This window comes from Synechococcus sp. CS-603, assembly GCF_977929215.1.
Window position 1 is genome coordinate 2,094,748 of the sequence record NZ_OZ376778.1, and the last position, 54,181, is coordinate 2,148,928.

The following is a 54,181-nucleotide window of genomic DNA, read 5'->3' on the forward strand; positions in this document are numbered from 1 at the left end:
AATTGGTCGGTCTGGACTGATTGGTTCTGGGCTGATTAGTTCTGGGCTGGCTGGGTCTATTTTGATGGCCACCTCCAGCCCAGGCGCTCTTTGATTCACGCTTAATTGCACTTACTCCCAGTTTCATTCACCCTTCGTCGCTGAGAACCCTGATGACCCGCCCGTTGCGCTGGATTCTTGGTCTGGTGGTAGCCGCCGGGCTGCTGCTTGGGGGAGCGCTGCTGATCCCCTTCGGCGATTGGCTCCCAGGCGGCACGGTGGCCAATGTTCCTAACCAGGAGGTGGTCAACGGCACCGCCTTCAACCGACTGTTCCCGGCACCGGTGGCAGGCGAGCAGTTGTTGTTCAGCCAGGAAAAGCGGGGGTTCAGCGAAGCCCGATTGAGGCGCGGAGGCGAGTTAGTGGCGCTGCTGGCCATCTCCGACACCACCACCGCACCGGAAGCCCGTGAGAAATTCGGGTCATCGCAGAACGCAGTGGCCGGCTGGCCCCTGGTGGAGCAAGGCAGCCAGGCCAGCGCGCTGCTGGTGGGCGGTCGCTTCCAGGTGAAGGTGATCGGCCAGGGCGACGGCCTCGACCTCCAGGCGCGCCATGAGCTGCTCGAAAGCTTCGATCTCACTGCCCTGGCCCGCCTCAGGCCCAGCCTCTCGACCGTCTCTGCCCGTAAGGCCCCTGCCACTCCTGCGCCCGCAGCGATTGGATCCGCCCCTGCCCTGGCCAGCTGATGGGCCGCACCGTTCTCGAGCGTCTGGACCGTCTGCCCCGCCGTGATCTCACGGTGCTGGCCCTCAAGGGTCTCAGCACCCTGGTGCCGGGAGGCTGGACCAACATCACCAATGCTGACCAGCTGATCCAGGACGTGATCGGTGACACGGATCCCGCCCTGGTCGCCCGGATACGCGCCCGCGCCGATCAGCTGAGCCGGGCCCGCGCCGAGGGCTATGGGCGTGCCCTCAGCCTTTATGACGCCGTCAACCGTTCGCAGCACGCGGCCGGAGGCCTGCGGGTGCTGGCCAATCTGAGCGCCGGCTTGCCCTTGCTCAAGCGTCTGGCTGACGTGACGCCACCAGGCGACACTCTGCAAGCTGTGGACCTGAGCCTGAAGGTGGGCTCCGAGTTGCTGGCCTTCACCCAGGTGAACGGCCTGCCCGGCGACAGCTTCGGCGATTTCGGCGCCGCCCTGGCCGACTATGCCGGGGAGGCCCGGGTGCGGATGGCGGCCCTGATCTGCTTTGACGCGTTGCTACCGCTGGGTGACCAGGCCCTGCAGAAGCTTGACAGCCTGCTGGGGGCGGCCAACCGCAAGGATCTGAACCGGCTGCCTGCCTACCGGCAGATGGCTGGCCTGATCCCGGGCCGCAGCGACGACGCCCACCTCAGCTTTCTGCGCCGTGGCGTCGATCAATGGCTGGGCTGGGCGGGCGGATTCGTGGGCGAGCTGGGCCTCACCGCCCAGGGAACTGTGCAGGCAGTGGAATCCACGCTTGGCCCCTGGCAGGGCCGGATGGATCAGTTCGCGGCCTTTCTCGATGCGTTCACAGACACCTACGCCCACACGGGCGTACAGGCGGTGGCGCGCCGCCTGGTGGAGCGCGCCACCGCTGAAGTCTGATCAGATGGATCAGATCGATCCGGTGGATCAGTCGAAGCCCAGGAGATCAAAGATGTCGCGATCTTTGAGCGAATCGGCCTCCAGCGGCTCCACATCGCTGAGCATCTTCTGGGCCAGGCTCAGGTATTCCCGCTGCACGGCTTCCACTTCCGGGGTGGATTCCATTTCAAAAATGGTGCACTTCTTCAGGCGTGATTTCCGGATGGCATCGACGGTCTTGAAGTGGGCCATGGTACGCAGACCGGTGCGTTCGTTGAACTTGTCGATCTGATCGGTTTCTTCAGAGCGGTTGGCAATTACACCGCCAAGCCGCACTTTGTAGTTCTTCGCCTTGGCGTTGATCGCCTGCATGATCCGGTTCATGGCGAAGATCGAATCGAAATCGTTCGCTGTCACAATCAGGCAGTAGTCGGCATGCTGGAGAGGAGCAGCAAAGCCACCACAGACCACGTCTCCGAGCACATCGAAGATCACCACATCGGTGTCTTCCAGCAGATGGTGTTCCTTCAGCAATTTCACCGTCTGCCCGGTCACATAGCCGCCGCAACCTGTGCCTGCCGGGGGACCGCCCGACTCCACGCACATCACGCCGTTGTAGCCCTCAAACACGAAATCCTCAGGCCGCAGTTCCTCGGTGTGGAAGTCCACGGTTTCGAGGATGTCAATCACCGTGGGCACCATCTTCTTGGTGAGGGTGAAGGTGCTGTCGTGCTTGGGGTCACAGCCGATCTGGAGCACACGCTTTCCGAGCTTCGAGAAGGCCGCTGAAAGATTCGAAGAGGTGGTGGATTTGCCGATGCCCCCCTTGCCGTACACCGCGATCACCAGGGCACCGGTCTCGATGTTCATCGAGGTGTCCTGGTGAACCTGAAGGCTGCCTTCGCCATCGGAACTGCGGCTGGTCGGGGTCGTGAGGGTCGCTGTCATCGGCGGATTTCCTTGCCTGCAAACGGGGCCAGAAACTGGCACTTGTCCCATGTAAACCGAGCCTCGATGGGGCCGTTGGCGGGCGGTGCAAACCGAAACATCCCGGGAACAAAACCGTGCCACCCTCTGCCTTTGTGCAGGCTGAATCTGCCTCCGCCACGCCAGCGAGCCCACACAATTCGGCCTCAGGGCGCCTACTTGCTGTAATGAGCTTTGGCGTCGTAGAGCACTTCCTCGGTGATCTCCCCGAGGGCGTTATCACGGGCAAAGGTTTCGGTGTTGGTTTTCACCTTGCCGCGCACGAAAAAAGGAATCTTGCGCAGGGCAGCCTCACCATCGACGCTCCAGATCAGCGCGCCTTCAGCCAAGGGCAAGGAGGACGGTTGCAGAGAGGACGATGGCAGAGGAGGCGGTGGCGATGACGCAACGGCCACGGCCTGGGCCGCTTCAGCCATGCCACCTGGACGGCTGGGTGCCCCATCGGCCAGGTGGCTGCGGTGCCCTTCAACGAATTCGAAGTCATGCCGGAACATGCCGATCAGGTGTTCCTCCAGGCCCATCATCAGCGGATGCACCCAGGAATCGAAGATCACATTCGCCCCTTCCCAGCCCATCTGGGGGGCATAGCGGGCCGGCACATCCTGGACATGCAGCGGCGAACTGATCACGGCGCAGGGGATCCCCAGCCGTTTGGCACTGTGGCGCTCCATCTGGGTGCCGAGCACCAGCTCTGGGGCCGCATCGCCCATCGCCTTCTCCACGGCCAGGTAGTCGTCGGTGATCAGGGCTTCGAGGCCCAGGTCGCTGGCAGCGGCCCGGACCTCGCGGGCCAGTTCACGGCTGTAGGTGCCCAGGCCCACCACCGTGAAGCCCAGCTCGTCGGCCGCAATCCGCGCTGCCGCTATCGCGTGGGTGGCGTCGGCAAAGATGAACACCCGCTTGCCGGTGAGGTAGGTGGAATCCACCGAACGGGAATACCAGGGCAGGCGGGAGCGCAGATCCGCCTCATTCGATTCCGGAGGCTCCAGACCCAGCAATGCGGAGAGTTCACGCAGAAAGCGGCGGGTGGCACCGACCCCGATTGGCACGGTGCGCAGCACCGGGGTACCGAAGTTCCGCTCCAGCCAGCTGCATAACGGTCCTGCCACCTCCGGGTACAGGCAGACGTTGGCATCGGCCACAGGCAGACGCAGCAGATCTGAGGGGCGGGCCCCCAGCGGAGCCACCAGGTTCACGTCAATGCCGTGTTCGCCCAGCAGGCCCCTGATCTCCTTGATGTCATCGCGGCAGCGGAAGCCCAGCAGGCTGGGCCCCAGCAGGTTCACCCGGGGCCGGCGGCCTTCGGATTTCCAGCGATCCGGGGCCGGCTTTGAGCTCCCCGGCGCCGGCATGCGTTCGCGCAGCAGGGTGCGGCAGAGCTGGTAGAGGGTTTCAGCCGCCCCCCAATTTTCCTTTTTGGAGTAGGCGGGCAGCTCCAGATTCACCACCGGCAGGCCGAGGCCCATGCCGCCGGCGAGGGCGCCCGGTTGGTCCTGGATCAGTTCCGCCGTGCAGCTCTCGCCCACGAGCAGGGCCTCGGGGCGGAAGCGGTCCACCGCCTGCTGGATCGAGCGCGTCACCAGCTCGGCAGTGTCTCCGCCCAGATCACGGGCCTGAAACGTGGTGTAGGTGACGGGCGGACGGCGATCACGCCGCTCGATCATCGTGAACAACAGGTCGGCGTAGGTGTCGCCCTGGGGCGCATGCAGCACGTAGTGCAGGCCTTCCATCGAAGCGGCGATGCGCATCGCCCCCACGTGGGGGGGGCCTTCGTAGGTCCAGAGGGTCAGTTCCATTGCAGAAGCTCGCGGCGGTGCAGGGGGCGGGCAAACAGTTCGGCCAGATCGGCGGCCTGGTCGATGCCATGGATGGGGCTGAACACCAGTTCAATCGACCACTTGGTGGCGATGCCTTCTGCCTCCAGCGGGTTAGCGAGCCCCAGGCCGCAGACCACCAGATCGGGACGGGCGGCGCGGACCCGCTCAAGCTGACGTTCCAGGTCCTGGCCTTCGCTGAGCTGGGTGCCATCGGGCAACAGGGCCAGTTCCTCGGCCATCAAGGTGCGATCGAGGTAGGGGGTGCCCACCTCCACCAGGTCCATGCCGCATTCACGGCTGAGAAACCGGGCCAGGGGGATCTCCAGCTGGGAGTCGGGCATCAGGAACAGGCGCTTGCCCTCCAGTTGGCGCCGCAGCGGCACCAGGGCCCGGCGGCCACGCTCCACCAGGGGATCGAGCACCTCCGCCACCCGGGCCTCATCCACAGCGAAGGCCGCAGCGGCGGCGGCCATCCAGGCACGGCTGCCTTCGACGCCCAGCGGATAGGGGCTGGGGAGACGGCGGGCGCCGCGGCGCTCAAGGGCGCGAACGGTGTCGCTGAGGAACGGCTGGGCCATCAGCAGCCTGGTGCCGGCTCCGACGCTGGGCAGGTCGGTGGACTGGCGCGGCGGCAGGCTGCGCACCGGCCCCACTCCCAGGCGCTCGAACAGGGTGAGCAGGCGGTCTTCGACGCCATCGGCCAGGGTGCCGACCAGCAACAGCTGGTCGTCGTCGCAGCGGGGGAGCAGGGGCACCAGGGCACTGAGGGCGCCGTCCTCCCCCTGCGTGAACGTGGTCTCGATACCACTGCCGGAATAGTTCACCACCCGCACGCGGCCGCGCAGGCGGGTGGTGATGCGCTCGGCCGCCTTGGCCAGGTCCAGCTTGATCACCTCCGAAGGGCAGGACCCCACCAGAAACAGGGTGCGGATCTCGGGGCGGCGTTCCAGCAGGTCGCCCACCACCCGGTCAAGTTCCTCGTTGGCATCGGCCAAGCCGGCCAGGTCGCGTTCGCCGAGGATCGCGGTGCCGAAACGCGGTTCGGCGAAAATCATCACCCCGGCCGCCGACTGGACCAGGTGGGCACAGGTGCGGGAGCCGACCACCAGAAAAAAGGCGTCGGGCATGCGGCGATGCAACCAGACGATGGAGGTGAGTCCACAGAAGACCTCCCGCTGGCCGCTTTCACGCAACAAGGGCGGCAGGGTCGGCGTTGAGGCCATGGGCACAGGTGATCGTCCCTTCCTGGCTAATCCGTCCGGGGCTCAAGGGTGAGGAGTGAGTGCCAGGGGAACGGTTTCCTTCACACGGCTTAACAACTAAGAACCCATGAGCAGCGCTTATCAAGGCAAGCAAAGACCTTGATGGTGAAGGACCCCCAGATTGCTTGACGACGGGGTACGTCGAAGAGCAGTGTTCTGAGCGAACCTCCTCCCTCTGTTCCGGAGTCGTCAATGGCGAGTGAAACAATGGGCATCGCCCTCGGCATGATCGAAACGCGTGGCTTGGTGCCCGCCATCGAAGCGGCCGACGCGATGACCAAAGCGGCTGAAGTCCGTCTGATTGGCCGTGAATTCGTTGGTGGTGGCTACGTCACCGTCCTCGTGCGCGGAGAAACCGGTGCCGTCAACGCAGCCGTTCGTGCCGGCGCTGATGCCTGCGAGCGTGTTGGAGATGGTCTGGTTGCCGCCCACATCATTGCGCGCCCCCACCGTGAAGTCGAGCCTGCTTTGAACAGCAGCTTTGGAATCGGTTCGAAGGACTGAAATCTGACGCGCCCCTGAATCGACGGGCGCTCAGCCCACACCTTCCCAACTGAATCCATACGGAGAAATTCCCCATGAGCAAAAAGTTTGACGCCGGGGTCAAGGAGTACAGGGATACCTACTGGACTCCTGACTATGTTCCCCTCGACACCGACCTGCTGGCCTGTTTCAAGGTCACCGGTCAGGACGGTGTTCCCAGGGAGGAAGTGGCAGCCGCAGTGGCAGCCGAATCCTCCACCGGCACCTGGTCGGCGGTCTGGTCCGAGCTCCTCACCGACCTCGATTTCTACAAAGGCCGTTGCTACCGGATCGAAGACGTCCCCGGTGACAAGGAGTCGTTTTACGCCTTCGTGGCCTACCCCCTTGATCTCTTCGAGGAAGGTTCGGTCACCAACGTGCTCACCTCCCTGGTGGGCAACGTGTTCGGCTTCAAGGCTTTGCGCCACCTCCGTCTGGAAGACATCCGCTTCCCGATGGCTTTCATCAAGACCTGCCCCGGCCCGCCGAACGGCATCTGCGTCGAGCGCGACCGGATGAACAAGTACGGCCGTCCCCTGCTCGGTTGCACGATCAAGCCGAAGCTCGGCCTCTCCGGCAAGAACTACGGCCGGGTGGTCTACGAGTGTCTTCGCGGTGGCCTGGATTTCACCAAGGACGACGAGAACATCAACTCCCAGCCGTTCCAGCGCTGGCAGAACCGTTTCGAGTTCGTTGCTGAAGCCGTCGAATCGGCCCAACAGGAAACCGGCGAGAAGAAGGGGCACTACCTCAACTGCACCGCCGCCACTCCTGAGGAGATGTACGAGCGCGCTGAGTTCGCCAAAGAACTCGGCCAGCCGATCATCATGCACGACTACATCACCGGCGGCTTCACTGCCAACACCGGTCTGTCGAAGTGGTGCCGCAAGAACGGCATGCTGCTGCACATTCACCGTGCCATGCACGCGGTGATCGACCGTCACCCCAAGCACGGCATCCACTTCCGGGTGCTGGCCAAGTGCCTGCGCCTCTCCGGTGGTGACCAGCTGCACACCGGCACCGTGGTGGGCAAGCTTGAAGGCGACCGTCAGACCACCCTGGGCTTCATTGACCAGCTGCGTGAATCCTTCATCCCTGAAGACAGGAGCCGCGGCAACTTCTTCGACCAGGACTGGGGTTCGATGCCCGGCGTCTTCGCCGTGGCCTCCGGCGGTATCCACGTCTGGCACATGCCGGCCCTGGTGGCGATTTTCGGCGACGATTCCGTGCTCCAGTTCGGTGGAGGTACCCACGGCCACCCCTGGGGTTCGGCCGCTGGCGCCGCCGCCAACCGGGTGGCACTCGAAGCCTGCGTCAAGGCCCGCAACGCCGGCCGCGAGATCGAGAAGGAAAGCCGCGACATCCTGATGGAAGCCGCCAAGCACAGCCCTGAGCTCGCCATCGCCCTTGAGACCTGGAAGGAGATCAAGTTCGAATTCGACACCGTCGACAAACTCGACGTCAATTGATGTTTTTCCGTTCCCCTCCCCCTAACCAAGGATCCCCATGCCCTTCATGAGCACCGTGGGTGACTATCAAACAGTCGCCACCCTGGAGACATTCGGCTTTTTGCCCCCGTTCTCCCAGGACGAGATCTATGACCAGATCGCTTACATCATTGCCCAGGGATGGAGCCCCCTGGTCGAGCACGTTCACCCCAGCCGCTCAATGGCGACCTACTGGTCGTTCTGGAAGCTGCCCTTCTTCGGTGAGAAGGATCTTGGCGTGATCGTCAGCGAGCTCGAGGCTTGCCATCGGGCCTATCCCGATCACCACGTCCGGCTCGTCGGCTACGACGCCTACACCCAGAGCCAGGGCTCCTGCTTCGTCGTGTTCGAAGCACGCTGAAGGGTTTGATCGGTCCCGGCTCAGGCCGGGACCACCCCTTCTTCTGATTGTTCAGGCCACTTAACTCACCGGGCGGATATGGCAATTCAATCCAGTCGCGAAGCCTCGCTAGCGCGACGTTTGGCACTCTCCACCGCCGGGAAAACGGCCGAAAAGCGTTTTTCAAACAGTCCGATCCGGACGCGCAGTGCAGCGGAAGCTCGGCCGATTCGCCAGGAGGCTGCGGCTACTCCTGCGCCGCCGGCTGCTGTTGCCATGCCGTCGCTCTCCAGGCCGGCCACGCATCAGGTCAGCACCCGGATCCGCGGGCCCCTGCCCAATCCCACCCGCGACCTTGCCCTGGCCCGCCGCGAAGCCCTCAGCAAGCAGGGGAAGCGGGCCGCCACCACCAAGGACCGCACCCGCAGCGACACTCCGCCGAGCCAGCCCGCTCCTGCGGCTGTCGTGGCTCATTCAGCGCCAAGCCAGGTGACTCCCCTGTTCAGCGGTGGTTCTGCGCGCCCCTCTAGCGGCCATGCCGGTCATGGGCATGGCAGCAACAGCCATCGCAACGGCCCGAAGCGGAGTGCCCAGCACAATCCGAACCGGGCGATGGCGCTGGCCCGTCGTGAAGCCCAGTCCAAGCGCGGCAAGTCAGCGGTCACCAATGGATCCACCGGTGCCGCTGCCGTCGTGCGCCAGTCGAATCCCGACATCAGCAGCCGGGAACTGGCCCACCGCATCCGCGATCTCAAAAGCAAGACCGGTGCTGCCGCCGTGGGCGCCTGCAACGGCGTCACCCGCCCGACCGGCCCTCGCCGGGGCATCAACAAAGTGGCAGGAGCCCAGGACGCCACCTGGAAGGTGGGCGCGGGTGAAACCAGCCGAGGTCAGGTCGTGACCGGCACCCAGGCCAACCGTTCGATCAAGACCACCGGCAACGAAGCCAGCACCTGCCGGCCGATCACCGGCACCGACTACATGGGTGGCGACATCTTCCGCACCTTCTGCCAGGGGGAAGCCAAACCGCTCCAACCCGCCAAGGTGGGAGTCACCGCCACCAGCCACGGCAACCGGGTCACCGGCAATGAGGTGGGCCGCTCTGAAAAAGTCACCGGCGATGAGCCGGGAACCTGCAAAACCATCACCGGCACCGAATACCTCTCGGCCAACCAAGGCGTGGCCTTCTGCGCAACCAACAGCGGAACCAACAGCGGCAGTGCCAGCGCCCAGCCGTCCCCCCGCAAGGTGGGCCTTGGCCAGACCCTGGCGGGTCGCCCCATCTCCGGCGTGATGGTCGGGCGCTCCGAGAAGGTCACCGGCGATGAGCACGGCTCCGGCCTGCGCACCACCGGCACCCAGTACGTGGGCAGCGATTCGACCAGCACTCCTGGTGTGGCTCCAGCCAAGGTGGGATCCGTACACACCCTGCGCGGCACAGGCATCACCGGCACGCTTGTGGGCCGCAGTGAGCTGGTCACCGGCAACGAACCCGGCACCTGCCGCCTGGTCACCGGCGACGAATACATCGGCAGCCAACAGTTCGAGGGTTTTTGTGGCGCCCGTCCCCAGCCCGAAGCCGCCAAGGTGGGCCACAGCCTCACCAACAAGCAGTTGGTGGTCTCCGGCACCATTACCGGCCGCTCGTCGAAGGTCACCGGCGATGAGCCAGGCACCTGCAAAGCCGTGACGGGCACGCCCTACGCCGGGCTGGAGCAGGCCGGCGAATGGTGCCCGACCGCAGCGGTTGAATCCATCCGCCAACGCCGCCCGATGGGCATGGGCACCCCTGGCCCCAGGTTGAGCGGCCTCCAGCCCGGAATCGGTGGTGTGATGACCGGGGCCAGCAAAGGTGCCTGTGAGCCCCTCACCGGCACCCCCTACGTGGGCGTGGACCAATACAACGAGGCCTGCAGTGCCGCCGAAGGTCACGAGGCTGACTTCCCCCAGCCACTGGAGGCCCAGCCCTGGCAACGTTTCAGCGTGCAGTCGCCCGCGCGGGCGGCCCATCAGCATCAGGAACGCAGCAGTGCCGTCACCGGCACCCGTTACGAAACCAGCGCCAGGATCACCGGCCCTTTTGATCTGGCCGGTGACACCGTCACCGGCACCGAACAGTTCCGCTTCGACCGTCGCGCGCCCCAGCAGGCGGCTTCGCACCAGCAGCTCGCTGCACCCAAGATGATGCCGCCGGCCGTGCGCCGCCGCCCCCCGGTTTCGGCCATGCCGACCGCGCCTGACGCTCCTGAGCCTCTGGCTACTCCAATCCAAGTGGAGGAAGAGGCACGGCCGGTTTCCAGGGTCACCGGCGAAGGCATCTCCGCCGGGCTGCACATCACCGGAGACGACTGGGACCGTGGCAAGCGGGTCACCGGCACCGAAGGAGTGTCGGCGCGACGCCGCAATCCCACCCGCAACGGTCCCCTGCAGGCGATGGCTGCGGTGGCACCTAAGCGAAACGACCAGATGGTCCAACCCGTCAGCCGGGTCACCGGCTCCAGCGGCAACACCAACCAGGGCTCCTTGATCACCGTCTCCGGCGGCGCTCGCGGTTGATCGCCATCCTCTCCCTCCCCCCGGTGCGCTGACCTTGTCGATCTCGCGACGCCATGCCCCAGCCGATCGCCCCCTGGCGCCTACGGCGCCGAGGCGGCGTCCTCAGCTTTCAGCGGCAGCTGAAGGCCAGGAGCTGGGCGGCTCAGCCAACAGCTCAGGGCCAAGCGTCCCCAGCCCCCGCCAAGCAGCCAGGGTCCGGCCGATGCGCAACTGGCGGCCGATCGCCCCAGCGGAGAGCCACCCCCTCACCGACCAGACGGCCAACGCCCGCCTCCAGGCCTACGAGAGTGCGGTGAAAGGGGCCTTCGATCGAATCGTGCCGGTGCTCAAGCGGCTCTCGGCCCTGCAGCACGAAGACGGTTTTGTTGCCGAAGCCCAGCGCCACGCCGAGGCCGAGCTGGGCTTCACCCTGCCGGAGTCGATCCTGGAGAAGGCCTGGGTCAGCCAGCTCGACATGCGCTCCCTGTTCGCCTGGTGCGTGTTTGAAACCTACGAACGGGTCAGCGAAACCTTCTTTCGCGAAGACCCGCTCGACTGCCGCGAGGGCACCCCGGCTGCTGAAGCCTTCAACGCCTTCCTGCTCTCCTCAGGCTTCCACCTGCTGGATGTCACCCCCTGCGCCGACGGCCGCCTCGCCCACACGATCAGTTACGCCCTGCGCCTTCCGTTCAGTTCCGTGCGTCGCCGGCCCCATGCCGGCGCCATGTTCGATGTCGAAGACACCGTGGATCGCTGGGTGAAAACCGAGCATCTGCGCTACCGCGAAGGGGTTCCCAATCAGGCCTACGACCCCACCCGCTATCTCAAAGTGGTGGTGTATCACTTCAGTTCCATTGACCCTCACCATGAGGGGTGTGCGGCGCACCACTCCGATGACGCCGCCGCCGCCGCCAGTGGCCTCTCCCGCTTGATGGATTTCCAGCAGGCGGTGGAGAACAGCTTCTGCTGCGGGGCCTCCGTGGATCTGCTGCTGATCGGCCTCGACACCGACACTGACGCCATTCGGGTGCATGTGCCCTCCAGCGAAGGCGGCACCGATCTGGAGCATTGGCTCGATGCCCGTGAGGTCCATGCCGCCACCCTGCGCATGGGGGCAGAGGCGGCCAGAGTTGAGATTCGCTCCAGGGTGATGGCGGCGGCCGCCGCAACACCGGATGAGGGCATGGTCAGCCTGATCAGCCGGCTGGTGGAGCACAACATTTCCCAGATCGACTATGTGCGCAGTTATCACGGCGGCGCCTATGCCGATGCCGGCCACGCCGAGCGGTTCATCGGTGTTGGCATCGGCTTCAAGGAAATCCATCTGCGCAATCTCACCTATTTCGCCCATCTCGACACCGTCGAGGAAGGGGCCGCCGACCTCGACGTGGGCGTCAAGATCTTCACCGGCCTGAATGTTTCCAGGGGTCTGCCGGTGCCGGTCGTGGTCCGCTTCGATTATCACGGCAGTGTGCCGGGAGCCAGGCAGAGGGCGCTGCTGCAATGCCGCCGTACCGCCAGCGCCATCGAAGTGCGCTACGCCAAGCTGTTTGATCAGGGATTGCTGCACACCTTGCTGACACTGCGCGACCGGGATCAACACGCCCCCGCTGAAACGGTCGGCTCATCGATCCAGCTCGAAGCTCAGGGAGGTCATTGAGATGTTGATCTGCAAGGTTGTCAAACCACTTGTATCCACCAACCGAATCCCTGGTTTCGAGCACAAACACCTCCAGGTGGTGCTCGATGGCAGCACCCAGAAAGTGGCTGTCGACGCGGTGGGCTGCATCCCCGGAGACTGGGTGATCTGTGTCGGCAGTTCGGCCGCGCGTGAGGCCGCCGGCAGCAAGTCGTATCCGAGTGATCTCACCATCGTCGGGATCATCGATTACTGGGATCCAGACAACCCCAGCAACCCGGGAGGTCCACCCTGATGGAAATCATGCAGGTGACGGGCTCGCTGGTCTGCAGCCAACGGGTCGACGGGTTGCGCCACTGCAATCTGCGGGTGCTGCGTTCCAACAAAGGCAAATTCAGCGTGGCCGTTGATCCGGTCGGGGCCTCCCCCGGCAACTGGGTGTTCACCTCCAGTGGCTCCGCCGCACGCTTCGCCTCCGGCAATCCCGATCTCCAGATCGATCTCACGATCAGCGGCATCATTGATTTCTGGGAACCAGATGGCTGAGTTCCCGCTCCCCCGATCGCGATCCGCCCAGCCAATCGTCTCTGCCCGATCCATGGCCACCCCCGCTCCCCGACAACCCTCCTCCAGGCGCAGCTCCACCAGTCGGGGCGTGGCCGCCAGCAGCCAAGCGAAAGCCCTGCCGGCGGCCACGGCGAAAACGGAGCCGGCCTCGCCTGATCCGAAGACTCCAGCTCCCACTCCAGCTCCAGCAGCGACTCCGGTGGGTGGTAAGCCCCAGGAGCCGCCCAATTCCAACCCACCCCCATCCCCCTCCACGAGCAACGCCATGGCCTCAGCACCTCACGGCATCGCTCTCGGCATGATCGAGACCCGCGGACTTGTCCCCGCCATCGCGGCGGCTGACGCCATGACCAAGGCCGCCGAAGTCACCCTGGTGTCCCGCGAATTCGTGGGCGGTGGCTATGTCACCGTGATGGTCCGAGGCGAAACCGGTGCCGTTAACGCCGCCGTTCGCGCCGGAGCCGATGCCTGCGAACGGGTCGGTGACGGTCTGGTCGCCGCCCACATTATTGCCCGCCCCCACGTTGAACTGGAGCCCGTTCTCGCGCCCAGCGGTGTTGATCGGAGGAGCTGATCGTGATGGCTGGCGTGCATCCCCGGGTACTCGGGTATCTGGGCAGGGCCCTCAGCCTGGAGTTCACTGCCGTGCAGCAGTACATGACCCAGGCGTCACTGCTGGCGTTCTGGGGCGACAGCGTGGCCGCCGAACGCATGCGCCGCGAAATGGTGGAAGAGATCCAGCATGCCGAGCAACTCGTCCAGCAGATGCTCCTGCTCGGTGTGATTCCGGCAGCCTCCCAATTGCGACCGGTGCAGAGCTCCGGCGATCTGATCGGGCTGCTGAATCAGGATGCGGAACTCGAAGCCGAACAGATCCAGCATTACGCCGAAGCGTCGCGCTTTTGCACCCTGATCGGTGATGCGGCCAATGCCTCCTTCTTTCAGACACTCTGGGAGGAGGAAACGCAGCTTGGTCAGGATCTGGAGCGCTGGCTGCAGGAGCTCAGGGGCCGCCACTGGGGCACGACCAATCAGCGGGCCACGTTCTGAGTGCACTGGCACTTGGCGCCAGTGCTGGCCTCATTTTCTTCTGAGCTAGGTTTCAACCATGGAACAGCCCTGGACCAAACGGCAGCGGCCCGAGCGTCTGGAGCGCCGCATCGAATTCGCCGATTACGAAAGCACCCGCCTGTTTCTGGAGCGGCTCAACGAGCTCTCTGAAAAGCAGCAGCGCTATCCGGATATCAGCTTTGGGCGCACCTATGTGAATCTCACCCTGCGCGCTGAGCCTGATGACAACCCCCTGGGCGATGCCGAGTTCAGCTTCGCCACTGCCGTCGATGCCCTGGGAAACTGATGGAGAGGCTGGCTGGCCCGGATGCCAACGCCGGTCTGGCGATTGACGATGACACGCCGGTTGATCTCAGGGAGGCCTACAACGACACCGGGGTGGATGAGGTTCTTGAGCAACTCGACCGCGAACTGATCGGGCTGCGGCCGGTGAAAACACGCATCCGCGAGATCGCGGCCCTGCTGGTGGTGGAGCGGGCGCGCAAGCAGGTCGGTGTGGCCACCGGCGCCCCCAGCCTGCACATGTCCTTCACGGGCAGGCCGGGCACGGGAAAAACGACGGTGGCCGAGCGGATCTCAGAGATCCTGCACCGGCTGGGCTACGTGCGCAAGGGCCATCTGGTCACCGCCACCCGCGACGATCTGGTGGGCCAGTACATCGGCCACACCGCCCCAAAAACGCGCGAGATTCTCAAGCGGGCGATGGGCGGCGTGCTGTTCATCGACGAGGCCTATTACCTCTACCGCCCGGAGAATGAACGGGATTACGGCGCCGAAGCGATCGAGATCCTGCTGCAGGTGATGGAGAACAACCGCGACGATCTGGTGGTGATCTTCGCTGGCTACAAAGACCGGATGGATGTCTTTTATCAGTCCAACCCTGGCCTGTCCTCGCGGGTGGCCAACCACATCGACTTTCCCGACTACAGCGCAGCGGAGCTGCTGGGGATTGCCAAACTGATCATGGCGGCTGAGAGTTATCGCTTCAGCGCCGAGGCCAGTGCGGCCTTCGCCGATTACATCCAACGGCGCATGCAGCTGCCTTTCTTCGCCAACGCCCGCTCGATCCGCAATGCAATCGATCGAGCCCGTATGCGCCAAGCCAACCGCCTGTTCAACCACCGCGGCAGTGGCCTGACCAAGGGCGATCTGATCACAATCGAGGCCGAAGACATCACCGCCAGCCGGGTCTTCCATGGCGAAGTCGAAGGGCTCGACCCCAGCCGCCCCCTCACCTGAAGTTCGCGTCAGCGGCGGCGGCGGCAGTCGATCTGGAGCAGATCACGCACCTGCTGCAACTGGCGGGCCAGGGAGGGATCGATCGCCAGCTTTTTCTCGATCTGCTCAACGGCATACATCACCGTGCTGTGATCCTTGCCGCCGAAGGCATCGCCGATGCGGGGCAGGCTCAGATCGGTGCTCTGGCGCATCAGGTACATGCCCATCTGCCGCGCCTGGCTGACAGCCCGTTTGCGGCTGCTGCTGCGCATCTCTTCAACGCCGATGCCGAAGACCTCGGCCACCTTCTCGATCACCTGCTGGGGGGTCACCACGACCTCATTGCCGACAGGATCGAGCATCGGCGCCACCGATTCCACCGTCATCGGCAGTCCGGTGATCGAGGCGAAGGCGACGGCCCGGGTGAGGGCACCCTCGAGTTCACGGATGTTGGAGGTGAAACGACCCGCCAGGTATTGGATGAGATCGCGGGGCAACGACATCCGCTCCTGCTCAGCTTTCTTGTGGAGGATCGCCATGCGGGTCTCCAGATCGGGGGCCTGGATGTCAGCGATCAGGCCCATCGAAAACCGCGAGATCAGCCGCTCCTGCAAGCGCGGAATCTGGCTGGGGGGGCGATCGCTGGCGATCACGATCTGACGGCCCGCCTCATGCAGGGCATTGAAGGTGTGGAAGAACTCCTCCTGGGTGTACTCCTTGCCTTCGATGAACTGGATGTCGTCGACCAGGATCAGATCGGCGGCCCGGTAGCGGTCGCGGAATTTCTGCATGCCGTCCTTGCGGATCGCCTGGATCAGGTCGTTGGTAAACGACTCGGTGGAGACGTAAAACACCCGGGCGTCGGGATCGATCTCGACGCGGTAGTGGCCGATCGCCTGCATCAGGTGGGTTTTACCCAAACCCACACCACCACAGAGGAAGAGGGGATTGAACTCGCGGCCGGGCGCTTCGGCCACCGCCAGCGAGGCGGCGTGGGCCATGCGGCTGTTCGGCCCCACCACAAAGCGGTTGAACACGTAGCGGGGGTTCAGGCCCGGAGCGGGACGGCGGGGTGTTTCCCCCCGCGGTGCTGAGCCGGCGTGCATGGAAGCCGGAGCGGACCCACCAGCAGCCTGCAGGGAGGTTGCCTCCACCACTCCAGCGCCACCGCCAGCGCCGCCGTCGAGGCCCAGATCCGCGGCGGGACCCACGGCCGTCTGGACCTCCACCCGCAGAAGCTGGCCGGCCAACTCGGAGGCCACCGCCTCGATCGTGGTCAGGTAATTCTTGCGCAGCCAGCCGCAGGCAAAGCTGTTGGGAGCCTCGAGAAGCAGCCGTCCATCAGTGAATCCGGAGCAACGGGCCGGCCGGATCCAGGTTTCGAAGGTGGGCTTGCTGAGATTGGCCTGGAGGGCTTCTTGTACCTGGCGCCACAGCTCCTGACCCTCCTGCACCTCCCCCTCGTCACACAGTGGCCGAATATAGGCAGATCACCAGCGAACGTCCGCTCTCCATCCGGCGGTTTTCAGCCTGGGACCACCCCCTCCGCCATGACCTCTGCCCAGCCCACCGCCAAGGCTGTTTTTCTCCGTGGCTTGCTGGCCGCCGGCAGCACCGGTTTTCTGCTGGCAGGCTGCAACCTGCAACTCCCCAGCCTTGTCAGGGAGAGGGTTGAGCCTTCCGAGCCAGCCAAGGTGAGCGATGCGCCGGCAGTGGCCCCGCTGCAGCTCGGCAATCGCTTCATCGTTGATGCCGTCGACAAGGTGGGGCCGGCGGTCGTGCGTATCGACACGGTCAAACGGGTGATCAATCCCATCGGCGGCCTCTTTGGCGGCAGCCCATCGATCCGGCAGCAGCAGGGCCAGGGCTCCGGCTTCATCACCCGCTCCGATGGCGTGATCATCACCAATGCCCACGTGGTCGAAGGCACCAACGAGGTGTCCATCACCCTGCCGGATGGGCGCAATTTCAACGGCAAGGTGCTCGGCAGTGATCCGCTCACCGACATCGCTGTGGTCAAGGTGGTGGCGACGGGCCTGCCGGTGGCGCCCCTGGGCGATTCCTCCAAGGTGCGGCCGGGGGAGTGGGCGATCGCGATCGGCAACCCCCTCGGACTCGACAACACGGTGACGGCCGGGATCATCAGCGCGACCGACCGCACCAATGCGATCGGCGAAGGCCAGCGAGTGCCCTACATCCAGACCGATGCCGCCGTCAATCCCGGCAACAGCGGCGGTCCCCTGATCAATGCCGGCGGCCAGGTGATCGGGGTCAACACCGCCATTCGGCAAGCGCCCGGCGCCGGACTCAGTTTCGCCATCCCGGTGAATCTGGCTCGCCAGATCGCCGCCCAGATCCTCGAAACAGGACGGGTCTCACACCCCTACATCGGTGTCCGCCTGCAGGCGCTCACCCCCCAGCTGGCCCGTGAGATCAACGCCACCGCCGCCAAGTGCCGCCTGCCGGAAATCAATGGCGTCGTGGTGGTCGAAGTGCTCGAAGGGAGCCCGGCCGAAAAGGGCGGACTTGAGCCCTGCGACCTGATCGAACAGTTGGATGGCAAGCAGGTCGGCAACCCCACCGAGGTGCAGCTCGCCGTGGACAGGGGCAAGGTCGGCAAGGATTTGGTGGTGCGGGTGCGCCGGGGTGATCAGAGCCTCAATCTCACCGTGCGGCCAGCCGAGCTGAGCCGCGACAGTTGACGCGCCGATCAGCTCCAGCCAGTGGCCCCAGGCGCTTGGTGGTGATGAGCCGCTGGCCAGCGCCCGGTCGCTGCAAGCGGCGCCTGGCCGCCAGCCTCGGGGCGCCGATGGCGGCCCGGATCCAGCAACGCCTCACCGGCCACACCCTGGCGGTCGCCCGGCGCTGCGCGACGGCCACAGCTCCGATCGAAACCCTGCTGGCCGTCGCTGGACTTGGCCCGAGGGCCGCGAAGCGCTGGGCAGCGGCGCTTGGAGCCGATCGGTTCAGCCTCCAGGGTGAGGGCAACCTCGGCCTGCGCATGGCGCGTCAGACCAGACATGCCTTCCGGGAGGGCGCCCGGCAGGTGGTGCTGATCGGCACCGACCTTCCCGGGCTGGAATGGCGGGATCTGCAAGGCGCGTTTGCGGCCTTAGAGCGGGCACCGCTGGTGCTGGGGCCTGCCCTCGACGGGGGCTATTGGTTGATTGGCATGAACCGCTTCCATCCAGCCCTCTTCTGCGGCATCGCCTGGGGCGGACAGGCCGTGCGGCACCAGACCCTGGAGGTGGCTGCCGGCCTGGCCCTGGAGACGGCCCTGCTGCCGCTGGCGGCCGACCTCGATCGTGTCGGGGATCTGGGCCCCTGGCAGGGCCCGACCGTTTAAAGCCAGGCCATTCAGGGGGAATACCAGAAGGCGCAGCGTCGTTGACGGGGCTCCAGCTGCCAACCCTGCAGCTGGTAGAAGCCGATCACGTCGGGGTCAGCGAACAGGGTGACGCGCTCCACCTCCATCTGCCGCAGCTGCTCGAGCACGAAAGCCATCAGCTCCTTGCCCAGCCCCGCCCCCTGGTAGGTGGGATGGACCGCCACATCCCAGACCGTGGCCTCCAACACCCCATCACCGGTGCAGCGGGCAAAGCCCACCAGCTTCGGCAGGCGTGGATCGTGTCGCCAGAGCCCCACCCTCAGCAAGCTGTGCTCAAGCGCCTTGCGCACGCGGCGCAGGGGCCGGCGGCTCCAACCGACGGCATCGCAGAGCCTCTCGAGTTCGAGCAGATCAATCTCCCTCTCCAGGCTCAAGACGAGCTGAAGCTTCGGATTGGGCGTGGGGCAGACCCGGAACTGGGAGCCGTAGGCACTGGCCAGGAAGTCGGTGGAATCCAAACCAGAGGGGCGCGGCAACGCAATGGCACGATCCTGCCCGATCCTCGGCGCGCCGTTGCAGGCTGGAAGGCAACCAACGCTGAAGGGATGCCAGCACGCAACACCGGCGACCCCCTGTTGATCTGCCTGCATGGCTGGCTGCTCTCCGGCCAGCTTTGGCATCCCCTACTGGAGGAACTGGCACCCCGCTGGCGGGTGGAGGCGCCCGATCTGCCGGGGTTCGGTCAGCGGCCCCGACCCCGGGGCCTGCAGCCAAGCCTGGCCAGCTACGGCCGCTGGGTGGCCCAGCAAAGCCTGGAACAGGCCGGCAACAGACCGATCGTGCTGGTGGGCCATTCACTCGGTGGCAGCCTGGCGCTGCATGCCGCTCCCCTGCTCGGTGACCACTTGCTTGGGGTGATCCAGATCGGCGTCGGCGGAGGGGTCTACCAGCCACGGGCCTTCGCCCGGCTGCGGCAGGGGGGCGCCGCCCTGTTGCGCTTCCGGCCAGGCTGGCTGGCCGGCTGGCCGGGAACCGCCTCGATCCGCAGTCCCCTGATCGCCGATCGCCGTGCCGCCCTGGGGCTGCTGGCCTGCAGCACCAGCCGGGCGGCCGTACGCGAGATTCCAGGCCTCACCGCCGCCCTTCAGGTGCCGAGCCTCTGGATTGCCGGCAGCCGTGACCAGGTGATGGAGCCCCGCTACGTGCGCCACCTGGCCGGCTACAGCGACCAGCATGAGCTGGCGGTCCTCGACGGTTGCGGCCATCTGCCGATGCGCGAGAGCCCCCGCCAGCTGGCCGCCCTGATCGACGCCTGGCTGGAAAAACGGATCGCTGGCAGCGGCAGAACCAGGGATGGCCAGGGCTTCCCCAGCGCTCAGAGCCTGACCAATCCACGCTCCTGAAGTTCCGCCAACTGGGCATAAAGGCCACCCTGCCGGCGTAGTTGCTGGTGGGTGCCCTGCTCAATCAGCCGGCCCTTGCGCAGCACCAGGATGCGATCAGCCGCCTCCACAGTGGCCAGGCGGTGGGCAATCACGATCGCCGTACGGGCCTTGAGCAGCCTGTCGAGGTCGCGCTGCAGGGTGGCCTCGGTGGAGGGGTCGAGAAAGGCGGTGGCCTCATCCATCACCAGCACCGAGGGATTGCGGATGGCGACCCGGGCAACCGACAGCAGCTGCCGTTCTCCGGAGGAAAGATTGCCGCCGCGCTCCCGCAGTTCCGTGGCCAGGCCATCGGGGAGCCGGCGCAGCAGCGCCTCAAGGCCCAGGCCTCGGCAGAGCGCCAGCATGGCCTGGTCGTCGATGGCGGCATCGAGGCGCAGGTTGTCGGCCACATTTCCGCTGAACAAAAAGGTGTCCTGCAGAACCACACCAAGCCGCTGGCGCAGGGTGGCAATCGGCAACTGGCGGATGTCGATGCCATCGAGCAGGATCCGCCCCTGTTGCGGCTCGTACAGGCGGCAGAGCAGGCGGATCACGGTGGTTTTACCAGCGCCGGTGGGGCCGACTAAGGCCACATGCTCACCAGGCGCGATCTGGAAACTCAGGTCGCTCAGGATCGGATCATCGGGGCGGTAGGCAAACGAGACGTTCTCGAAGATCACCTCGCCGGCGCTGGAGCGCTCCAGGCCGGAATGGACGGCAGCAAGGCTGCGCTGGGACTCGGCCAGGTCGCTGATCTCAATCGGTTCTTCGAGGAGCTCGCCGATCCGCTCGACGGCCGTGAGACCGCCCTGAATCTGGGTGAAGCGTTCCGCCAACTGGCGCAGCGGATCAAACAGCCGCTGGGAGAACAGGATGAAGGTGGTGAGGGTGCCCAACCCCATCGCCCCCGTGGTCACCATCCAGCCACCGAGAGCCAGCACCACGGCCACGGCCGTCAGCGACACCCATTCCAGGAAGGCCGAGATGGAGCTGTCGTAGAAAATCGTGCCTCCCACCGCCTTGCGGTAGGCGTCAGTGGTGACGGAGAACCGCTGCGCATTGGTGCTCTCCCGCCGGAACATCTGCACCACCTCCAGACCCTGGAGGTTTTCCTGCAGGTCGGCGTTGAGCTGGCTGAGCTCCTCCCGCACGCGGTAGTTGGCCTTGCGGTAGCGGCCCTGCAGCCAAAGAATCGACAACACCACGGGGATCTGGATCACCAGCAGCAAGGCCCCGAGCCGGGCCTCGATCGTGAGCATGGTGATGGCGATCACCAACAGGGTGACCAGATCGGCCAACACCCCCACGGCCCCGCTGCCGAAGACTTCAGCAAGGGCATCGACATCACTGGTGAGGCGGGTGAGCAGCTTGCCCACGGGGGTTCGGTCGTGGAAGCGGAGCGAGAGCTCCATGGCGTGGCGAAACAGGTCGTTGCGGATCCGGGCCGTCAGCCGCTGTCCCACCGCCTGCACGCTGTAGCTCTGGACCCCCTGGAGAGCGAGCCGAAACAACACGGCCCCAAGCAGCAGGAACACCAGCAGACGCATCGCCTCGGGGACCGCCAGACCCGTAAGCCAACCGAGGGTGGGTTCCCGGCGCAACACCGAGATCGCCTGACCCACCAGCAGGGGCTGAATGGCGGAGGACAAGGCCACCGGAATCAGCAGCAGCAGGGTGAGCAGCAGGCGGCGACGGTCGCGACCCAGGTAGGGCAGCAGCCGCTGCAGGCGGACCCGATCAAGCCTGGCCATCAGGCCACCCCCGCAGGGCTGGCCAGCCTTGAGGTGGCAGCAATCCGCTCCACAATCGACTGCAGCTCCCCTTGATCGAGGCGCAGGGCGATCGGGTGACCGATCAGGCGGGCCGTGCTGGTGAACAGGTCTTCGATCGCCACCAGGCCGTTGTCACGCAGGGTGCGGCCTGTGGCCACAAGATCGACGATCGCCTCGGACATGCCGGTGATCGGACCGAGTTCCACCGATCCGGTGAGCTGAATCAGCTCCACCGGCAGATCGAGCTGGTCAAAGAAAACTTCGGCGCAGCGCACAAATTTGCTGGCCACCCGGCAGTGGGCCGGCAGATCGGCGGCGCGGCGGTAGCCACTGCTGGCCCTGACGGCCACCGCCATGCGACAACCACCGAAACCGAGGTCGAGCAGGGGCGCCACGGGCAACTGGTGCTCACGCAGCACATCGTCACCGACGATGCCGAGCTGGGCCTGGCCGTAGGCCACATACACGGGCACATCGGCATTGCGCACCAGCAGGGCCCGGGCCTTGCCGCAGGGACTGGGCACCATCAGTTGGCGATTGTCGTCATCAAGCAGGGTGCTGAAATCCAGACCGGCAGCAGCAAAGCGCCGCACCGAATCCTTGAGCAGGGCCCCCTTGGCCAGAGCGACGGTGATCATGGAACTACACCGCAATCTGGACTTTAACGATGGGCCCAACCGGAAGCGAGCGGGCCGCTGATGTGGCGGTGGACGTGGCGGTGGATGTGGCCCTGATTCCTGTGCTCAGCGACAACTACGTGTTCGTGCTGCACAACAGCCGTCGGGCGGTGGTGGTGGATCCGGCGGTGGCGCCGGCGGTGATCCGCTGGCTGCGGCAGCGCGGGCTGGAACTCGAAGCGGTGCTGCAGACCCATCACCACAGCGATCACATCGGCGGCACCCCGGGGCTGCTGGCCGAATGGCCTGGCGCCCAGGTGATCGCCGCCGCCGCCGACCGCGAGCGCATCCCCTTCCAGACCCGATCGCTCAACGGCGGTGAGGAGCTCACCTTGCTCGGTCGCACCATCAAGGTGCTGGCAGTGCCCGGCCACACCCGCTCTCACCTGGCCTATGTCCTGCCGGCCGTGCCCGGCGGTAGCGGCGAACTGTTCTGCGGCGACACGCTGTTCGCCGGTGGCTGCGGGCGCTTGTTTGAAGGCAGTGCCGAGCAGATGCAGCGCTCGTTGCAGAGCCTTGCTGCCCTGCCCGCCGACACCCGGGTCTGGTGCGCCCACGAGTACACGCTCGCCAACCTGCGCTGGGCCGCCAGCGTCGCCACAGCTGGCGCGCTGGCCAGCAGGGCGGCGATCGAGGCACGGCTGCTGGAGGTGATCACCAAGCGCCGGGCCGGCGCCTCGACCATTCCCAGCACGATCGCCTTGGAGCGCGCCACCAACCTGTTTCTGCAGGCGCAGAACCCAGCCGAGCTGGCCGAGCGGCGGCGCCAGAAGGAAAGCTGGGCAGGCTGAAGCTATGGGGCAGATTGAGGCCCTAGGCAAATTGCGGCTCAGTTGGTTGCGGATCGCCTGCAACGGGCAGGACGGTGAGTCCCTGGGGAAAGAGCAGGGCAGGCTGGCCGGGGCGCAGCCGCAGCCGGCAGCGCTGGCCGTGGCTGAACTCCTGATCCAGCGGCAGCCGCAGCCGCAACTGGATCGGCGCTTGACCCGGATGGCTGAGTTGCACCTGAAGTAACCATTCGCGACCAAGGAATTCCCGGCCCGTCACCCAGGCATCGCCTTGGGGATCGTCACTTAACTCCAGCCCAGTGGGATCGAGCAACACCTCCAGATCGCTGGATTCAGCCATCTGCCCGTTGCCGGCCTGGGAGTGGGCCGGCTCCAGCCAGCCCAGCGGGGTGAGCAGCCGCTCGCCCTGCCAACGGGCCGGCAGCAGGTTGCGTTGCAGAACGAAGCGCCCAACAAAAGCACTGGCCGGTTCAGTCACCAACTCAAGCGGGCTGGCGCACTGATGGATGCGACCCGCCTCCATCACCGCCACCCGATCACAGATCGCCAGGGCCTCTTCGGGATCGTGGGTCACGATCACACCGCTGGCCCCGCAGCGGCTCAGCACACCGTGGAGCTCGCCGCGCAGGCGCAGGCGCACATCCACATCGAGGTTGGAGAAGGGCTCATCGAGCAACAACAGCGCAGGCCCTGGCGCCAGGGCACGGGCCAGGGCCAACCGCTGTCGCTGGCCTCCTGAGAGCTCGTGCGGAAAGCGATGCTCCAGGCCCTTGAGTCCGAGCAGCTCCAGCAGCCAGCTCGCCCGGCTGCGGTCCTGGCGTGGCCGCAGGCCGAAACAGGTGTTGCGCCAGGCGTCGAGATGGGGGAAGAGGGCGTAATCCTGGAAGACCATGCCAACGCCGCGCCGCTCCGGCTCGACCCAGCGCTGGCTCCCGGCCACTTCCTGGCCCTGAATCAGGATTCGGCCACGGCTGGGGCACTCAAAACCGGCGATCAGGCGGAGCAGGGTGGTTTTGCCGCAGCCCGATGGCCCCAGCAGGCCAACCAGTTCGCCCGGGCGCAGGTTGAAGTGAATGCCTTTGAGGATCCAGTCGTCCCCAGCAGGCGATTGCCCGTAGCGATGCCAGACGTCTTCCAGACGCGCCGGGTCGCGATGAGGCGCTTCACTCCAGCCGGAATCACTGGAGGAAATCGGGCTGGCAATCGGGGAAGAATTCAAGGGCGATGTCGCGGTCGGTCTGCAGCCGAACACCCGTAGGCTCGTGATCCCATCATCCCTTGCCATGCCCTTGGCTTCTGTCCCTGAGGCGATCAACACGGCAGCGGCCCCTGCTCCGGTCGGTCCTTACAACCAGGCGGTGAAGGCAGGAGCGCTGCTGTTCTGCTCCGGTCAGATCGCGCTGGACCCGGCGACGGGGGGCATGGTTGGGGACGGAGATGTGGAAGCTGAAACCCGGCAAGTACTGGCCAACCTCGCAGCGGTGCTGGCGGCCGCAGGCTGCAGCGCCCAGCAGGTGGTGCGCACCACGGTGTTTCTGGCGGATCTGGCCGATTTCGCCGCGGTGAACAAGATCTATGCCGAAAGCTTCGGAGCCGGGGTCTCGCCGGCACGGGCCTGCGTTCAGGTAGCGGCCCTGCCGAAGGGCGCCCGTGTCGAAATCGACTGCATCGCTGTGTTGACGTAACGCGGGGTTGAGGTAACGAACAACACCGTCGGTAATCAAGGTGACAGTCAGCAGCTGGCACAGTCACCACAATGGGGAAATGCTTCAGCTCACCCCATGGCGTCCTCTTCTTTCAGCGTCAGGTCTGTTTTGAACGAAAGCTCCCGCCGCCTCTACCGACTGGTGGATCAGCAATGCTCGCCCCACCCCGTGCTTGATGACCATTTCGAATCGATGGAAGCCGCCTGGGAAGCAGCCCTTAATTGGTGGCAAGACCAGGTAGGTGCTGTGGAGCAGCCAATCGGCATAGGCGTCGAGGTGAGCACCCCCAGAGGTGACTGGCGCACCTTGCGTTATCCCGGCACCTGGCCGGGGCTGATGCACTGATCAACAGGTCGGACCATGTGGCGGTGATTGGTGCGGGTGTCTCCGGTTGCGCATTGGCATCCGGCCTCCGCCACAACGGCTTCGACGGGGAGATCAGCCTCTGGGAAGCGGGGCGTGGCCCCGGTGGCCGCTGCGCAACCCGCCGCAGCCGCGTTGATCCGAGTTGGCGGCTTGACCATGGCGCCCCCTTGTTTAACATCAGCGGCCTCGAGCCGCTGCCGCTGCTTGAGACCCTGGAAACTGGCGGCTGGATTGAGCCCTGGACCGGAACGATCGGCCGCCTCGATAGCCAAGGAAATTTTCAGCTCAAAGTCAGCGCCCCCCTGACAGAGGGCTTTCTCTATCGAGGCTGCGGCGGCAGCGATGGCCTCTGCCGCGGGCTACTGGCCACGGCCCGCGGCCTGATCGACAGCCATTACGGTGTTTTGGTGCGTCGCCTGGAGCGCACAGCCGATGGACAGTGGCAGCTGTTTGGCGCCCTCGGTGAGCAACTCGCTGTTGTCAATTGGTTGCTGCTCAGCGGCACCCTTCTGGCCCATCCCCGCAGCGTCGCTGTGATGGGCTGGAGCGACATCCCCCTGCGCCAGGCTGCCGACGCCGATCCTGCCCTGGGTCAGGCGCTTGAGGCGATCGCCACACTCAGCTACGTGCCCCGCAGCAATCTGCTGCTGCGCTTCGAGGCCGAAGCCGCCCTGGCCTGGCGGGCGCTGCCATTTCAGCTGTTGCAGTTCGCTGATTCCCCCCAGCGGCACTGGGGTTGGCAGCGCCTGTCGATTCAGCCACTGCCTGACGGCCGCTGTGGCGTGGTGCTCCACACCGACGCCACGGTGAGCGATGGGCAGGACCAGGCCTGGATCCAGCAGCAGTACCACCGCCTGATGGAAACCTTGGCAATTTGGCTCGGCCCCGCCCCGCTACCAGCCGCTGATCGGTCGCTGATGCGCTGGCGGGCTGCCTTCCCGCTGCCGCCAGGACTGGACATCGCAACCATGCTCTGCCCCTCCAGCCAGATTGCCTTCTGCGGCGATGGTGTGGCCGGTCCTGGCCAGGGCCGCGTCGAGGGAGCGCTGCGCAGCGGCCTGGCCCTCTGCGAGCAATTGCTTGGCTAGGCGCCAGGTAAGCTCAGAAAACCGGGGCGTGGCGCAGCTTGGTAGCGCGGGTGCTTTGGGAGCACTAGGTCGCAGGTTCGAATCCTGTCGCCCCGATTGACTTTTCAGCGATCGACCTTCGGGCGTGAGCAGAAAACGAGCAGAAAACCGACCGAGAGGCTTTAGCTCAGCTGCCGCCTGACAACCCAGCTCTGGCCCTGAAACCAGGCCTCGATCTGATCCACCAGCTCCGGCGGGCAACTCACCTGGCGCCGGGAGTCCACCGGAGCGCTTCGGGCGGCCACAGCCAGGCCGTCATCCTTCTCCGCTCAAGTGTCACCTGCTCGGAATCGGGTTCAGAAGATAGTTGCGTCGTCGCTGGCAGGGGCTCCCACCCTCCGGGGCCACAGAACCCCACTGCTCGGCCGCGGCGAACCCGTGCCAGCGCCTGAGCCATCACCACCACCGGGCTCGACCTCCTCGCCCTGCAGCTCCAACAGCTCAATCGCCGCCTCTCGCATCAGAGCGTTCTGCCACAGCGCCGCCAGCGGCGTGTAGGCCGAGCTGCGCGGATCGCTCTGATCAGCCAACGCCACGCTGCTGACGGGCAGCGCGTAGAGCATCAGCCCAGAGCTGCGCTCACGCCAGCTGAAATCAGCAAACGAAGTCCAGCCAGGCGCCGTGGTCGGCAGGCTTCCCGCCGGCACACTCAGCCACCAATCCACACTGAAGCCACGGCCGAGCTGCAGCAAGCTCTGGCCACCCTCCAGCTCGATGCGGCCGTTGACATGCATCGCCCGCTCTGGATACAACGCCGGATCACTGCTCACCGGACCGATCCAGAGCGGCGCCGGCAAGCTCAGCAAAAAGGCATCCGGCACGTCCTGATAACCCAGCTGCCCAAAGGAGAGCACTTCAAGCCGTACTTCCGGCTGTAGCGCCACCCGGCTCACCAGCCGCTGCTGCAGCGCACTGGGGGCAGAGAGCTGCACACCAGGGCGCGCCAGCACAATCTTGCCCATCCGCCCCAGGCTGTTGGGCGCCATGCCCTGCAACTGCCGCAGGCAAACAGTCCAGAGGCCGCTTCCATCACGGGCCAGCAGGAACGTCCAGGGGTTCGGGTTCAAGTGGGTCTGCATCGGTGCCGCCGCCGCATCACCGCTGAACAGGAACCATTCCGCCCCAGGCATCGTGTCCTGCGCGAACAGCAGCAGCGACGCTCCAGGCTGCGCCTGCATCGCATCGCACTGCAACGCCGGATCAGAGCTCGGGCCACGCAGATCCCAGCGTGACCATTCGCCACTGAACGGATCACTCAGTGAGCCGTAGCCGTCGTTGTTGCTGCCGTCGTTGTAGAGCGAGCTGTGGCCGCCGTGATTGACGACCGACCAGTAGTCCTCAGCCGTGGTCGATTGCGTCCAGTACCAGATCCAGTTCTGCTCAGGCCCACCCAGTTGCAGCACCAGGCCGCGGCGCACTCCAGCGAGCGAACTGCTCGGTTGCCGCAGGATCGCCAGCGGCGAAGCCGCATTGGCTGGGGCCGCATTCACCACGGCGATGAAGGCGGCAAGCCGCTCGATCAGCAGCGGAAACGGGTCAGTCGCTGCCAGGCCGCGCCAGTTCAGCGATGGGAGCAGTTGGATCCCGCCAGCCCTGCTCATGTCCCCACCGTCCGGGGCCAGAGCACCCCTGCCTCTGGCCGGCTGCTGCCTCCAGGGCCACCGCCGTCACCACCATCAGGGGGGTCCTGCAGTAGCTCCAGCATCCAGACGCGCTGCAGCGGATGGGCCATCGCCAAAGCCGCTGGCACGTAGGCGGCTTGGTTCGTGCCATTGAGCGGAAGAGGCGGGGCGTCATCGAACGCCGGCAGATTTGGCACCAGCAGCAGGTCCGTCATTCCAGCCACCCAGCCGCTGTAAGCCGCGAACGTCGTCCAGCCCGCAACCGCCGGCATGGCCGCCAGCTCAGCAAGGCCGATCTCAAGCCAGGTCATCTGGAACCAGGCACGGCCGATCTGGAACAAACGCACGTCCTCAAGATCAAGGGTGCGGAACTGCTGCTCCAGCCGCTGGGGGTAGGCCCATTCACCACCAGACACCCGGCCCATCCAGAAGCGCAGCGGCAGCGGCTGTAGCCGCGGGCTCTCGCTCGCCGCACCGGCGCTATTGCGCGTGTTGCTGGTCACAGCCACGCCACGGGCCGCGTAACGGGCCAGGCCGGAGAAGCCCGCGAGCGACTGCGTGCTCGAGCGCAGCGTCTCGTACTGCTCCTGCAGATTCAGCAGGCAGCCCGATGGATTCTGGGCCGGAAACATCACGCACCAGCCGGCAGTGCCGGCCTGGCGGAAGAGCAGAAAAGTCCAGGGCCGGCCATTCGCCGCACCGTTCGGGTCGAACGGCACCACGCTCGAGTCGGCATGGAACAGCCACCACTCCGCCCCCGGTGTTGTGTCCTGCGCCCAGAGCAACACGCCAGGGGAGCAAGTGCTGGGGATCATCACGTTGCTGCCGCCGTTGCGGCAGTCCACCGCCGGATCGAGGGCGCTCACGTTCAGCAGGCGGCCGTAGCCACCGTTGCTGCCGTCATCAAGCCAGTTGCGGGCACGACCCACCCGCAGCAGCGGTGTTTCCAGGTCGCTGACCGGATGTACCCACTGCAGCACCCAGTCCTCGGTCGGGGTCTGCAGCCGCAGCACCATGCCTCGTTGGCTTCCTGTCGCATCGGTGTTGCGCTTGAGCACCGTCAGCCGGGCGTTCTCATTGCCTGGTGTGGCGTTCACCGTGGCGATGAAGGCCAGCAGGCGCGAGAAGAACTGGGAGTACGGCGCGGTGCCGCCTGCGCTCTGCCAATCCAGCAGCGGCGAGTTGCGCAGGCCACCTCTGATCGTCATGGCGGCGGGATGCGCACGGCCAGGTTGCCGCCGACTGTGACAACGAACTGGCCCGGCGGAGCCGTGTCCACCTGGGATGTCCACAAGGGGGTCAGCAGGGCGCGGCAGAGAAAGTCAGCCGGCAGCACCAGGGCCGGCTCGATGATCACCGGCCCCTGGTAGAACGCATAGCTCGTCGAGTTCACCACCACCGGCCAGGCGAACGAGGTGCCGAGCATCGGCTGCCACAGCCACTGGGAGCCCAGGCGGATCAGTTGACGGAAACCCGGAGCCGCTGAGCGATCGGCGATCATCGTGCAGCCGTTCTGCAGATAGCTCATCACCAGCCATTGCTCCTCGCTCATCTCGCGGGTGATCAAAAACAGCAGGTTCGATTGCGAGCTGCTGGCGCTGGCCATCGACAGGCCGAAATACTCCTGGCCTTCTGCCTCACCAGAGAAGACAACGTAGTCCTGCAAATGTGGAGGATTGGGCCCAGCTGTTGGGCTCAGCCTGTTACTCAGCAAGGTGGTGTTGCTGGTGATCATGGCTGTAGCGCCAAAACCATCGGTCGCTACGGCGGTGTCCACAACACCATGCACACCTCGCGAGCTATCGAGCGGGTCGTAATCGGCCAGCAGGCCGAACCAGACATCAAAACGGTTCTGCCGGTCGGGCACCGGACACAACGGCCCGCCGGCCAACATCTGGGCCACCAAGGCGCCGTGCTTGCTCTCGATCTGCAGCGTCCAGCCGCACCAGGCCGCATCATCCGCAGGGCCGTGGAGCACTGTGATCGGCTGCTGCGGGTAGCGCCCGTTCACCAACGCCAGCCAGCCCTCCAGCTGCCCAGCAGCGCGGCGGGCCAGATCGGGCCAGTCGAGCGTGGCGCCAGCCGGTGGCAGGAAGGAAAGGGTTGCGGCCATCAGTCGGTGAGCACCACGGCCTCGATCGCCAGCACAGGGTTCAGCGAACCGCTCTCCTCGATCCGCAGCCGCGCCAGCAAGCGCCTCTGCAGCGGCTGCTCGGCGTTGGAGTAACTGGTGCCTGGCGCCAGCAGCAATGCACCACCGCCCAGCGACGGGAAGCGCAGGTCGGCCACCACGCCGCTACCAGGCTCTGGATCCTGGTTAAGAGGCCGCAGCAGGTCTGCCTGGAAGGCCGCCTCAGAGTTGTAGAGCGTGATCCAGCTGGCCAGATTCACGTTCACGCGCCGGATCAGAGCATCAGAGCCCAGACCATCAAAGGCAACCGTCGTGGTCGCTGGGCCGACCAGCAGCGGCACGATCACCTCCTGCAGCTCACGCCGGGGCGTGTCGATCCGGGGAACCCAAGGCATCAGGGGATCACCGCAATCTTGCGGATCGCCCGCGTCTGCTGGGCGAAGGTCTTGCTGTTGGCAAACCAGTTGCCGTAATACCAGTCCTGCAGAATCACTTCTGTTGCTGAACTCTGCGTCGAGGTATTCATCTGCCCATCGAAGAAAGCCTCAGCACCGCCTAGCTCGAAAGGTATGAAAGCTGTACGATCAGGGCTTGAAATGGTGTAATTCGTCGATGGCGGCACGGCATAAGCATTGGTGCCAAACTGATCATTATTGCCTTCATCACTGGTCGGCTTGAAACGCCGATACAGAATCTCCAGCTCATAGAGAGCCGGCACGTACCAATCGCTGAAACCTGCGATCGTCAGTCCCCGCGCCCATTGATTGGCCGGATGACTCGCATTGTTGGCCGCCTCGCTATTGGCAAAGCCATCGAAGCTGCTGTCGGCTCCGCTGCTCGCCGTGTTCGAGGTCTTGGTCTGCTGGCTGCTCATCCCCGCCGCCTTTGGCGCAATGATCAGCGCATGGGTGGCCACGCCGTTGGCGCTCTGGGAGATCAGGCCGCCGTAATAGCCACCCTGATAGGAAGAGCCAATCGAGGGAAGATCGCCCACCGGCACACCGCTGGGGGCAGCACCAAGCTGGTACACCTCTCCAGTGAAGGTGTCGAGATACAGATCACCAGGGATCGAGCCCGCAATTTGAGCCAGCGGCGGGCCTGTGCCCACAAACCAGCCCGTGCCGCGGCTGCCAGCGCTGCCAGCGGCGCCAGGCACTCCCGGCACGCCCTGGATGCCCTGCTGGCCAGCAGCGCCAGCTGGGCCAACGACGCCAACACCCGCCGGTCCAGTCGGTCCCGCAGGGCCAGCTGCTCCCGCAGGGCCTGCAGGGCCCTGGATCGCGCCTGCATTGATCCAGGTGACCAGCGCTGCATCCCAGACGTAGAGCGTGTCGCCCTCGTCCTGAACGATGTAGGCATCGCCCTGCTGCCGGTTTGCGGTTGGCAGAGCCGAGAAGGTAGGGACTGAACCCTTGAGGTTGATCCCCGTTCCCGCCGGGCCCTGGGGCCCCGCAGGTCCGCCCGGTCCCGCAGGGCCCGCAGGCCCCGCTGGGCCAGTCCCGCCCGGGCTGCCCGGCCCGCCAGCCACGCCCGGCACGCCCTGCGGGCCGGCAGGTCCAACCCCGCCCGGGCTGCCAGCCGCACCAGCACTTCCGGGTAAACCCGGCACGCCCTGCGGGCCGCGGATCGAGCCGGTGTTCGTCCAGGCCATCAAGCGAGAAGCGGTCTGCCTCCTATTGCCAGACGCTCACGCACTCAGCGGTCGCTCTCGCAATACAACCGCTGCATCCGAATGTTCCGGGCTACTGCATTGATCGTCTGCAGCTGGAAGCCAGCACGCATGTAAATGGTGCCAGCAGGCAGTTTCAAGGTCTGGGAGCCTTCGGCTATCTGACCTGTGGTGAGATCGGCGATCGACCAGAACACCTCCGTGGTGTGGGGTGGTGCAAACACCCTGAAATCAATGGCACGTTGCGGCAGAAACTCAAGTCCCGTGTCCTGCAGTTGCAACAAGGTGTTGTTCTTGCTGGCGAACTGCCAGTTGCCATCTTGAGCACCAAGTTCTGAATGGCGGCGAAAGAAGCCGCAGTAGTGCCCAGACGGATTGTCAGAAGCAACAGAAGCCGACATCACCTGATTGGTCAGGCCACAGAACAGGCGGGTGCCGACGCCGGGACCGCCGCTGTCGTAACTGGCATCAGGAAAGCCAAGCCGCGCCGCATAGAAAAAGCCAGCCGCGCCAGAACCGTTGCCGCGCGTCCAGATCGTGTCACGGCCACCCGTTCCAGCCGTCACATTCGCCGTCGCCGCTGTGGCGAAGCTCGACATCCACCCGTAGGGCGCGGTCGACGCCGGGTGGCCGATGGTGCCCACGGAGGTCACAGCACCTCCGATCGCTGAGAGCGAGGTCGTCTGGTTCGGTGACACCAGCCAGAGATTGTTCTCGAAGAGCGCCGGCTGCAGCACCGTGCGCAAGCCCGAAGGCCCCAACTGGTTGAGCAGCATCCGGCCGGAGAGCTTGGCGCTGTAAGTGCGCAGGAGACCATCGGCTGGAGCCGATGGCTCGCTGGCTTGATCGTTGAAATCGAGCCACTGCAACGGCTCGCTGCCCGAGCCACCACCTGGGCCGGGTGGCCCAGCAGGCCCCGCAGGCCCCGCAGGCCCTGCTGGGCCCTGGATCGATTCACCCGTGGGATTCCAGCTCATCGCTCAAGCCACCAGCTCGAACACCAGGCCCGTCACACGGTCCAGGTAGAAATCACCCAGCGCCGGTGGCGGCTGGATCACCTCCATCCACTGCTGCGTCGGTGGCCCATCAGCCGAGTACCAGCGGGTGCCCCGGCTTGCTGCTCCGCTGCCGTACATCACCGTCAGGGCGGGCTTGCCATCCACAGGGCTCGGCAGCAGCCCCAGCCCGCCCTCGGGATGCAGCCGTAGCCGCCACAGCTCCGTGGCACTGCCGTTGTACGGCCGGCCGTCGAGGCCATCACCCGGCACCAGGGCCTGGGCGCCCGCCAGGCCGCCTCCACCACCGCCCTGGCCCGTGCCTTGGCCCATCAGGCCGATCACCACAGCCGGCGGCAGCGGGCAGCCCAGCAGCGCCACCTGCAGTGACGCCACATACAGCCCCATCGTCACCGTGACGAGCAGATCACTGCGCTCGGCGTAGACGTGGCGCAGCTTCGGGACATCAGGCCGCCCGATCGTCCATGGCACCAGCTCGGCCGTGCCATCACCCCAATCCACCTGCAGGTCCTGCATCGGCACGCCACGGGGATCCACGCTCAGCTCGATCGCCGCGGTGCTCAGCTCCTCGTTCCAGCGCCGCGCCGAGGGCATCCACCACAACTCCAGCATCGCTGCCGGCACAGGCCCCAGGCGAAAGCCGATCTCCAGCCAGCGCCCCACCGCCTGGGGCAGCACCCATTCCTCACCGCCAGGGCAGCCCAGGGGCGGCAGCAACCGCAGACGGCCGTCGTCTCGCTCCGTCGCGGTGGGCAGCGGGTAGGGCATGGCAGAGAGCCAGCGGCAAGGGGAGCTACCACCCTTTGCCAGACCAACAAAAAAGCCCGCCGCGATCAACGGCGGGCCGGTAGGTCGCGGGCGCATTCAGCCCAGTAAATCGCCAGGCACACCGCCGAGGCCATCAGCGAAAGCCGGATCAGGGGCCGTGGCGGCCTCCAGCTCCAGGCGCTGGGCCTCAGACACCATCTCCGCCTTGGTCATCGACTGATCCAGGGACACATCAAAGGCAGAGAAGCAGTGCTCGCTGATCTCCGCCTTGGTCATCGCCGCGAAGTCGATGATCAACAGCTCGGGCTCAGGCTGGGGCTGGGGATCAGGCACAACTGTGAACTCTTCAGCAGTCTTCGGGCCGACAGAAAGCATCACCGGCTCACTCTGGCCCACGCTGTTGACAAGAATCACCGGCAGCTGCATGGGCTCCTTGATCGTCTTGCAATCGAGGATGAGGCTGCATTCAATCTCGCTGCCGTAGGTGTAATTCGAGGCTGCAGATTGTGATGCGCCATTGATCAGCACATCGCCAGAAGCCTCAACGCCACTGCCCGTCACCGAAACCTTCACAGGCTTTCCTTTCGCCTGCAGGGGGGCTTCAGGCTTGAGCTGGGCAATCACCGGCAGGACAGGATCCGGTGGATCGGGGGGATCGGTCGGATCGGGGGGATCAGTCGGGTCAGTGCCGCCATCCTCGCCATCCGTCGAGATCGGCAGCACGGCCTGCCACTCCAGAGCCAGCCAGCCCTCCAGATGGCAGGGATGCACGAAACGGTCCGCCTCGCCTTCCTTGCGGATGCGCAGCATCCCCTCCGGCGTCTCCAGATACGGCGCACTTGCCGAGATCGGATTGCGCACCGTCGGATCAACCGGCTCCATCCGGTCGCTGATCAGGTGGTCCAGGTCATCAGAGGGGGGCGCCAGCAGTTCAGGCCGGGCCGATACATCGCTCGCCTGCGGTGGCGCCCATGGCGAACCCGACACCACCGGCATCACCCGACGAGCACCTTCCTCAGCCTGCAGAAACGGTTCCTTTTTGGCCATAGCAGCACTCAGGCGTGGGTGAGACCGGCGTAGGCGCCAGCAGGGGTGCTCGGAGTCAGCGTGCAGCGGGCATAAACGAAGGCGTGCTCCTTCACGTTCGCCGCATCAGCAGGGGCCACCACCAGGGCACCGCCGCTGATCGTTGCTTCCACCTGGCCGCCGGCAGCCGGCACCGCCACCGACGCTGCCGTGACCCAGGTGCCGATCGTGCCGTCCTTCAGTTCAGGCGCCAGCTCCAGCAAAAATGTCACCGCAGCAGCAGCGCCCGGGTGCTGAGCAAGAAAGGTGAAGTGACCCGCTGCATCGAGCGGCGTGCTGATCTTCACCACCTCAGCACTCACGCGCACCCGCTCAAACGGATCGGTGGCGCTGTAGTTAATCCAGCCCACCAAGGTGGTAACCGCATCAATCAGTTTGTTGGCCATTGCAGCCATGGTCGTGTCCTCTTTGTCGAAGGTGGAAGAAAAAAGCGGGGGTTCAATGAGCAGGTTCAGCAGTCAGGTCACGACAGGGCTGATGTCGTACAGGCGAGCAATGGCCCGGCCGTTGCACACCGCAAAACCGACGTACCAATCCACCCGGGTGCGGAACACCGGGGCGTCCTGCACCTCGCCGAAGTCCCGCACCGAGAGGCCGTAACGGCCCTCGAACGGTCCCTGCAGGCCGGTCATCAGCTCATCGCCGAGGGCGCAGCAGTAGAAGCTGGTGGTGCCGCCGGCTTCATCGAAGCCCAGCACCTGGTTGCCGCTGGCGTCCTCATCCACCACGAGGATTTCGACGTCCTCGAACCAGTGCCGGCCATCCACCACCTGGTAGAGGTCAGCGCTGAGCACCTGGCGGCTGGCGGTGCTGATCTGGCGGCGACCAGCCTTGCTCGTGATCAGCACCTTTTCGCCGCCGTTGGCATTCACCGAATCCACCAGGGATTCGAGCTTGGTGAGCTTCACCGAGCCGCCCTCGTTATCGATGGTCTGTGGAGCAGCAGGGGGCAGACGCTTGCTCAGCCCGTTGAAGGCACGCGGATCAAAGGTGGCATCACCGTTGATGATCGCCGCCTCCAGGGTGAGGCGCATCGAGCGCACCTTCTGCTCGGTCTGGCTGGCGCGGGACTCGGGGCCATTGAGGTCAACGATCGAGCGATCCACGTCGAGATCGCCACCGAAGAGGTGCACGAACTCCGAATCGTTCTCGACGGCGCCGTAATCCCTCCGGTAGCCCTCGTTTACAGCACGAAAGCCAACGCGAGGCAGCTTCACCTCTTTGGCGAATTGCAAGGCACCACCAGCAAGGTTGCGCCAAGTCATGCGGCGAAGCAGTTCACCTTCAACGAAGGTCTTGGTGACCGCCAGGCGGTCAACCCTCGTCTCATGCTTCATCGCCTCGATCAAGGTGAGGCCCATGGTCACTCCGGGGGTCTGGCCCCAGCAACGTCACCACCTATTGCCAGCACCACCGCAGCTGATGGGATATGGGGGGCTGACGGGCTCTTGTGGGCCTGAGGCGGCGGCGGCGGGGTTCGTCACGATCCACGGCGGCGCAAGGGCGGCGCAAGTCCGCGAGGCCGCTGCGCGGTCGCGGCCCCTTGCCCTCGCCGTGGTCTCGCTCGAAGTCCCTCCGGCCTTCCTGCCATGGCACCGCAAATCCTGCTCATCCAGCGCCGCTCTCAGCTCAGTGGCTACAGCGCCTATTGCTCAATCAAGCGCCACATCGCCCACGATGAATCGCTCACGCCCCGCGTCCTCGCCTGGCTGGTGCAATGCCCGCTGCAGGCACTCTCGGCCTGGCGGGTCGGCCCGATCTGGTTGGCCCATGGCGGCGAGTGGGCCGAGCGCCACGAGCTCGAAAGCTTCCGCTGGGAGCTCAAAGGCAGCACGATCATCCACGGCAAGGCGGTGAGCGTGATGCCCGATGAGATCACCGGCGGCTGGCGGGCACTCACTGAAGGAGAAGCCGAGCATGCCCACAAGGAGCTCTGGGGCTTGATGGGGGCGATCACCCAGGCCAAGATGCCGCTGGATTTCAACTTCAAGTTGAGGCTCAGCGCCCATGAGCTGAAGGCCTATGAAGCAGCCGATGAAGCCGGAAGGCTTGAAATGCGCCATCGGGTCTCTGGGCTGGTCAAAGAGCGCCGCAAGCAGGCGACTGCCGTCGGCTGGGCGGCCTGAGGGCCAAGGCCCGCCGGGAGCCTCAATCCCGGCACCCAAACACCGTGTGCCGGGCGGCCAGGGAAGCGGGATCAGAAAGCAAGTCAGCAGTGGACACGGTGACGGCGGGCGCCGTCGCTTGGATGTGGGCTACGCACAGGCCCCTTCATGGTCGGTGGGCGCCTCAAGGGCTGCGCAAGGCCGGGCTTTGTTGCGCCGCTGCGCGGCTGTGGGGCTGCGCAGGCGCTCCGCACGGACGCTGGGCCGGCCCCTTGACCCGCCCACCGCCTGCTTCTGGGTCCTGCGCTGCGCCACCAATGGCCACCACGCACCGCTCCACCCGCTCCCGCTTCAGTGCCTTGAGCTCCAGCCGCCTAGAGGATCTGCAATGGATCGCCTCAGGATCCGCCGCGCCATGCCGCCGTGTTGCGGAGCTGGCCGGGCAGATCCTCTTTGAGCGCCAGCTCGCCACTCCGGCCCGCTGCCCGGTGGGGGTAGGGCTGCAGGAGCTGCCCTTCTAAGGCGGCCAGGGGCCGAGGCATTCAGCGGCGGGGCTTGTGCCTCGCCTTTCTGCTGACACCTGGCGGCTAGGCCGCTGGCAAGAGGAGGAGAACGTCGCCCAACACGGCAATGCCCACCCCCATGACCGTGGCGCGGTTGATGGACCGCTTCCAGTACTTCGAGAGCAAACAGCAGCAGCAGGACGCCGTGGCGATGCTGCACGACGCGATCGGGCGGATCGAGCAGCAGCAGGGCCAGACCGAAATCCTGCTGGAAGAGGCGCCATGGGCTCTGCGTTTCAGCGAGTCACCGCCAGCACCGCCGGCACCGCCGGCACCAGCCTTCGCCAACCCGCTGGTGGTGCCCTACTTCTCCCAGAACGACAATGCCAGCGGCACCGGCTACCGCGAGTGCTTCTCCTCGAGCTGCGCCATGCTCGCCGCCTACTGGGGCAAGGTCAGCAGCGATGACGCCTACAACGTCATTCGCGCCCAGTACGGCGACAGCACCGAGGCCCAGGCCCAGCTCTCAGCCCTGCGTTCGCTCGGGCTGGAGGCCAACTTTTTCACCAACGGCGTCACCGCCGATCTGATCAAAGAGATCGACGCCGGCCGGCCCGTCGCCACCGGCTGGCTGCACAAAGGCCCCAGCTCCAGCCCATCGGGCAGCGGCCACTGGACCGTGGTCACCGGCTACGAAGCGGGTGGCTGGATCCACAACGATCCCAACGGTGAGGCCAACCTCACCAGCGGTGGTTACACCAGCAACCTCAACGGCAAGGACCAGCACTACAGCGCCAAGAACTGGGATCCCCGCTGGAGGCCCGGCGGCAGCGGCGGCTGGTTCCTGGTTTGCAAGGGCTGAGCAGAACCATGGCCGACCTCAGCAACCTGCAGCACTGGCTGTCCTTCTTCTGCACAGGCAACGTCACCCGGGCCAGCCTGGGTGCCATTGCGCCACTTACGGAAGAAGAAGCCGCCGGCTTCATCGGCTGCATGATCGTCGAGACAGGCTCACCTGATCTCTCCAACCTCGATGTGATCGAGGCGGGGAGCGGCGCCGGCCGCGGGGCCATGCAGTACACCGGCCTGCGCCGACCGCCCTACGACGCCGCCAGGGAGCAAGCACTGAGCGAGGGGATCGATCCCAACAGCAATGAGTGGCAGGAGATCTACTTCGCCCAGGAGTACGCCGGCCTGCACGATCCAGCCGAAGGTTCCCTGATCGGCTGGTGCTGCGTCTTTGAAGACCGTCCCGCCGGCCTGGATCCAGCTGCTGCTGCCGCCTACTGGACCGGTTCAGCCGAAAGCGGTGAGGGCTACTTCAGGCCCGGCACACCCCACAGCGAACGTCGTCAGGCAGAAGCCATGCGCATCTGGGACTTGATCGAAGCCGGTGACCTGCTCATCCCCAGCGAGCCAGACCATGGACGGACCAACTGAGCGACGACCACAGCAGATCTCACCACCAGCAGCCGGCGAGGAGCTGCCAGCAAAACCACCGTTCGACCGCGAACGCTTCCTCTTTGTCCTGCTCGCAGCGGTGATCATCAGCGAGTTCTCGATCTATCTCCTCGCTGGGACGGTGTGCGCCTGGCGGCTGGTCTTCCTCGATGCCAAAGCCTGCCCAGAGTTTCTGCTGCGGCTGCATACAGCCACTGAGTCCGCCCTCAACTTGATCCTCGCCCTGCTCGGTGGTGCCGCCATCGGCAGCAGCGTCAGCCGGGGCAAGCCGTAAACGGCAGGAACGATCCGGGCAAGCAGCCCGCGTGATCAAGGGTCCATGGTGGCCGCCACTCATCCGCTCCCAGCTTGCCCTTCCCTGCGTTTCGGGCTGGTGATGCGCGTTTTTCGCACACCGGCCATGCCCCGTACCCTCTCCGCGCGCGATGCCCTGATCCTGGAGTTCCTGCCCCTCGCCGATGCCACCGGCGGCAGCTTCTCTCGCCAATTCGCCGGTCTGATCGAGCGAGAAGATGCGATCCAGGTCGCCAGGTTGGCCCTCACCACAGCAGTCAGCCGGCTCAGCAACCGCAGCACAGCCCAGGCCTTTCTCAGGGCCACCATCACCGGAGCACTGCGTCACCATCTCCGCGATCGCGTCCGCCTGGTGCGGGTGTCACGCCGCGAGCATGAGAAAGGCACCACCCCTTTCCGGCACGAAAGCTTGGATCAGCCGCAGCCCAAAACCGGCCTCTGCCTGCTGGATTTGATCCCTGCTGAGGCCAGCGCAGAGCAGAGCGAAGAGTCAGGCAAGCTCGAAGCAATGCTGGATCAACTTCCGGCCAATCAGGCCGCCGTGCTCAGGCTGCACATCCTCCAGGGCCTCTCGATTCGCCAGGCGGCAGAAGCCATGGGGGTGAGCCACACCACAGCCCACAGGCTGGAGCGCAAGGCACTGGCCAGCCTCAGGGCGGAGCTGGCCTGAGGGCCATGGCCCTGCATCACACCTACGAGTCAGACCAGCTCCAGCGCCGTGTTGCGGCGCAGGTAGGTCTCCAGCTCCAGCTTGCGGATCACCCGCGACTCGTTGTTGTTGCTGATCTGAACCTTCTGGCCGCTCATTGAAGCCGTCACCCGCCAGGGGCCAGGGCTCGCGGGTCGCGGCGCGGGGGCAGCAACAGCTGGTACCTCGCCCAACAATGCCGCCAGTTCGCTTCGTTCACCAGTCATTCAGCACAACGCCAGGCATCAGCCATTGCCACTGAGCAGACGGCAGAACGCTGAGAAGTCGGCTGGCGGGTTGCTTCATGGTCCGCCGGGGCGCAAGGGCTACGCAAGCGGTTGCGCTGCGCACCACCGCCCTTGCCCACCCGGCGGGAACGGGCGCGTCCCGTCACTCCGCCTTTGGCGGCCCGGCCCATGGCTTACGCCCTCGATTCCCTCTCCCGGCAGGATCCCCTCGCTGTCGTGCAGTCCTGCCACTCCACCCTGCTGGGCCTGCTGCGGCGCCAGCAGGGCCGCCCGATCAAGCGGCTCTGGATCGATCACCCCTACGGAGAAGAGGAGCTGGCCTTGCTGGAGGAGGAGCTGCTGCCGGCCATGGAGCAGTTCCTGGTTCGCGTCGGCGAGATCGATGCCGCCATCGAAGCTGCAGCGGATCGAGCCAGCGAGATCAGCAGCGCAGCCTGAAGCCGCTGGTAGATGGCCTGGCGGCCCTTAGCTCACGCACCAGAAGTGGGGCACCGGGGGCCGCCTCGCTCAGGCTTGCCACGCTGCCGTGGCGGTGTCTTTCGGCAGCAGCCCAGGAGGCCCAAACGAATCTCACAGTGGGGGTGAGTCGCGCAGGTTTCCGCATGGTCTGCGGCGGCGCAAGGGCTACGCAAGCGGCTTCGCCGCCCTTGCCCTCGCCGCAGTTGCCATCGCGGTCCTGCGCTCGTTCGCACCCATGGCCACCACCACCCGGCCCCGTTCCAAGTCCAAGAAGTTCGAGGGGCCATCCCCAGAGGAAAGGCTCACCGCATCCATCGTCTCCCTCATGGAGAAAGGCGTCGCACCCTGGCGGCGGCCCTGGGATGGCACTGGCGGTGGCCACCACGTCAACTTGATCTCGGGTCATCGCTACCGCGGCGCCAATCCGATCCTGCTCACGCTCGGCCTGCACATCCGGGGATCGGCCCTGCCGTTCTGGTGCGGCTTTGCCGAGGCCAAGAGGCTCGGGATCTTCCCCCGCAAGGGCAGCAAGGCGGTTCACATCTTGCGGCCCCAGCTGCACAACCGCGAGGAGGCAGGCGATGGCGGTGAAGTCACCTTGAAGAGCTGGGCCAGCTACCGGCCGGTAGCGGTCTTCAATGCCGCCGATCTCGAGGGCCCGGCCCTCGCCGGCTTGATCGAAGCCCGCAAGCTCGCCGAAGGCGTTGAGTCAAAGCCGGAGCCCGAGCGCCTGGAGGCCGCCGAGGCCGTGCTGGGGGCCTGGCCGGTGCCGGTCAGCTTTGGGGGTGATCGCGCCTGTTATGTGCCAGCGATCGATCGGATCCAGCTGCCCGATCGCGCCAGCTTTCACTCACCCGCTGCGTTCTGCTCCACCTGGGCCCATGAGCAGATCCACTCCACCGGCCATGAGTCGCGCCTGAAGCGGGATCTGGGCGGTGTCTTCGGGAAGGCTCGCTATGCACGCGAGGAGCTGGTCGCTGAGCTGGGCGCGGTGCTGCTGGGGGATCGGTTGGAGATCGGCAGCGAGATCGAGAGCCATGCCGCCTATCTGGGCCACTGGATCGAGATGCTCAAGGCTGAGCCGACGGTGCTCTTTCAGGTGTTGAGAGAGGCGCGGCAGGCAGTGGATCTGATCTATCCAGAGGCGCATGGGGAGGCGGAGCTGAGCGCCTGAGTGAGCCCCACCGCAAGTGAATGGGGGGAACATCCAGCAAAAATGTCCATCGTCAGCCTCGGGATTGGCTGCGCAAAATGACCTAATGCCCGGCCCTCTGCAAAGCACAGCGCCTTCACTGAAGGCTTCACTTTTTCGCGGCTACCCCTAGGGCAAGACCACGTTCTTTCAGGCCAATCTGTCTGCCAGCTGGAGGCGGCCCACAAGACAGAGGTCCCGCATCAACAGCAGGCCTTAAAGATGACTGCTGGCTGCAGGGGTCTGGTATTTCGCAGGAAACGCTGACCAAAATCCTTTGAGCGCCCATAGCTTGCGTGGGCGCTCAAAGGCATGGGGGGCTTGGTTTGTTGGATGGGATAGCTGCCCTGGCAGTGCCAGGATCAAGGCGCAGAAGTTGGGTGGGGACGTTGGCGAAGACTGCCGTCGGAGCCATGCGGTACTGCCTGAGCTTCACCGCCGCAAGCCTGAGGCCCGAACTCGCGTGCGTAATTGCTCAGGTTCACCTGCAGCAGGCGGACTGGCAGAAGACCAAGACGGCTGTCCTGACGAGCAACGCCCTCCAGGCCAGATCCGCCAGCAGTGCCAAACGGCTGGAGTCGGAACTGCGACAGCGGCTACAGACCCTCACCCCAGCCCAGCTGGAGCTCCTGGCCACTGGGTCGGGCGAAGACCGCACAGCTATGGCCTGGCTGGCATCTCTGAAGCGGATTCAGCTGGCTTTTGACGTGGTGCAGGAGGTGCTGGCCGAGAAGCTGGCCGGGATGGATCCGGTGCTGCGCCGCTCCGACATGGTGGCGTTCTATGAGCTGCAAGAACTCATCCACCCGGAACTGGCCGAGGTGGCCTCGTCCTCGCGGCAGAAGATCCGCTCCACTCTCCTGCACATGTTCCGCGAAGCAGGATTGCTGGTTGGTAAAGCAGGCAAGGGAGGTGTTTTAGGAACGGTGCAACGCCCCCTGCTCTCCCTTGAAGTTCAACGGCTGGTCTCAGCGGAGGACCCCGCTCTTCTGGTGGGCTTCCTCGTCGCACCCCCCAGGCAGTCACGGGCTGTGGCGAAGGCGAACGTGCTGGCGCCCAGGCGATGAGCACCAAAACCACCACCGGCCTGGATCAGCGACTGAAGCAAGTTCTGTCTCAGCCCAGCTTCCTGGCGATGAAGGGGTTGGCCAAGGAGATCCCAATCTTCATCCAGACCTACGACCCCTCCGAAGAAGACGAGCTGCGCCAGATCGTGAAAGGTCTGCTCCAGGGGCTCAAGCAGGAAGGACTGCGTGTGATTCATCTGGACCTGTTGGAGCTGGTGATCCAGATCCTTGAGGAGAAGGGATTTCTCGAGGACCTTCTTCGGGACGAGACCACTTATTCGAAAAGTGACGTATTTGAAACACTGCAGAGCACCTCGGATCCCACAAAGGCACTTGTACCGAAACTGATGGAGGTGATCGGTGCGAATCCACAACTCACCCTGATCACGGGATCAGGGCGGATCTATCCCTTCCTGCGCACCCACACCATCATCGAGGCCCTGCAACCGGAGATGGTGAGGCACCCTGTGGTGATCTTCTTCCCCGGTGAGTATTCACAGGATGCTGACGGTGGTTCCTACCTGCGACTGTTTGGCACTACGCCCAACACCAAGATCGAGAACCCCCACTACCGCGCCACCAATCTCGCCTACTTCGACACCCCGATCTCATGACTGCCGCCACAATCCGCGAGCTCTTCGCCAAGCCGGTTGACCGTCCGATCGATGGGGTGATCAAGGCCGACGACGAGCGCAACCTCAAGGTGGAGCTCGATGAGTATGTGATCACCCGCGATGTGCTCAAGGGTCTGGGATCCTTCGTGGACTGCTACCTCGACAACCCCACGGCCAATGGGGTATGGATTTCTGGTTTCTTCGGCTGCGGCAAATCGCACCTGCTGAAGATCCTCTCGCTGCTGCTCGACAGCGAGCGGCGCGTTGGGCCAGAGAACGAGCGGCCGGCTGACATCCTGCTGCCGAAGGTGGAAGACGAAATCATCCAGGCCAACCTGCGCAAGGCGATCACCACGCCGGCGCGCAGCGTGCTGTTCAACATCGATCAGAAGTACGACGGCATTGGCGGCGAGCACAGCGCCCCGATCCTGGAAGTGTTCATGAAGGTGCTGAACGAACTGCAGGGGTATTACGGCGACCAGGGCTATATCGCTCGCTTCGAGCACGACCTCGACAAGCGCGGTGCGTTCGGTGATTTCAAAGAAACCTATCTTCGCCTCAATGGCCGCAACTGGGAGAACGACCGCGAGGCTGTTGCCACCGTCACCAAGAGTTCTTTTGCTCGGGCCTACGCCGAGCAGTTCTCCACCAGCTCCGAGGAGGCAATGAAGGTGATCGGTGAGGCCAAGGCCGAGTACCGCCTCTCGATCGAAGGCTTTGCTAACCGCGTCAAGGAGTACCTCGACAGCCAGCTTCCCGGCTGCCGGCTCAACTTCTTTGTGGACGAGGCGGGCCAGTTCATCGGTCAGGACCGCAGCCGCCTGCTCAACCTGCAGACCGTGGTGGAAAGCCTGGCGACAGCCACCAACGGCCGTGCCTCCGTATTCGTGACCTCCCAAGCCGACCTGGAGGGAATCCTGGGCGAGGAGAAGGTGCGCCAGGCCGATGATCTCAGCAAGATCCAGGGCCGCTTCCGCACCAAGCTCACCCTGGCCAGCGCCGATGTACAGGAGGTGATTCAGCGGCGGCTGCTGGAAAAGGATCCGGTGGAGCCAGATGAGCTGATCCAGATCTATGGGGCGGAGAAGGACAACCTCCAGACCCTGTTCCGCTTCGGCGACAACTCCCTGCAGCTCAAGGGCTGGGCCGATTGCCAGGCCTTCTGTGGCCTCTACCCCTTCCACCCGTATCAGCTGAACCTGTTCCAGCAGGCGCTGCAGAGCCTCGCGGTCCACAACGTGTTCGGCGGCCGCAACATGGCGGTGGGTGAACGCTCGATGCTCTCGGTGTTCCAGGAGGTGGCCAAGGCGATCATGGATCTGCCGATCGGCCAACTCGCCAGCTTCGATCAGCTTTACGACGGCATCCGCGATGTGATCCGTGGAGACAAGCAGCAGACGATGGTGCTGGCGGAACGCCAGGTGGCGCCGTTTGAACTGCGCATCCTCAAGGCCCTGTTCTTGCTCAAGTGGGTGTCCCCGTTTAAGGCCTCACCTCGCAACATTGCGATCCTGTTGATCGATCAGCCCGATCTCGACATCCGCGCCCATGAGCAGCAGGTGAAAGAGGCCCTGCGCAATCTGGAAGTGCAGAGCTACCTGCAACGCAGCGGTGAGCTCTACGAGTTCCTCACCGACAAGGAAAAGGATGTGGAGCAGGAGATCAAGACCACCACCGTGGAAGACTCCCAAGTGATGGGAGCGCTGCAGGCCACGCTCTTCAACGACGTGCTGCGCACCAACAAGATCCGCTTCGAGGACAACAACCAGGATTATTCCTACGCCCAGAAGATCGATGATGCTCTGGTGAAGGGAAAGCCTGATGATGTAGCGGTGAACGTGATCACCCCGGAGCACCCCAACTTCGGCAATGAGGCGATCCTTGTGGCCCAGAACATGGGTCGAGCTGATCTGATGGTGATCCTGCCGGCCCAGGGCCGGCTCACCGATCTGATCCGCACCTACCTGAAAACCGATAAATACATCAAGCAGAACTCCGGCGGTGAAGACGAAGCGCTCAGGGAAATCCTGGCCCAGCGGGGGCGGCAGAACAGCACCCGCCGCAGTGAGATCACCCGTCTGGCTGGTGAGGGATTGCGCCGAGCCCCGCTGGTGGTGAACGGCAGGCGGCTGGAGGTGGGTGAGGGCGATCCCCAGAACCGTTTTTCCAAGGCCTATCAGGAGCTGATCCGCTCGGCCTTCCCCAAGCTGCTGATGGTGAAGCAGATCTACAACGAAGGCACCTTGATGAAGGTGGTGCAGGAGCAGGACGACCTGCTTGCTGGCAGCGTGCTGCAGCTCTCGGAAGCGGAGCAGGAGGTGTACACCGAGGTGGTGCGTCGCCAGAACAAGGAAGGGGAGCGCACCTCCGCCGCCGATCTGATCGAGGTGTTCGAGGCCCGGCCCTACGGCTGGAGCCCCTGGGCCACGCTCACCTTCCTGGGCCGCTTGTTCCGCCTGGGCAAGGTGGAGCTACGCGAGAAGGAGATCCTGAGCCCCAACGAAGTGATCGATGCGCTCACCAACAGCCGTCGCCAGGGGCTGGTGCTGGTGCGCAAGCAGGAGCAGATCGATCCTGCGGCGATCAACACGCTCAAGCGTTTCCACCAAGACTTCTTCGGGGTGGCGAGCAGCGGCACTGATTCCCGCACCACCGCCACAGCAATGCGTGAGGCGCTGGCGCGTGAGGCCGCCGAGCTCGACGCGATCGCCAGCCAGCAGGAGCGCTATCCGTTCGTGGCCGCTGTCGCGCCGATCGCCGCCAGGGTGCGGGAGCTAAGCGGCAAAGACGACCCCTACCTGCTCAACCAGCAGGCCCAGTTCACCGCCGAGCTGCTCGACCAGCTGGAAGACACGCTCACGCCGATCAAGGCGTTCCTGAACGGCGAGCAGAGAACGGTGTACGAGAAGGTGCGTACCTTCCTGGCCAGGCACGGCGACGACCTGATGGAGCTCCCGCCTGAGCCGGTGGCGGTGTTGGGGCGGGTGATGGACAGCCCGGCGCCTTATCACGGCCCGCTGCTGCCGGAGGCCAATGGAGCTGTGGCGACGCTGGAGGCCCTGCTTGAAGAACGGCTGCAGCTGACCCGCTCAGAGGCCCTGGCCCAGATCGCTGAGCAGGAGACCAAGCTCAGGGCCGGTGCTGATTTCCAGAACCTGGCACCGGAGCAACAGGAGCAGGTGCTCGCCAGCACCGATCGGGTGAAGCAGGAGCTGGTGAAGGCGGAGCAGCCCGCTCGGGTGCAGCTGCGGCTCGATCGTTTCCAGAAGGCGGATGTGCCGGCGTTGCTGCAACGGGTGGCGGCCATGGCCGCCCCGGCCGATGCCCCGGTGGCCCTGATCAAGGTGGTGCCTGCATCGAGCTTGCGGCCGAACTTCCCCCTGGGCCAGCTCACCAACCGCGAGGAGCTGGGGCAGTGGCTGGAGGCCTTGCGCACAGCGGCCCAAACCGAGCTGGATCAGGGGCACCGGATCAGCCTGTAAGAGGCCAAGAACCCCGGCCACCACTGGATCTGACCCGTAACTTAAAACCTTTTATGTAAACCCATGCCCCTCCCCAGCGCTCTCACAAAACCACCGCAACGCAGCGCGCCCCAAGCCAAGCGGAGAGGTTGTGCTTCGGCAGGATCTGGCGCGCTTCGGCAGTGCAGCACAGATCAGCCGGGCACTCAACCAGCTGATTGCCGAGGGCAGGCTCGTACGCATCGTCACGGGGGTGTACGCCAAAGCGGCGCCGGGGGCGCTCTCCGGCATCCCGATGGCCAGGCAACCGCTGGGGGCTCTGGCGGCTCGGTGCCGCACAGCGGCGTTACAACGAACGCCTCACCACCCAGGTGTCCTGGCGCACCACCTTCGACAACGGCAAACGGCGCATCAGCCGCCGGCTGCAGATCGGCAAACGGGTGGTGAACTATGAAAACGGTCTCACCCGCCCAGCCTGGCGACGCAGCAGAACGCAGCGCAGAAACCTCAGCGGCTCAACAAGCGGTGCAGGCCTGTAGCTCAGGAGCTACAGTTGGCTGATGAGGGTCGTCAAGTCGGAGGTCTACCAAGCGTGGATCGACGGCCTCAGGGATCAAGCCGGCAGGGCTCGAGTGTTGATGCGAGTGGATCGCTTGATCCATGGCAACCCCGGCGACTATCGCAATCTCACGGAGGGAGTGTCTGAACTGAAAATCGATGTCGGACCCGGCTACCGGGTGTATTACGCCCGAAGAGGCGATCACCTGCTTCTGCTGTTGGGCGGGGGCAGTAAAGCGACCCAGGCCAAAGACATCGCCAAGGCTCTTGATTTAAACCGTGAATTTGAGGATCACTCGTGATGAACCAAGCCCAACCCCTTGCTAATCCATCGGCAACCAGGTTCACGCCCTATGACGTGGCCGAGCATCTCAGAACGCCAGATGAGATGGCGGCCTATCTGGATGCCTGGCTTGAGGAAGCACCGGATGATGTGGCCGGTCTTGCACGGGCCTTGGGGGACATTGCCCGAGCCAAGGGGATGACACAGGTGGCGAAAGACACGGGCCTCAGCCGGGAGAGCCTTTATCGGGCGCTCAGCGCCGATGGCAATCCAAGCTTCGCCACCGTGCTGAAGGTGACCAAGGCTCTGGGCTTGCGGCTTCATGCCCATGCCGTTGCTTGTGAGGGTTGATCAGATCCATGCCCATCAACACCGCCAGCCTCAAAACCTTCGCTCCGGCGATGCGGCGGCAGCTGATCGAGGCGGTGGGCCGCAAGCTCGATCGGTTGCTCACCAGCACCACCCCCGACACGCTCACCACCTACGCCACGCAAATTGCTGAGCTGCGGCAGCAGGAGCAGATCAGCCGGCAGGAGCTGCTGGAGCGGGTGGCCTACAGCTGGTTCAACCGCTTGGCGGCGCTGCGTTATCTCGATGCCAGGGGCTGGCATCCGTTCGGCGCCAAGGTGCTGATGCCGGCCACGGATGCCGACACCCAGCCGGAGCTGCTGAAACTGATGCGCAACGGCCAGCTGCCGGCGGAGCTGCAGCGCCACAGCCAGGAAGCACGGCTGAACCAGCTGCTCGATGGCCAGATCCCCACGGCCACCCCCGGCGCCGACCCCCAGGGGGAGGTGTACCGGGAGCTGGTGCTGGCGGTGTGCCGCTTCTATCACCAGCTGCTGCCAAACCTGTTCGAGGGGCTCGATGACGCCACCGAGCTGCTGCTGCCCGATGACCTGCTCACCGATGGCTCCATCGCGGCGGGCTTCCGCCGCTCGATCCATGATGCCGACTGCGACGACGTGGAGATATTGGGCTGGCTGTATCAGTTCTATATCGCCGAGAAAAAAAAAGAGGTGATGGCCCGCAAGAAGGCGGTGCCTACAGAAGACATCCCCGCCGTCACCCAGCTGTTCACCCCGCACTGGATCGTGCGCTACCTGGTGGAGAACTCTCTGGGGCGGCTGTGGTTGCTGAACCGTCCAGCCTCGAAGCTGCGCGAGCACATGCCCTACTACATCGAGGGCGAACCCGAGACCGACTTCCTCAAAATCACCAAGCCCGAGGAAATCCGCCTGCTCGATCCCGCCGTCGGCAGCGGGCACATGCTCACCTACGCCTTCGACCTGCTCAGTCTCATCTACGCGGAGGAGGGCTACGCCCCCAGCGAGATTCCGGCCCTGATCCTGCGGCACAACCTCTACGGGCTAGAGATCTGCCCCCGTGCCGCCCAGCTCGCCGAGCTGGCGCTTGTGTTCAAGGCGCGGGAATCGTCGCGGCGCTTCTTCCAGAGCGAGCAGCTGGTACGGCCGCAGATCATCGAGCTGCAGAACGTGCAGTTTGAAGGGGACGAGCTGAATGACTACATCGAGGCCCTGGGTCTCGGAGAACTGTTCGATCAAAACCTGTTCAAGTTGCTCCGGAAATTTGAAGAGGCGAAAAACTTCGGCTCGCTGATTCAGCCTTGCATGGATGAACGAAGCCTGGCCTTTGTGCGCGATGCCATCGAAGCAAAGGACCTCGGCGGCCAGCTCTTCCTGCGCGAGACGCACCTCAAAGTCCTGCGCGTGCTCGCACAAGCCGAGGCGCTCACCCAGCGGTATCACGTCGTCGTGGCCAATCCGCCGTATATGGGTTCGAAAGGGATGAATTCCAGCGTGAAACGTTTTCTTGAGACGCAAGTTGAAGACTACAAATCTGATCTTTTCGCCGCATTCATAGTTCGCTGTCTATCACTAGTGTTTCCTGACGGTTTCCTCGGTTTCATGTCGCCATTCGTTTGGATGTTCATCTCGTCCTATGAGGGGCTTCGCAAGAGACTAATTTCTCAAGCAACCATTACGACGCTAGTGCAACTGGAATACTCTGGATTCGAGGGGGCGACTGTTCCGATCTGCACATTTGCTCTTCAGAACAAGCACAATGCAAAATATCGGGCCGGATATATCCGTTTGTCAGATTTTCGTGGAAGTGAAAAGCAAGGGCCTAAGTGTGCTTTCTCACCAGGTCATTCAGCGATCAGCAGCCGCTGGAGGCATTGCTGAGGAGTGAGGCCACCGAGAGCCATGTGGCACCTGCTGCCGTTATAGATCCCCAGATAGCGGGGTAGCCAGCGGTTGCGTTCATCCGATGTTTGGTAGGCGATCACATAGGCCCATTCCGACAAGATGGTTTTGATGAACCGTTCGGCCTTGCCGTTGGTCTGCGGGGTGTAGGGCTTGGTGCGGATGGGTTTCAGATCCAGAGCCCGACAGGCTTTTCGCCAGTCATCCGAGCGATAGGAGGGGCCGTTGTCCGAGAGGATCCGGCGACAGGTGATCCCCTGTTCAGAAAACCATCCGACGGCACGGGCCAGGAAGCCAACGGTTGTCGCCTTCTGCTCGTCTGCGAGCACCTCGACGTAAGCCAGGCGGGTGGCGTCGTCGATCGCGACATGTACCTTCTCGTAGCCGGCACCTCGGGAGGAGCCTTGACGACGGTCGCCGGTGATGCGGTGGCCGACCCGCTCAAACCTGGCCAGCTGTTTGATGTCGACATGGATCATGTCCCCGGGGCGCTCCCACTGGTAGCGACGAACAAGACGTTTGGGGTCAAGGTTCTTCAGGCGTCCCAGGCCCAGGCCCTTCATGAGCCGACCAACGGTGGAGAGGGGCGCACAGAGAGCCCTGGCGATGCGGCGGAGCGTGCAGCGCTGGTGCCGCAGGTCTACAGCCTGCTGGAGTTGCTGCGGATCGAGCGTCCGCCGCTGGCTGCGGCGAACACTCCGTCGATCCGCCAGTGCCGCTACGCCGCCTGCTCGAAACCTGGAGAGCCACTTGTAGGCCGTACGCAGGCTGATCCCGGCTTGTGCTGCAAGGGCTTTGAGTGGCACGCCTTCATCGAGATGCCGGCGGATGAGCCGTTCCCGACTGATGGGTGTCAGTCGGGCCAGAGGGTGGCTATGCATGGTGTGTGAGGTCTTGGGACGGTGGTGACACTCCGACCCTGGCGACCTCACACCCCCTTGTCAGCTGAACAACGTGGTGGGACTACACACTTAGGCGTGAGGCCGCCGAGAGCCATGTGGCACCTGCTGCCGCTACAGAACCGCAGATAAAGGGCAACCAGCGGTTGCGTTCCTCTGATCAGGCCGCCTTGCTGCCCTTTCCCACGCCACCCCCCTCGAACAGCGGGCCCAGCGGCACAACTTCCAGCTGGCCCTGTTCCGCTATCTGGAGCCCGGATGGGTTGGGCTGCTCCGGTCCGAACAGCTCGACTGGCGGAGCATCATGTCCGAGCGGCAGTGGGTTCTGCCGGTAGCGCTGGCGCGGCATGGTGACGAAAGAATCGATGTGTCACTGATTTTGACAGCGCCAGCAGGATTCAGCCCTGCGGCCGGGCCTTCGATCGCTTCGCCACGACCCGCTCTCAGGCATAAACTCCTATTGCCTCCAACAGCCATCCGTCCGATTGTTCACTTATCGTTTTCGGAGGCCCAACGATGGATGACACTCCCCCGGGTCAGGTGCCAGGAGCGCGCTGACGATCCGGTCCCTGCTCCAACATTCTCGACGGATTACTGACTTCCCAGGCGTGTGACGTTGTCGCCGTCCACTGCACCGTTAAAGGCCTCGCCTCAGGTGCCCCGGACCCAAAGGGAGGTCCCACTTGTCAACTGGCCCCAGGCGCCAGCGTCAGCAGCTCAGCCCACAACAAACTCAGATCTTCAGAGCCCGGTGTCCTTGTCGCCGGGCTTTGTCGTGTCGGCTGGAACAGGATGAGGACGGAAGCTGCGCCGAGCAGACCATGAAGGTGATCGTCGATCTCTGCATCGTGCCCATCGGGGTAGGGGTGAACTTGGCGCCCTACATCGCCGCCTGCGAACGCGCGCTGATGCACGCAGGCCTCAAGATCCAGCTCCACCCCAACGGCACCGCAATCGAGGGGGAATGGGGCCCGGTGTTCATGGCAATCGAGGCCTGTCATCAGGTGGTACACGCCATGGGTTGCTTGCGGGTTTACACCAGCGTGGCGATCAACACCCGTACCGATAGAGACCAGACACTGGAAGACAAAGTAGCCAGCGTCGAGGCGCTGCTGAAACAAGGCTGAACGGCACCAATGACAAAGGCGACTCCTGTCGGTCGCCCTACTGCTCCGCAGATGCCAAGGGCTAGGGCCAGTTGCAGCTCTAGGGCTCGCGATGAGTTGGTCGAGGGCTTTGATTCATAGAAAGATCGACCTGCCCTGCTTCATGACGCCCCGCCCCAACCGGAACTGGCGCCAGGCCGCCGGCAAGGAGGAACGGCAGCTCGACCCAGAGTTCCAGGCCCTCCTATCGGAGAAAGAAGGGGACAATTGATCTACTGCTGAGGGGCGGCGGATCGATGCCAGGCTGAGGCCAACTGGTTCCGGAGCAATGCCCCTGGAGAGCCCCACCAAGCTGGCCCTATCGATCTCAGGCGGCGGTCACCGGGCCGCCGCCTTCGGGCTCGGCACGATTGCCCTGCTGCAGGAGCTGGGGCTCATGGAGCGGGTGGCGGTGCTTTCCACCGTGTCAGGCGGATCGCTGGTGGGGGGCTTCTACCTTTGCGCCAAGGCCGGGTTCCTGCACGATGTCGAAGACCCGCAGCGGACCCTGGAGGCCTGGCGAGACGATGGGTTCCAGCAAAGGTTCCTCCTTCCCTTCCTCGCCTTCCTCCATGACGGGCGCCTGGGGGACCGCCTTGTGGCTGACCTGCTGCCGATCCCGCTGGGCCCAGGCCAGAAGCTGATTCGCAGCGCCGCCGAGGAGGTTCAGGCCCTGCTGAAAGAACAAGGCTGTCCTGAAACGTTGGGCCACGAGGCGATCCACGCCCTGCTGGTACATAGCGACTGTGCGCCCGATCACGTGTACTTCAATGCAGCCGATCTCACCTCGCTGGATCTGTTCCGCTTCGGGGTGATGCGGCACCCCCGCAACGGTTCTGCCTATGTGGTGAATCGCTTCCGCATTCCGACCGTCGCCAAGGTGGAGGATCCAGCCCAGATCGTGGCCGCCGGCCTGCGGATCGCCGATTGCGTGGCGGCATCCTTCTGCTTTCCCGGTGGCTTCGAGCCGCTCATCTTCCCTGACGATTTCCTACGCCTCCCAGAGGAAGACGGGGAGATCCGGGCGGTGACCAGGCGCCTGTGCGGCGGTGCCGATGCGGTAGCGCTGATGGACGGGGGCCTGTACGACAACCTCGGACTGGCCAGCGTGGAGATCACGATCCAGTCGCTGCGGCTGGAGGAGGCAATCCTGCTGGGGATCGAGCCCCATCTGGGTGACGCCGAACGGGCCCGCACACCCCATGACAAGCGTGGCCGGATCTACGTTCTGGCCACTGATGTGGACAACATTCAGCCGGCGAACAAGGCGCTGGATCCGGCCAGCCAGAAACCACCGCAGGAAGCCCCGAAAGCGAATGAGTCTCATCGCCGCCGCGGTGGGCTGCTCGCCGCCCGCCGCTGGACCTGGGCTTTGCTCAGTGGTGTAGGCGGCGCCCTGCTGCCGCTGCTGACACTGTTGGCTCTGCCGCCGGCCGTGGCTGTCTGGATCGTGCGCAAGCTGCCCATCCTGCGGCAACCATTGCTGGGCTGGATACGCCGCAGCCCTGCCCTGGCGCTGCCGCTGCGCCAGCTGGGTCTGGTGCCGAATCCTGCCGGAGCCCAGGGCGCCGCTGGCGTGAGCGTGCCGCTGCTGGCGTGCGCCGCCCTGCTCTGGACGCGGCGGCGCACGGCGCAGGTGCTACCGGCCTTCAACGGCTACCTAAAGCGCACCCGCAACCTCACTTATCAGTACCTGAATTACAAGTACCAGAAGTTCGGTGGCGGTGAACCCAACACCTTTCTGCTGCGCAACCTGATCTTCGAGCTGGCACCCGGGCCGGACTCGGACCCGGATCACCGGCTCGACGAGCTCACCCGGCCGCTGCAGGACTTCGACGAACGTAAGGCTGAGACCCATCAGGAAGCCAACGACTGGATTTACCAGAAGCTCGAGCCGATCGCCTGGCTGCTGGCGCTCCCCTGGCCTGAGAATCCCGAGGAAACGCTGCAACTCCCCGGGCGGTTCGACAGTCCGGCGAACCAGGAGCGGCTGTGTCAGCTGCGGGGCGATCTTGCGCTCGATGGGGCGGTACGGACCTGGCAGCGGATCCAGGCAGTGCTGGCTCGGCCGGATGAACCGCTCAGGCAAGCTGATGCAGCCCTGACTTGCCTGTTACGCGTGGCCTCGAGCGTCCACAGGGCGCTGCCCGCCCTATCGGGTCTGCCGCCACTGGTTGGTAATCCGCTGCTGTCGCAGATCTGTGAGATGGCCACGAACCTGCCCACCACCCTCTGGCTGGAGGAGTTCCGTAGTTACGTACCCAACAGCTTCCTGCCCGATGGGCGAATCGAGCACCAAGGCGGCTGGTACGTGGACGAGGGTCTGGTCGACTGCAGGCTGATACGAGCGAATTTGTACAAAGGCGTGGCGGTGGACGTGGCCGTTGCGGCTGGCTTTCTGAACACCTGCTTCAATGTGCTGGAGTTCTGCGCGAGTCGATTGCCTCCTGTCAAGGAGTG

Annotated in this window: 60 protein-coding genes and 1 tRNA gene (2 of these 61 running past the window's edge); 39 read left to right on the top strand and 22 right to left on the bottom strand. The window is 64.9% G+C overall.

Annotation, left to right across the window (positions count from 1 at the left end; genetic code table 11):
* The 3 genes from ACXMDM_RS11005 to ACXMDM_RS11015 all read left to right on the top strand — a co-directional run.
* Positions 1 to 20, top strand: the 3' portion of a protein-coding gene (locus ACXMDM_RS11005; protein ID WP_259722991.1) for a protochlorophyllide reductase. The gene continues 958 nt to the left of window position 1, outside the view; 20 of the gene's 978 nt are visible here — the last part of the coding sequence; its start codon lies off the left edge, out of view; its stop codon occupies positions 18 to 20.
* A 132-nt stretch (positions 21 to 152) separates the two neighbouring features.
* Complete coding sequence (locus ACXMDM_RS11010) at positions 153 to 725, top strand: hypothetical protein (protein WP_259722992.1); 573 nt, start codon at positions 153 to 155, stop codon at positions 723 to 725.
* A complete protein-coding gene (locus ACXMDM_RS11015; protein ID WP_259722993.1) occupies positions 725 to 1,612 on the top strand; it encodes a hypothetical protein in 888 nt (295 codons plus the stop codon). The genes ACXMDM_RS11010 and ACXMDM_RS11015 overlap by 1 nt, the downstream gene beginning before the upstream one ends.
* Before the next feature lie 27 nt (positions 1,613 to 1,639).
* Here ACXMDM_RS11015 and bchL read toward each other — a convergent pair whose 3' ends face one another.
* The 3 genes from bchL to ACXMDM_RS11030 all read right to left on the bottom strand — a co-directional run bounded on the left by bchL (position 1,640) and on the right by ACXMDM_RS11030 (position 5,618).
* Positions 1,640 to 2,539, bottom strand: a complete 900-nt coding sequence (bchL, locus tag ACXMDM_RS11020; RefSeq protein ID WP_259722994.1) for a ferredoxin:protochlorophyllide reductase (ATP-dependent) iron-sulfur ATP-binding protein — start codon at positions 2,537 to 2,539, stop codon at positions 1,640 to 1,642.
* Positions 2,540 to 2,733: 194 nt separating this feature from the next.
* On the bottom strand, positions 2,734 to 4,374 hold the full coding sequence (locus tag ACXMDM_RS11025; RefSeq protein WP_259722995.1) for a ferredoxin:protochlorophyllide reductase (ATP-dependent) subunit B: 1,641 nt from the start codon (positions 4,372 to 4,374) through the stop codon (positions 2,734 to 2,736).
* On the bottom strand, positions 4,365 to 5,618 hold the full coding sequence (locus ACXMDM_RS11030; RefSeq protein ID WP_259722996.1) for a ferredoxin:protochlorophyllide reductase (ATP-dependent) subunit N: 1,254 nt from the start codon (positions 5,616 to 5,618) through the stop codon (positions 4,365 to 4,367). The genes ACXMDM_RS11025 and ACXMDM_RS11030 overlap by 10 nt, the downstream gene beginning before the upstream one ends.
* A 231-nt stretch (positions 5,619 to 5,849) precedes the next feature.
* Between ACXMDM_RS11030 and csoS1 (ACXMDM_RS11035) the strand changes: the two genes are divergently transcribed.
* The 11 genes from csoS1 (ACXMDM_RS11035) (at position 5,850) to cbbX (ending at position 15,057) form a co-directional block, all read left to right on the top strand.
* Positions 5,850 to 6,161 carry an alpha-carboxysome major shell protein CsoS1 gene (csoS1, locus tag ACXMDM_RS11035; protein WP_071801779.1) on the top strand — a complete coding sequence of 104 codons (312 nt, stop codon included), beginning with the start codon at positions 5,850 to 5,852 and terminating at the stop codon, positions 6,159 to 6,161.
* 74 nt (positions 6,162 to 6,235) lie between these two features.
* Positions 6,236 to 7,648, top strand: coding sequence for a form I ribulose bisphosphate carboxylase large subunit (locus tag ACXMDM_RS11040; protein ID WP_071801780.1), 1,413 nt, complete (start codon positions 6,236 to 6,238; stop codon positions 7,646 to 7,648).
* A 37-nt stretch (positions 7,649 to 7,685) separates the two neighbouring features.
* A complete protein-coding gene (locus tag ACXMDM_RS11045; protein ID WP_071801781.1) occupies positions 7,686 to 8,027 on the top strand; it encodes a ribulose bisphosphate carboxylase small subunit in 342 nt (113 codons plus the stop codon).
* 78 nt (positions 8,028 to 8,105) lie between these two features.
* The gene (gene csoS2 / locus ACXMDM_RS11050) at positions 8,106 to 10,562 is read left to right on the top strand and encodes an alpha-carboxysome scaffolding protein CsoS2 (RefSeq protein WP_499569604.1); all 2,457 of its coding nucleotides are present in this window, start codon (positions 8,106 to 8,108) and stop codon (positions 10,560 to 10,562) included.
* 40 nt (positions 10,563 to 10,602) lie between these two features.
* Positions 10,603 to 12,201: a carboxysome shell carbonic anhydrase gene (locus ACXMDM_RS11055; protein WP_499570409.1), complete on the top strand. Its 1,599-nt coding sequence runs from the start codon at positions 10,603 to 10,605 to the stop codon at positions 12,199 to 12,201.
* 1 nt (position 12,202) lies between these two features.
* Positions 12,203 to 12,475 carry an alpha-carboxysome shell vertex protein CsoS4 gene (gene csoS4 / locus ACXMDM_RS11060; RefSeq protein ID WP_071801783.1) on the top strand — a complete coding sequence of 91 codons (273 nt, stop codon included), beginning with the start codon at positions 12,203 to 12,205 and terminating at the stop codon, positions 12,473 to 12,475.
* A complete protein-coding gene (locus ACXMDM_RS11065; RefSeq protein WP_071801784.1) occupies positions 12,475 to 12,726 on the top strand; it encodes a carboxysome peptide B in 252 nt (83 codons plus the stop codon). The genes csoS4 and ACXMDM_RS11065 overlap by 1 nt, the downstream gene beginning before the upstream one ends.
* 52 nt (positions 12,727 to 12,778) lie before the next feature.
* On the top strand, positions 12,779 to 13,321 hold the full coding sequence (csoS1, locus tag ACXMDM_RS11070) for an alpha-carboxysome major shell protein CsoS1 (protein ID WP_499569607.1): 543 nt from the start codon (positions 12,779 to 12,781) through the stop codon (positions 13,319 to 13,321).
* 5 nt (positions 13,322 to 13,326) lie between these two features.
* Positions 13,327 to 13,797 (top strand): ferritin-like domain-containing protein, encoded by a 471-nt coding sequence (locus ACXMDM_RS11075; RefSeq protein ID WP_071802336.1) that lies wholly within the window; start codon positions 13,327 to 13,329, stop codon positions 13,795 to 13,797.
* Positions 13,798 to 13,855: 58 nt separating this feature from the next.
* The gene (locus ACXMDM_RS11080; RefSeq protein ID WP_259722999.1) at positions 13,856 to 14,104 is read left to right on the top strand and encodes a 4a-hydroxytetrahydrobiopterin dehydratase; all 249 of its coding nucleotides are present in this window, start codon (positions 13,856 to 13,858) and stop codon (positions 14,102 to 14,104) included.
* Positions 14,104 to 15,057, top strand: a complete 954-nt coding sequence (gene cbbX, locus ACXMDM_RS11085; RefSeq protein ID WP_259723000.1) for a CbbX protein — start codon at positions 14,104 to 14,106, stop codon at positions 15,055 to 15,057. Before ACXMDM_RS11080 ends, cbbX begins: the two co-directional genes overlap by 1 nt.
* An 8-nt stretch (positions 15,058 to 15,065) precedes the next feature.
* Here the strand turns inward: cbbX and dnaA are convergent, their stop codons facing one another.
* Positions 15,066 to 16,490, bottom strand: a complete 1,425-nt coding sequence (dnaA, locus tag ACXMDM_RS11090) for a chromosomal replication initiator protein DnaA (protein WP_259723001.1) — start codon at positions 16,488 to 16,490, stop codon at positions 15,066 to 15,068.
* A gap of 96 nt (positions 16,491 to 16,586) precedes the next feature.
* On the opposite strand from dnaA, the gene ACXMDM_RS11095 reads away from it, so the two are divergent.
* Positions 16,587 to 17,738, top strand: coding sequence for a trypsin-like peptidase domain-containing protein (locus ACXMDM_RS11095; protein WP_259723002.1), 1,152 nt, complete (start codon positions 16,587 to 16,589; stop codon positions 17,736 to 17,738).
* On the top strand, positions 17,735 to 18,382 hold the full coding sequence (locus ACXMDM_RS11100; protein WP_259723003.1) for a TIGR04282 family arsenosugar biosynthesis glycosyltransferase: 648 nt from the start codon (positions 17,735 to 17,737) through the stop codon (positions 18,380 to 18,382). The genes ACXMDM_RS11095 and ACXMDM_RS11100 overlap by 4 nt, the downstream gene beginning before the upstream one ends.
* Before the next feature lie 11 nt (positions 18,383 to 18,393).
* Here ACXMDM_RS11100 and ACXMDM_RS11105 read toward each other — a convergent pair whose 3' ends face one another.
* On the bottom strand, positions 18,394 to 18,900 hold the full coding sequence (locus ACXMDM_RS11105; protein WP_370454114.1) for a GNAT family N-acetyltransferase: 507 nt from the start codon (positions 18,898 to 18,900) through the stop codon (positions 18,394 to 18,396).
* Positions 18,901 to 18,969: 69 nt separating this feature from the next.
* Here ACXMDM_RS11105 and ACXMDM_RS11110 point away from each other — a divergent pair, with 69 nt between their 5' ends.
* A complete protein-coding gene (locus ACXMDM_RS11110) occupies positions 18,970 to 19,767 on the top strand; it encodes an alpha/beta fold hydrolase (RefSeq protein ID WP_259723004.1) in 798 nt (265 codons plus the stop codon).
* On the opposite strand, the gene ACXMDM_RS11115 is transcribed toward ACXMDM_RS11110, so the two are convergent.
* Both ACXMDM_RS11115 and hisG read right to left on the bottom strand, forming a co-directional pair.
* On the bottom strand, positions 19,740 to 21,539 hold the full coding sequence (locus tag ACXMDM_RS11115) for an ABC transporter ATP-binding protein (protein WP_259723005.1): 1,800 nt from the start codon (positions 21,537 to 21,539) through the stop codon (positions 19,740 to 19,742). The two genes, ACXMDM_RS11110 and ACXMDM_RS11115, sit on opposite strands and share 28 nt — an antisense overlap.
* Complete coding sequence (gene hisG / locus ACXMDM_RS11120) at positions 21,539 to 22,198, bottom strand: ATP phosphoribosyltransferase (protein WP_071799568.1); 660 nt, start codon at positions 22,196 to 22,198, stop codon at positions 21,539 to 21,541. The genes ACXMDM_RS11115 and hisG overlap by 1 nt, the downstream gene beginning before the upstream one ends.
* 29 nt (positions 22,199 to 22,227) lie before the next feature.
* On the opposite strand from hisG, the gene gloB reads away from it, so the two are divergent.
* Entirely contained in the window at positions 22,228 to 23,028 is an 801-nt protein-coding gene (gene gloB / locus ACXMDM_RS11125) for a hydroxyacylglutathione hydrolase (protein WP_071799569.1), read from the top strand.
* Positions 23,029 to 23,050: 22 nt separating this feature from the next.
* Here gloB and ACXMDM_RS11130 read toward each other — a convergent pair whose 3' ends face one another.
* Entirely contained in the window at positions 23,051 to 24,244 is a 1,194-nt protein-coding gene (locus ACXMDM_RS11130; RefSeq protein WP_370454115.1) for an ABC transporter ATP-binding protein, read from the bottom strand.
* A gap of 64 nt (positions 24,245 to 24,308) precedes the next feature.
* On the opposite strand from ACXMDM_RS11130, the gene ACXMDM_RS11135 reads away from it, so the two are divergent.
* The 4 genes from ACXMDM_RS11135 (at position 24,309) to ACXMDM_RS11150 (ending at position 26,281) form a co-directional block, all read left to right on the top strand.
* Positions 24,309 to 24,710 (top strand): Rid family detoxifying hydrolase, encoded by a 402-nt coding sequence (locus tag ACXMDM_RS11135; protein ID WP_071799570.1) that lies wholly within the window; start codon positions 24,309 to 24,311, stop codon positions 24,708 to 24,710.
* A gap of 96 nt (positions 24,711 to 24,806) precedes the next feature.
* Entirely contained in the window at positions 24,807 to 25,076 is a 270-nt protein-coding gene (locus tag ACXMDM_RS11140; protein ID WP_071799571.1) for a hypothetical protein, read from the top strand.
* Between the two features lie 53 nt (positions 25,077 to 25,129).
* Complete coding sequence (locus ACXMDM_RS11145) at positions 25,130 to 26,185, top strand: NAD(P)-binding protein (RefSeq protein ID WP_233830846.1); 1,056 nt, start codon at positions 25,130 to 25,132, stop codon at positions 26,183 to 26,185.
* Between the two features lie 22 nt (positions 26,186 to 26,207).
* Positions 26,208 to 26,281 (top strand) — tRNA-Pro (locus tag ACXMDM_RS11150).
* A gap of 65 nt (positions 26,282 to 26,346) precedes the next feature.
* Here the strand turns inward: ACXMDM_RS11150 and ACXMDM_RS11155 are convergent.
* The 11 genes from ACXMDM_RS11155 to ACXMDM_RS11205 form a co-directional block, all read right to left on the bottom strand.
* The gene (locus ACXMDM_RS11155) at positions 26,347 to 26,469 is read right to left on the bottom strand and encodes a hypothetical protein (protein ID WP_499569614.1); all 123 of its coding nucleotides are present in this window, start codon (positions 26,467 to 26,469) and stop codon (positions 26,347 to 26,349) included.
* 51 nt (positions 26,470 to 26,520) lie between these two features.
* Positions 26,521 to 27,825: a hypothetical protein gene (locus ACXMDM_RS11160; protein ID WP_145537031.1), complete on the bottom strand. Its 1,305-nt coding sequence runs from the start codon at positions 27,823 to 27,825 to the stop codon at positions 26,521 to 26,523.
* The gene (locus ACXMDM_RS11165) at positions 27,822 to 29,054 is read right to left on the bottom strand and encodes a hypothetical protein (protein WP_499569616.1); all 1,233 of its coding nucleotides are present in this window, start codon (positions 29,052 to 29,054) and stop codon (positions 27,822 to 27,824) included. Before ACXMDM_RS11165 ends, ACXMDM_RS11160 begins: the two co-directional genes overlap by 4 nt.
* Positions 29,051 to 29,959 carry a hypothetical protein gene (locus tag ACXMDM_RS11170; RefSeq protein WP_499569618.1) on the bottom strand — a complete coding sequence of 303 codons (909 nt, stop codon included), beginning with the start codon at positions 29,957 to 29,959 and terminating at the stop codon, positions 29,051 to 29,053. Before ACXMDM_RS11170 ends, ACXMDM_RS11165 begins: the two co-directional genes overlap by 4 nt.
* Positions 29,959 to 30,372, bottom strand: a complete 414-nt coding sequence (locus tag ACXMDM_RS11175; RefSeq protein ID WP_499569620.1) for a hypothetical protein — start codon at positions 30,370 to 30,372, stop codon at positions 29,959 to 29,961. The genes ACXMDM_RS11170 and ACXMDM_RS11175 overlap by 1 nt, the downstream gene beginning before the upstream one ends.
* Positions 30,372 to 31,133, bottom strand: a complete 762-nt coding sequence (locus ACXMDM_RS11180) for a hypothetical protein (RefSeq protein WP_499569622.1) — start codon at positions 31,131 to 31,133, stop codon at positions 30,372 to 30,374. The genes ACXMDM_RS11175 and ACXMDM_RS11180 overlap by 1 nt, the downstream gene beginning before the upstream one ends.
* Before the next feature lie 539 nt (positions 31,134 to 31,672).
* Complete coding sequence (locus ACXMDM_RS11185; protein ID WP_071799653.1) at positions 31,673 to 32,623, bottom strand: hypothetical protein; 951 nt, start codon at positions 32,621 to 32,623, stop codon at positions 31,673 to 31,675.
* Positions 32,624 to 32,626: 3 nt separating this feature from the next.
* Positions 32,627 to 33,430, bottom strand: coding sequence for a hypothetical protein (locus ACXMDM_RS11190; protein ID WP_071799654.1), 804 nt, complete (start codon positions 33,428 to 33,430; stop codon positions 32,627 to 32,629).
* A gap of 96 nt (positions 33,431 to 33,526) precedes the next feature.
* Positions 33,527 to 34,477 (bottom strand): hypothetical protein, encoded by a 951-nt coding sequence (locus ACXMDM_RS11195; RefSeq protein WP_071799655.1) that lies wholly within the window; start codon positions 34,475 to 34,477, stop codon positions 33,527 to 33,529.
* An 8-nt stretch (positions 34,478 to 34,485) separates the two neighbouring features.
* Complete coding sequence (locus ACXMDM_RS11200; RefSeq protein WP_233830864.1) at positions 34,486 to 34,902, bottom strand: hypothetical protein; 417 nt, start codon at positions 34,900 to 34,902, stop codon at positions 34,486 to 34,488.
* Between the two features lie 72 nt (positions 34,903 to 34,974).
* Entirely contained in the window at positions 34,975 to 35,877 is a 903-nt protein-coding gene (locus ACXMDM_RS11205; protein ID WP_071799657.1) for a major capsid protein, read from the bottom strand.
* Positions 35,878 to 36,105: 228 nt separating this feature from the next.
* Between ACXMDM_RS11205 and ACXMDM_RS11210 the strand changes: the two genes are divergently transcribed.
* The 6 genes from ACXMDM_RS11210 to ACXMDM_RS11235 all read left to right on the top strand — a co-directional run bounded on the left by ACXMDM_RS11210 (position 36,106) and on the right by ACXMDM_RS11235 (position 39,549).
* Positions 36,106 to 36,642, top strand: a complete 537-nt coding sequence (locus ACXMDM_RS11210) for a hypothetical protein (protein WP_499569625.1) — start codon at positions 36,106 to 36,108, stop codon at positions 36,640 to 36,642.
* A 296-nt stretch (positions 36,643 to 36,938) separates the two neighbouring features.
* Positions 36,939 to 37,142, top strand: a complete 204-nt coding sequence (locus ACXMDM_RS11215; protein WP_071799659.1) for a hypothetical protein — start codon at positions 36,939 to 36,941, stop codon at positions 37,140 to 37,142.
* Positions 37,143 to 37,251: 109 nt separating this feature from the next.
* The gene (locus tag ACXMDM_RS11220) at positions 37,252 to 37,986 is read left to right on the top strand and encodes a C39 family peptidase (RefSeq protein ID WP_145537292.1); all 735 of its coding nucleotides are present in this window, start codon (positions 37,252 to 37,254) and stop codon (positions 37,984 to 37,986) included.
* 8 nt (positions 37,987 to 37,994) lie between these two features.
* Entirely contained in the window at positions 37,995 to 38,564 is a 570-nt protein-coding gene (locus tag ACXMDM_RS11225) for a hypothetical protein (RefSeq protein WP_145537295.1), read from the top strand.
* Complete coding sequence (locus tag ACXMDM_RS11230; protein ID WP_145537298.1) at positions 38,548 to 38,859, top strand: hypothetical protein; 312 nt, start codon at positions 38,548 to 38,550, stop codon at positions 38,857 to 38,859. The genes ACXMDM_RS11225 and ACXMDM_RS11230 overlap by 17 nt, the downstream gene beginning before the upstream one ends.
* A gap of 45 nt (positions 38,860 to 38,904) precedes the next feature.
* Positions 38,905 to 39,549 carry a sigma-70 family RNA polymerase sigma factor gene (locus ACXMDM_RS11235; RefSeq protein WP_255448153.1) on the top strand — a complete coding sequence of 215 codons (645 nt, stop codon included), beginning with the start codon at positions 38,905 to 38,907 and terminating at the stop codon, positions 39,547 to 39,549.
* A 29-nt stretch (positions 39,550 to 39,578) separates the two neighbouring features.
* Here ACXMDM_RS11235 and ACXMDM_RS11240 read toward each other — a convergent pair whose 3' ends face one another.
* On the bottom strand, positions 39,579 to 39,794 hold the full coding sequence (locus ACXMDM_RS11240; protein ID WP_186437670.1) for a hypothetical protein: 216 nt from the start codon (positions 39,792 to 39,794) through the stop codon (positions 39,579 to 39,581).
* A gap of 189 nt (positions 39,795 to 39,983) precedes the next feature.
* On the opposite strand from ACXMDM_RS11240, the gene ACXMDM_RS11245 reads away from it, so the two are divergent.
* The 9 genes from ACXMDM_RS11245 (at position 39,984) to pglX (ending at position 49,656) form a co-directional block, all read left to right on the top strand.
* Positions 39,984 to 40,253 carry a hypothetical protein gene (locus tag ACXMDM_RS11245; RefSeq protein WP_071801799.1) on the top strand — a complete coding sequence of 90 codons (270 nt, stop codon included), beginning with the start codon at positions 39,984 to 39,986 and terminating at the stop codon, positions 40,251 to 40,253.
* A 256-nt stretch (positions 40,254 to 40,509) separates the two neighbouring features.
* On the top strand, positions 40,510 to 41,448 hold the full coding sequence (locus ACXMDM_RS11250) for an ArdC family protein (protein ID WP_071801800.1): 939 nt from the start codon (positions 40,510 to 40,512) through the stop codon (positions 41,446 to 41,448).
* A gap of 431 nt (positions 41,449 to 41,879) precedes the next feature.
* Complete coding sequence (locus ACXMDM_RS11255) at positions 41,880 to 42,533, top strand: DUF1819 family protein (protein ID WP_071799665.1); 654 nt, start codon at positions 41,880 to 41,882, stop codon at positions 42,531 to 42,533.
* Positions 42,530 to 43,147, top strand: coding sequence for a DUF1788 domain-containing protein (locus ACXMDM_RS11260; RefSeq protein WP_071799666.1), 618 nt, complete (start codon positions 42,530 to 42,532; stop codon positions 43,145 to 43,147). The genes ACXMDM_RS11255 and ACXMDM_RS11260 overlap by 4 nt, the downstream gene beginning before the upstream one ends.
* A complete protein-coding gene (brxC, locus tag ACXMDM_RS11265) occupies positions 43,144 to 46,629 on the top strand; it encodes a BREX system P-loop protein BrxC (RefSeq protein ID WP_071799667.1) in 3,486 nt (1,161 codons plus the stop codon). Before ACXMDM_RS11260 ends, brxC begins: the two co-directional genes overlap by 4 nt.
* A 350-nt stretch (positions 46,630 to 46,979) precedes the next feature.
* The gene (locus ACXMDM_RS11270; protein ID WP_186437671.1) at positions 46,980 to 47,147 is read left to right on the top strand and encodes a hypothetical protein; all 168 of its coding nucleotides are present in this window, start codon (positions 46,980 to 46,982) and stop codon (positions 47,145 to 47,147) included.
* A gap of 21 nt (positions 47,148 to 47,168) precedes the next feature.
* The gene (locus ACXMDM_RS11275) at positions 47,169 to 47,468 is read left to right on the top strand and encodes a type II toxin-antitoxin system RelE/ParE family toxin (protein ID WP_071799669.1); all 300 of its coding nucleotides are present in this window, start codon (positions 47,169 to 47,171) and stop codon (positions 47,466 to 47,468) included.
* Positions 47,469 to 47,554: 86 nt separating this feature from the next.
* Entirely contained in the window at positions 47,555 to 47,800 is a 246-nt protein-coding gene (locus ACXMDM_RS11280; protein ID WP_233830870.1) for an addiction module antidote protein, read from the top strand.
* A 50-nt stretch (positions 47,801 to 47,850) separates the two neighbouring features.
* Positions 47,851 to 49,656 carry a BREX-1 system adenine-specific DNA-methyltransferase PglX gene (pglX, locus tag ACXMDM_RS11285; RefSeq protein ID WP_162922806.1) on the top strand — a complete coding sequence of 602 codons (1,806 nt, stop codon included), beginning with the start codon at positions 47,851 to 47,853 and terminating at the stop codon, positions 49,654 to 49,656.
* Here the strand turns inward: pglX and ACXMDM_RS11290 are convergent.
* The gene (locus ACXMDM_RS11290) at positions 49,620 to 50,558 is read right to left on the bottom strand and encodes an IS481 family transposase (protein WP_071799672.1); all 939 of its coding nucleotides are present in this window, start codon (positions 50,556 to 50,558) and stop codon (positions 49,620 to 49,622) included. The two genes, pglX and ACXMDM_RS11290, sit on opposite strands and share 37 nt — an antisense overlap.
* A gap of 178 nt (positions 50,559 to 50,736) precedes the next feature.
* The gene (locus tag ACXMDM_RS11295) at positions 50,737 to 50,925 is read right to left on the bottom strand and encodes a hypothetical protein (RefSeq protein ID WP_071799673.1); all 189 of its coding nucleotides are present in this window, start codon (positions 50,923 to 50,925) and stop codon (positions 50,737 to 50,739) included.
* Between the two features lie 472 nt (positions 50,926 to 51,397).
* Between ACXMDM_RS11295 and ACXMDM_RS11300 the strand changes: the two genes are divergently transcribed.
* The gene (locus tag ACXMDM_RS11300) at positions 51,398 to 51,703 is read left to right on the top strand and encodes an MTH1187 family thiamine-binding protein (RefSeq protein WP_071801801.1); all 306 of its coding nucleotides are present in this window, start codon (positions 51,398 to 51,400) and stop codon (positions 51,701 to 51,703) included.
* A gap of 307 nt (positions 51,704 to 52,010) precedes the next feature.
* A protein-coding gene (locus tag ACXMDM_RS11305) for a patatin-like phospholipase family protein (protein WP_071799674.1) crosses the window boundary here: on the top strand, positions 52,011 to 54,181 show its 5' portion. Its footprint extends 1 nt past the window's final position; only the first 2,171 of its 2,172 coding nucleotides appear in the window; the start codon lies at positions 52,011 to 52,013; its stop codon straddles the right edge of the window (only 2 of its three bases are visible, at positions 54,180 to 54,181).

Coding starts and splice junctions, on each gene's coding strand:
- ACXMDM_RS11195 (WP_071799655.1), bottom strand. CDS start 34,477: ATGGCCAAAAAGGAACCGTTTCTGCAGGCTGAGGAAGGTGCTCGTCGG.
- ACXMDM_RS11080 (WP_259722999.1), top strand. CDS start 13,856: ATGGAACAGCCCTGGACCAAACGGCAGCGGCCCGAGCGTCTGGAGCGC.
- ACXMDM_RS11075 (WP_071802336.1), top strand. CDS start 13,327: ATGGCTGGCGTGCATCCCCGGGTACTCGGGTATCTGGGCAGGGCCCTC.
- csoS4 (WP_071801783.1), top strand. CDS start 12,203: ATGTTGATCTGCAAGGTTGTCAAACCACTTGTATCCACCAACCGAATC.
- ACXMDM_RS11165 (WP_499569616.1), bottom strand. CDS start 29,054: ATGACGATCAGAGGTGGCCTGCGCAACTCGCCGCTGCTGGATTGGCAG.
- gloB (WP_071799569.1), top strand. CDS start 22,228: ATGGGCCCAACCGGAAGCGAGCGGGCCGCTGATGTGGCGGTGGACGTG.
- ACXMDM_RS11300 (WP_071801801.1), top strand. CDS start 51,398: ATGAAGGTGATCGTCGATCTCTGCATCGTGCCCATCGGGGTAGGGGTG.
- csoS1 (WP_499569607.1), top strand. CDS start 12,779: ATGGCCACCCCCGCTCCCCGACAACCCTCCTCCAGGCGCAGCTCCACC.
- ACXMDM_RS11225 (WP_145537295.1), top strand. CDS start 37,995: ATGGCCGACCTCAGCAACCTGCAGCACTGGCTGTCCTTCTTCTGCACA.
- ACXMDM_RS11110 (WP_259723004.1), top strand. CDS start 18,970: ATGCCAGCACGCAACACCGGCGACCCCCTGTTGATCTGCCTGCATGGC.
- pglX (WP_162922806.1), top strand. CDS start 47,851: ATGCGGCGGCAGCTGATCGAGGCGGTGGGCCGCAAGCTCGATCGGTTG.
- ACXMDM_RS11045 (WP_071801781.1), top strand. CDS start 7,686: ATGCCCTTCATGAGCACCGTGGGTGACTATCAAACAGTCGCCACCCTG.
- ACXMDM_RS11215 (WP_071799659.1), top strand. CDS start 36,939: ATGGCCACCACGCACCGCTCCACCCGCTCCCGCTTCAGTGCCTTGAGC.
- ACXMDM_RS11250 (WP_071801800.1), top strand. CDS start 40,510: ATGGCCACCACCACCCGGCCCCGTTCCAAGTCCAAGAAGTTCGAGGGG.
- ACXMDM_RS11235 (WP_255448153.1), top strand. CDS start 38,905: ATGGTGGCCGCCACTCATCCGCTCCCAGCTTGCCCTTCCCTGCGTTTC.
- ACXMDM_RS11185 (WP_071799653.1), bottom strand. CDS start 32,623: ATGAGCTGGAATCCCACGGGTGAATCGATCCAGGGCCCAGCAGGGCCT.
- ACXMDM_RS11010 (WP_259722992.1), top strand. CDS start 153: ATGACCCGCCCGTTGCGCTGGATTCTTGGTCTGGTGGTAGCCGCCGGG.
- ACXMDM_RS11040 (WP_071801780.1), top strand. CDS start 6,236: ATGAGCAAAAAGTTTGACGCCGGGGTCAAGGAGTACAGGGATACCTAC.
- ACXMDM_RS11140 (WP_071799571.1), top strand. CDS start 24,807: ATGGCGTCCTCTTCTTTCAGCGTCAGGTCTGTTTTGAACGAAAGCTCC.
- ACXMDM_RS11275 (WP_071799669.1), top strand. CDS start 47,169: ATGAGGGTCGTCAAGTCGGAGGTCTACCAAGCGTGGATCGACGGCCTC.
- ACXMDM_RS11065 (WP_071801784.1), top strand. CDS start 12,475: ATGGAAATCATGCAGGTGACGGGCTCGCTGGTCTGCAGCCAACGGGTC.
- ACXMDM_RS11175 (WP_499569620.1), bottom strand. CDS start 30,372: ATGCCTTGGGTTCCCCGGATCGACACGCCCCGGCGTGAGCTGCAGGAG.
- hisG (WP_071799568.1), bottom strand. CDS start 22,198: ATGATCACCGTCGCTCTGGCCAAGGGGGCCCTGCTCAAGGATTCGGTG.
- ACXMDM_RS11190 (WP_071799654.1), bottom strand. CDS start 33,430: ATGCCCTACCCGCTGCCCACCGCGACGGAGCGAGACGACGGCCGTCTG.
- ACXMDM_RS11015 (WP_259722993.1), top strand. CDS start 725: ATGGGCCGCACCGTTCTCGAGCGTCTGGACCGTCTGCCCCGCCGTGAT.
- ACXMDM_RS11230 (WP_145537298.1), top strand. CDS start 38,548: ATGGACGGACCAACTGAGCGACGACCACAGCAGATCTCACCACCAGCA.
- ACXMDM_RS11290 (WP_071799672.1), bottom strand. CDS start 50,558: ATGCATAGCCACCCTCTGGCCCGACTGACACCCATCAGTCGGGAACGG.
- ACXMDM_RS11255 (WP_071799665.1), top strand. CDS start 41,880: ATGCGGTACTGCCTGAGCTTCACCGCCGCAAGCCTGAGGCCCGAACTC.
- ACXMDM_RS11160 (WP_145537031.1), bottom strand. CDS start 27,825: ATGAGCAGGGCTGGCGGGATCCAACTGCTCCCATCGCTGAACTGGCGC.
- ACXMDM_RS11135 (WP_071799570.1), top strand. CDS start 24,309: ATGCCCTTGGCTTCTGTCCCTGAGGCGATCAACACGGCAGCGGCCCCT.
- cbbX (WP_259723000.1), top strand. CDS start 14,104: ATGGAGAGGCTGGCTGGCCCGGATGCCAACGCCGGTCTGGCGATTGAC.
- ACXMDM_RS11025 (WP_259722995.1), bottom strand. CDS start 4,374: ATGGAACTGACCCTCTGGACCTACGAAGGCCCCCCCCACGTGGGGGCG.
- ACXMDM_RS11205 (WP_071799657.1), bottom strand. CDS start 35,877: ATGGGCCTCACCTTGATCGAGGCGATGAAGCATGAGACGAGGGTTGAC.
- ACXMDM_RS11295 (WP_071799673.1), bottom strand. CDS start 50,925: ATGCCGCGCCAGCGCTACCGGCAGAACCCACTGCCGCTCGGACATGAT.
- ACXMDM_RS11240 (WP_186437670.1), bottom strand. CDS start 39,794: ATGACTGGTGAACGAAGCGAACTGGCGGCATTGTTGGGCGAGGTACCA.
- ACXMDM_RS11210 (WP_499569625.1), top strand. CDS start 36,106: ATGGCACCGCAAATCCTGCTCATCCAGCGCCGCTCTCAGCTCAGTGGC.
- ACXMDM_RS11170 (WP_499569618.1), bottom strand. CDS start 29,959: ATGGCCGCAACCCTTTCCTTCCTGCCACCGGCTGGCGCCACGCTCGAC.
- ACXMDM_RS11245 (WP_071801799.1), top strand. CDS start 39,984: ATGGCTTACGCCCTCGATTCCCTCTCCCGGCAGGATCCCCTCGCTGTC.
- ACXMDM_RS11220 (WP_145537292.1), top strand. CDS start 37,252: ATGCCCACCCCCATGACCGTGGCGCGGTTGATGGACCGCTTCCAGTAC.
- csoS1 (WP_071801779.1), top strand. CDS start 5,850: ATGGCGAGTGAAACAATGGGCATCGCCCTCGGCATGATCGAAACGCGT.
- brxC (WP_071799667.1), top strand. CDS start 43,144: ATGACTGCCGCCACAATCCGCGAGCTCTTCGCCAAGCCGGTTGACCGT.
- csoS2 (WP_499569604.1), top strand. CDS start 8,106: ATGGCAATTCAATCCAGTCGCGAAGCCTCGCTAGCGCGACGTTTGGCA.
- ACXMDM_RS11200 (WP_233830864.1), bottom strand. CDS start 34,902: ATGGCCAACAAACTGATTGATGCGGTTACCACCTTGGTGGGCTGGATT.
- ACXMDM_RS11280 (WP_233830870.1), top strand. CDS start 47,555: ATGGCGGCCTATCTGGATGCCTGGCTTGAGGAAGCACCGGATGATGTG.
- ACXMDM_RS11095 (WP_259723002.1), top strand. CDS start 16,587: ATGACCTCTGCCCAGCCCACCGCCAAGGCTGTTTTTCTCCGTGGCTTG.
- bchL (WP_259722994.1), bottom strand. CDS start 2,539: ATGACAGCGACCCTCACGACCCCGACCAGCCGCAGTTCCGATGGCGAA.
- ACXMDM_RS11030 (WP_259722996.1), bottom strand. CDS start 5,618: ATGGCCTCAACGCCGACCCTGCCGCCCTTGTTGCGTGAAAGCGGCCAG.
- ACXMDM_RS11115 (WP_259723005.1), bottom strand. CDS start 21,539: ATGGCCAGGCTTGATCGGGTCCGCCTGCAGCGGCTGCTGCCCTACCTG.
- ACXMDM_RS11260 (WP_071799666.1), top strand. CDS start 42,530: ATGAGCACCAAAACCACCACCGGCCTGGATCAGCGACTGAAGCAAGTT.